Below are 57,671 nucleotides of genomic sequence, written 5' to 3' on the forward strand. Positions count from 1 at the left end.
AACGACAAGTTCCAATAGGAATATATAGTGTTGATTTTGTCTGCTTAGAAAAACGCTTAATTATTGAACTTGACGGTAGCCAGCTTCTTGATAATCAAAGCTACGATAGAGAACGAACAGCTTGGCTAAATGTTCAAGGTTCAAAGTAATGCGTTTTTGGAACAATGATGTACTACAACAAACAGCATCGGTTATTGAGGCCATCTTGTACACATTAACCGATTCTTGACATCCCCTCTCCCCAACCCTCTTCCCGAGAAGAACAGTATCTTACTATTCAAATTCCTTGCGCGGGAGAGGGAGCAGATCGAAGCAAGATTAAGTGATGTGCCTAGATGAATGCTGAAGAGCCTACAAAAAAAATTTAGGGACATTACCTATTGCAGGAGAGCAAAATTTTTACCGGACAGTAGTGTACCTTCGCAGGGATGACAGAATATGCACGGCCCCAGTCTATCTAGCGTGAACGAGAATTGGTTTTCGCGCATGATGAATTCCCATAAAATAGTAACATTTCAATCAAGTCTGAACGCTCTGTCAGCCCTGCGAAGGCAGGGGTCCATTTGCCATGTACATCCTGAGCCTTAATTGGATATTCTATCCTTAAACAATCCTCGTGGCTTAATTTTAGTTATAAACTATTTTGAAGAATGGATCCCTGCCTTCGCAAATGTGATTATGAAAAGAACGGGTTATGCAAAAGCTCTATTAAAAAGCGTTTTACATACAGCCAGTATTTCATCCTGCATGTTTTTGTTCTCTCCAATCCCTGGGCGCAATAAATTTTGATGCAATAATTGATGGTGTTTTTTGTATGCTTTCTTTAAAAAAGAGTAATGTTCTTTATTTAAGACCCCTGCTAGAAATAAATGATGGAGTTGGCTTAATGTATTTGTATAGCGAGCTAAGGAGGGATCCCCTAAATGAAGCATTAAAAATTGCACTAAAAATTCCAAATCCAACAGACCACCAGAGATAGGATTTCGATCGTGATGTTGCTCCATTTTGGATCGCATCGCCAATACATCATGCAGTAATGTAGGTTTATCACGCGCCAATAACAATACGGACTTTTTCAACTGCAAAAAAGCATGCCTAATCCTTGCATTTCCTGTCAAAATACGTGCTTTTAATAAAGCTTGATGCTCCCAAGTCCATGCCTGATTCTTTTGATACTCAACAAAAGCATCGACATGACTCACCAATAGTCCCGCTGCTCCTGAAGGTCTAAGACGTGTATCTACCGTATAAAGTACTCCAGATTGGGAACGAGTAGTCAACATATGCAAAATTTTTTGAGTTAAACGAGTAATTAATGCTTCTTCTGATATTTTTGCAGAATGTAAAAACACCAAATCCAAATCAGAAGCGTAATTCATTTCACGACTACCTAACTTTCCATAAGCTATGATTGCAAAATGTGATTTTGCTTGCTCCATTTCTGGATACCGCAAACACAACTGTTCGCTGGCAATGACTAAAACCTGACTTACAATGACCTGAGCCACATCCGACAAAAATTGTCCAATACGCACAGCTTTGCAGAATCCATAAAGTTCTGCACGCGCAGCCATTAACCAATTGGTTAGCTTAAATTGACGTAAGATTTCCTCTTGCACTTCAACATCATGATGATGCGCTAATTTTTCAGTTAATAGTCTTTGTAATTGATGCAGCGACTGAGGTCGCCATTCTTGACCCTGATCCAGCAAAACTTCCAATAAAAAGGGTTGATTTACTAACAAGGAAGTAATAAATGGACTTTGAGCGAACCAAAACAATAATTCGGTTAAAACCTGTGGGTTCTCAGTTAATAAAGCAAGATACGCGCTACGCCCCACAATATTCTCGAGCAAATGCATTACTTGTAATAAAACTTCGTCCGTTTTTTCAACGTGAGTCAATTCAACAAGTAACATCACCATGAATCGGTCCAAACGCATTCGTGCGCCCTGTGTTAAACGTCGACAACGCGGACTATGGCGAAAGGAATGAATCATCTGATAACAATGGGGAGCATTCGCAAAACCTAAGCTGGCTAATAAATTAATTGCCATCGTAGTTTCAACATGTCCTTGCCAAAGGCTAGCTAACTGGTTCGTGAGTAATCTTTTCTCATCTTCATAATCTTTGACTTGGCCAAGCACTGAATGAAAAGCATAACTGATAATCCGCTGGTATTTATGTAATTTGTTAATTAAATCATCCCAGGAAAGATACCCCATGCCCAAAGTAATTTGTTTTTGTTTTACGAGATCCTCTGGCAAAGAGTGAGTCTGCTGATCATTTAAACTCTGGAGTGTATTTTCGAGCTTGCGTAAAAAAAGATATGCCTGTTTTAAAGCATCCGTATGCGGTAACAATTTTTCACACTTCAAAACAGCAAGCGCCGATAAAGCATTTTGCTCTTGTAATTGCGGCAAACGCCCCCCGCGAATTAACTGAAAATTCTGAATAACAAATTCTACCTCTCTGATTCCGCCTTTACCTCGCTTGATATCATCCAACCGAGGGTTTATTTGCACCTCTCGCTCTATCATTGCCTTCATACTACGCAACGATTCAATTACACTAAAATCGACGTAACGTCGATATACAAAAGGAACAATCAATCGCTGAAACCAGGGCTGTATCTCATCCACCTTTTCTGCAATTACCCGTGTCTTAACCATAGCATAGCGTTCCCAATCACGACCTTGTTCTTGGTAATAAGTTTCCATGGCAGCCAAGCTTGAAACCAGTGGACCACTATCGCCATTAGGCCGTAATCTTAAATCGACTCGAAATACAAACCCATCTGGGGTTACATTTTGTAAGGTCTGTACAAATTGCTGCACTAATCTACTGAAATAGTGCTGATTATCGATACACTCTTCACCATCAGTTTCTCCTACAACAGTATAAGCAAAAATAAGATCAACATCAGAAGAGTAATTCAACTCTCTGCCCCCTAGTTTCCCCATGGCCAGAGTAAATAGCTCTACTTCATTTCCATCTGCATCACGTGGAATACCATAACGTAAGGACAATCCTTGTTTACAATAATCAAGTGCATGCAAAATAAGCGCATCGGCACAATCGGACCATGCACGCAGAACCTGCTCTGTATTGGCAATACCGGATAGTTCAAGAAGAAGCAATCGCAAAAAATGTGTATTGCGGAAATGACGTAATGCACGCAAATAAGCTGCTTGCGGCAAATTAAATGACACATTTTTCAAAATACGAAAATAATCTTCTCGTGCCATCAAAGAACAGCACTTATCCTCCATGAGAAATGCTTTTAATAGGTGAATTTGTCTGCATGCATAATCACTCATAAGGAGTAATTTGATGACGCTTTCGCGCAAGGGATGATGCAAATCGGACAGATGCTTTTCAATGAACCATGCTTTTGATTGCAATAACTCAGGGATTTCGATTTGCATATATTTTCTTTTTTTCATTCCAAAATGAATACTGCCGTTATAATATAATCTATAAAAATCAATAACAATTCTATAATATAAAATGATCCGATTAATTCTGATTGCGTTTGTTTGTTTCACTTCTTCACTTTTTGCTCAAGGCGAGCCCTTGAATGTGGGAGTTGAAAGCTTTGCTCCTCCGTTCGTCATGCAAGGGAATCATAATCAACTCTTTGGTTTTGATATTGATATGATGAACAATCTATGCAAAATCATGAATAGAACCTGTACCTTTCATGTGATGCGTTTCAGTCAATTACTTGATGCAGTTGCTAACCAAAAAATAGATGTTGCAGTCAGCTCGATAACCATTACTACCGAACGCGCAAAACTAGTCAATTTCAGTCTACCCTATCTGCAAAGTTTCTCTCGATTTCTAGAAAGAGCATCTAATACAAAAGAAACGTTTAGCCTGGATCTCTTAAATACTAAAAAAATAGGCTTGGAAACTGGCACCATATTTTTTGACCAACTTCAGGAGATGGGAGTAAAAAATCCCAATGTTAAGTATTATGGCGGTATTCAAGAGCAACTCGCAGCTTTAGGTGCCGGAGATGTAGATATTATTCTGCTGGATAACCCAACAGCTATTTACTGGGCATCCAATTCAGCAAACACATTTAGGTTAATAGGCCCACGCTTTACATACGGTTATGGTTATGGGATAGCTGTGAATCCTGCTGATTCTAACTTATTAACAAAACTAAACCAGGCTTTAGTCCAATATCAAAACTCCGATGAGTTCAAACAAAATTATAATAAATACCTGTATCAATTTTAAGAGTACATGAGGAATGTACTCTAAGCCTGGGAAGTTTAAGTACTTAGCACCTATCCGCGATTATTGGGCGCATCGTGCGAAGAAATTTTCTCACGCCTGCGCTCACATCAAATCGATATTAACTTAGTGGCCCCTAAGGCTAGGGTCTGTTTAATGTAATGTGTGTCCTTGAGTCAGACAACGTGTAATAACTTGTCGTGTTATAAAATCACCCTGACTTACGCCATACGTTGAATTAAAATGTTTTGCTAAAATGACAACCCATCCTGATAGCCGGAAACTCATTTTTTTTTCCGCTTGGTCAACAACAATTTCAAAAAGACCTAACGTATCACTTTCACGCTCACTAGCGTATTCTTCCATAATCACCCGGGCGGTTTGTAAATCTTTGTCTCTGGTAGGCCAGTTTTGACTCATATTATTCTCCCTAGAAAGCATGATTAGGTCTCTGTAATTTCCTAGGGTCTATTTACATTTCTACTATCTTGGCACTGCTCTGAGTTTTCTGCGCTTCAGTACTCGAAAATCAGGCCATTTTGGCTCAAGCTAGCGAAAGGTAAACAACCCTTATCATGAGATAAGTTTCAAAATTACAAGAGCAGAAATAGAACCATATTGTCTCATATTTTGACCAAATTCTCAAGATGCAAGAACTCGGCGAAGCATCCATTTGCTGTGTCAAAAACAATTAAATACCACACTCATTGCTTAACATCGTAGAATGTTTTTTCAAGACAGCATATGATATACCTACTTATTCAAATTTTAAAATTACTGTATGACTTATCACATTTTACCCTCAATTTTATCTGCAGATCTTACTTGCCTGGGTGATGAAGTAGAATCCGTTATGAACGCAGGAGCAGATTTTATTCATTTTGATGTTATGGATAATCATTATGTTCCCAATTTAACGTTTGGCCCTGCATTCTGTGAGGCCTTACTCAAACGCTTCCCGAAGCTCCCTATTGATGTTCATCTCATGATCAACCCCGTTGATGCATTGATTGAAGCATTCGCAAAAGCAGGAGCAAAACGAATTAGTATTCATCCTGATGCAACCATACATGTGGACCGCAGTTTAAAGCTCATCAAAGATTTAGGATGTGAAGCTGGTCTTGTATTAAACCCAGCAACACCAATTGAGGTATTAACCTGGTGCGCTCATAAACTCGACTTTGTTCTCATCATGACCGTAAATCCCGGCTTTGGAGGACAAAAAATTATCACTGAAATTATTGATAAAATACCCCAAGTCCGCAAACTCTATCCTCAACTCGACCTTTGTGTCGATGGTGGCGTGACCATAGATAATATTGCTACTTTGGCGCGCGCAGGAGCAAACCAATTTGTGGCTGGTGCTGCAGTATTCAAAAGTGACAATTACAAAGAAACAATTGATGCCATGCGAAGACAATTAGCAACCATCAAAGACATTAATTAAGAAAAGTTATGAAAAAAATTATTTTATTCTTATGCGGATTTATTAGTTTCCAGACTTGTCTCGCTTTTTCGGGAGAACAATATATGGAACGTTTTAATAACTATTTGTCCTTTAGTCAAAATTTGCCTACTGCGACACCTACCCCAGCATTCTTGGAGTTCATTAGCGGAACCACTCCTTTATCAACCAAATTACGCGAAAAATGGCTGTATGAATTAGCAAAAAGCAAGGATTGGACTCGCTTTAGCCAATATTACCAACCTTCTAATGATCTCAATCTCGTTTGTTATGAGCACATTGCATATTACAATACGGGAAAGCAACAAGAAGCATTAAAAGCATCCATTCCACTATGGTTAAGTGGTGATTCAAGACCGCCTTCCTGCAACAGTTTGTTTGACTTGCTTCTGAAAGATAATAATTTTGATCAAAACTTAATTACTCAACGAATTGCGCTTGCTTTGGAGCGGCGTAATATCCAATTAGCCCGCTATTTATTGACGAAATACAAAAAACCTCATCCACTAGAACTGCATGCTTTAAATGCTGTTTATCAAAATCCAGGGAACATCAGCACACTAAATCCGGGTGAATTAAATGATGACATCTATCTTTACGGCCTGAAGCGTATGGTTTCGATTAATATGGATAAAGCGCTTAAATTATGGCAGCAAAGTAAAACCCCAAAAATGCTTAGCAAGGCACAACAACAATCTTTCTTGGCTCATGTAGCTCTTTATAAAGCCATGCGTAATCATGAAGATGCATTACAATGGTTCACCAAAGTAAAACCACAATATTACAATGATGTGTTATTGGATTGGCAAATACGCTTTGCTTTGAAGCGAAAAAACTGGGCGCAAGTCACCGCATTAATTAATGATTCAAAACATAAAGATGAACCCTGTTGGCAATATTGGCTAGCACGTTCTTTAGAAGCACAAGGGAAAAAAGCAGAAGCACAAGTGCTTTACGAAGCTCTGGCAAAAAATAGACAGTATTATGGATTTCTTGCGAGCCTTCATCTCAATAAACCACCCAGTTTTGCCAATGAAATTCCTACAACAAATTTGGATGTATTGAAGCCCTATCAGGCTTTTATTGATCAAATTCAGACACTCTACATGACCAAGCAAACCCTGCAGGCATCACGTCTACTCAATGATTTCATCAGTGAATTACCTAAAGACGAGGCAAGCGCTTTGGTTTATTGGATAGATAAGCAATTGCAATGGCATGGTAAATCGGTTTACTTAAGCAATAATGAGACCCTCAATAATCAGCTTTCGTTAAGATTTCCATTGGCATATAAAGACAGTATCTCGCTTTACTCTAAAAAATATGCGGTTGCTCCAGAATTTATTTACGCCATCATTCGTCAGGAAAGCGGATTCAGAGACGACGCGACTTCTTCCGTGGGTGCTCGCGGTTTAATGCAAGTCATGCCTTATACAGCGAGAGTGGTCTCAAAAGCAGATAAGATTCCTTACAATGATCAAAAGCAATTATTCGTGTCTCAAAAGAACATCAATATCGGAGTAGCTTATTTAAAACAACTTGCAAAACGATTCGATAACCATCCCATACTCATTGCGGCAGCATATAATGCTGGGCCCAAGCAGGTAGTTTATTGGTTAAAAACGCATCCCCCTAAAGAAATTGATGTATGGATAGAGACCCTTCCCTGGCAAGAAACACGTAACTATTTAAAAAACATTATGGCTTTCTATGTAGTGTATCAATATCGTTTGGGTCTAAAGCCTAATCTAGGAAGTTTCCTCGAGTCTTTATAAAGGCTGAACCGTAAGCCTGGGGTCAATGACGCCAGGTTTTCAAATATACATAAATACCCCTGGTTTCAATTCGTGCGCACCAAATTGTTAAATTAACATTCTTTTTGTTCTATAATTATACAAATTAACCAAAAAGGTTATACGTTGATTTCCTGTATGCCTTAAAGGCGATTTTTATGATAAAAGTTACCTATTTTATTAGCTTGGGAATGATACTTATTCTCACAGGCTGTGGACAACCATCCGCTTATGTAGTTGGTACCACATATCAACCGATGCATTACACTTATGCGCCTGGATATAATCCACCACAAGTGGCTTATCCCGATGTACCAACAGATGCAGATACATCGATAGACAGTGAAGCCGTCATTGAGCAAGAACATGCGATTAATGCAACAAATGACTCGATTGCCGCCCAACAGCAAAAAGAGGCGGCGCAACAGCAAGTAATTATACAACAGATTAAGATACAACAGCTTAAGATACAACAACTTAAGGCACTACCAAGCCCGTAAAAAAATATGATGCATCTTTTAAGTTCGACATAAAAGGCATGGAAAAATGCCTTTTATGAAAAGAAAAGCAAGTACGTTTCACTGCTTGCTTACTGATTAACGCCCTTGAGGCAGCCGCGTGCCCTGCTTACTATTACAAATTTGATGATCCTCTAAGACATCAATAAATCGATGAACATCGCTCAGGGTAATGGAAATTGCAGGTTTAGCCACTAAAGCCAACATTTTTCCTAATTCATGTTTCGTGAATTGAGTCATTAAAGGAAGACTGGTTAATTTTGTAACGACGTCTGTCCTTTCTAAAAAGCTATTATTTTCATAAATTTTTTGATAATTCTCAGCATTCAACATGCCTGCTTTCTGCAAATAATTCATAAAATGAAATGCCCCGACACCCAATTGACTTACTTTTAAAAAGTCTTCCCTTGGTGAACAATGGCTAATAAGTGATTCGCTGTGTAATAACAAAAGATTTTTCGCAAAAATATTGGCATTTTCGGGATTTTTTTCAAGTAAGTAAAAATAGTTACTTAACAATTCGGGTACTTCTGAAAGCTTTCGAGCACCCTCATAAATTCTATCGATGAATCGATCTTGTTTTAAAAGAATATCAACGATACCAAGATCATAAATGTCTTTAGCTAATAATAAACTAAGCAGATTAAGCGTTGTCCCCAGGTGTGTTGTCGAAATCAAACTCTCACGAAGTTTATCGATTAAAAAGTCAGGGTTGTATGCATGCTCCTGAAGTTCAATAAGTAATTGGACAATATTGAGTGATTCATCAGGATAAGCAAGGATTAAATTAAAACTCGATTTATCAAGAAGACGTCCATCGTGTAGCGTTCGTACGCTTTGTGCCACAGTTGAATCGGAGCGTGCAGCCTGAAACAAAAGCTCCATTGGCACAAAATTAGGATTGATATCGAGTTCATTCATCACTCCCAATAAATTGACAACTCCACCTATATTAGAAATATTTTGGTTAATAATATTCTCGAGTTGATCAGTCAGAGGAATTTTCAGTTCTCTCAATGCCTTAAATACAGAAATTAAACGATTACCAAACTGAGGATATCTCCCAATAAGAGTGATCATTCGAGGGTCACTCCCCAAACCCAATTTATTTAAACGATTAAGAAAAATATTGTTTCCATCTACTTTTACTTCTTTATCATTTCCTCCCTCAGATCCAGGAGCAGAGGATTGCATTAATTCCTGGGTTTCAGGCTTTAAAGCTTTGATAATCGTTTGAGTACTCGTTCTCAGCCTCGGTGCATCTAAGCATCTAGTGTCATTATCTCCAGTCATTACTGTCCCTAAATTGTTCTCAAAGGGCTAAAATATAACACAAATGACCATATTAAAGCAAATTTTATTATTTAAACCTTTAATTAATTGATGCATCTCAACCATTTCAATAAATTCACCTACATAGAACTCAGAACTTCATATAAGCAAGATTACAGAACAAATGAATGACTTCTTTCTGAGTTAGAATTGAAGTGTCTTCACACACTTTTTTATAGTTTTCCGAATTTAACATGCCCGCTTGCTGCATTAATAGATGAACAATTTATTTTCAATACAACCGCTTAATGGTCACTTAAGGTTCTTTTTGTATAATGCCAACCATTAGGTAAATTATGGCCTAAATATTCAAATAAAACCCACAATGACCTAACTTAAAAATTAAAGTCTAAAAATTATTTAACGGGGAAAATTAAGATGGGCGCAAGTCGAGACGTTGTTGAACAACAAATTAAAGATCTAAAAGATTATACAGATACCGTTGCTGCGGTTCATTTGTTAAAAGAAGTTGTAACAAATGGTGCGGTAGTAACAATAGGAACTGCAAAGGAAAGTATTGATATAGAAAACAATAAAAAAGATCCTAAGATCGGAAATGTCGTAAAAGCGATTTTAGCAAAAGCGGGTAAGCCAGGCGAAAGCACTAAATGGGAAGATAAAGGCGACGGAAAACCACATCTTGAAGCTGCTATTACTATTGGTGGTGCAGTTTATACAATTGATTTGGTCTTTGAAGGAAATGATCATACTGTAGATACGACACAAAATTATACTCTTAACATTACAAGTAAGTTAACTTCTGAAGTGACCAGAGGAAAATTATTCTTCGATCATGATCATACAGCTACTGTGAAACTCACCTATGACAAAGATGGTGATCTTCGTGCGGTAACTAAAAAAGGATTAGCTGTTGATACCAAATCGTTTGTTCCATATGCATATCAAAATGAAATTTTAGCTAAATTTCACGACAGTCTCGTAGCAAAAAAAGAACAACGACTCGCAATTATGGGTACCGGTTCAGGTAAAAGTATTGTTATGGCAGGTATTGCTCAAGCCGTTGGGCGTACTGTCATGATTGTTCCTGATCAAACATTGGTAAACCAACAGTCAAAAGAAACAACTGACCTGCTTAATGCCGGAATGATTAATGGTTCTAAAGCAGTTCCTGCACGAGTTTTCACTTTAGAAACTCTTAAAGGTAAGGTTGATGTTCTTTGGGATACTTTAGAAAATGATTTAAGTGATATAGAAGAAGAAGATGTACTAAAAATCAAAGAATATTTTCGCAAAGTGATTGCAGGTACTGAGCCTTTTGATCAAATTGTTTTACAAGCTGAGCATCCTTTATTCAAGATCATTGCAAGCGAAATAAAAGACTCCATGGTATTAATTGATGAAAGTCATCGCCATACTTTTAAACCAGAAGATGCAGAAATTTTGAAAGGAATAAAAGATCGTAATTCAGTTCTGGCATTAACAGCTACTCCAACTTCTGAATTATATGGTCTCTTTCAGGGTGATCCTTTGGATGATTTAAGTCTTGGTGCTGCAATTCAACTAGGAACTATTCGACCAATTAAAGATGAAGTCGCTTATCTGGATGAAAAAAGTTTGATTGACCAAGCTGTGACTCACTACTTTGATGATTATTATCTCGAAGCAGGGATGAGTGGTTATGTTGATCCTATTGAATTAAAGAAACAGATCATACAAGCGGAAATAGGAATTGAAGACTCTGTGGCCCAGGAAAGAGCGATTAATCAAGCTTTAGAATTAAACCGCATCCGCTGCCAACGCAACATGGGTTTTTCTGACGATAAAGTAACTCGTGAAAAATTAGCGGAAATCTATCAAAAGATCGCGAATGGCGATGTACCCACTATTGAAAAATATCAAGACGAAGTTGCAAAACTCAGACAAAAATCTGAATGTGACGCACGATTGAAATTGACGCAAAAGTTTGGCGCTGTAGATGAAATAGAGTTCCGAAAAACTGTTGCCAAACCTGTAGTGAATTTAAAGCAGGATATCGATAAAGAACAACAAAAAGATATTCAAAGAACAATCAATAGCTATGCTCTTGCTCTTGTCCTCAATGATAAGCATACAGATATCGCTGAAAAAGATAGAACTCATAAACTTGATGACTATTTAAAAGAATGTGATCAGCATATTGCGAAATATAAAACGAAGAATGATGAGATACCTAAACCATTTCTTACCAAGCTTCAATCGTGTGAAACAAAAAGTAGGGAAACACTAAAAGAAGCCTTAGAAAAGTTAGGTGCTCCTATTTCCAAATTGCCTACTGAACAAAAGGAAGCCATTACCAAGTTGATATTGGATAGAGCAGAAGCAATGGTGACTAAAGTTAAAACATCACAACCCATATCTGAAGTTATAACTGGAGCAACTCAGCCTAATTTAGTCGCTTTGAAAGCAACTGAAAATTATTCTGGTGCAATTGATATGAGAACGGCACAAACTACAATTGATGAGCAACTTGCTCAAATCGAAGTAGGATTGAGGACCCATATTGTCGCTGATCAGGTGATTGCAACAGGCGTGAGTATCAGAGATATCTTGAACGTGCAAATTATCAATACGAATTCGCCCGTTATTGAATCAGATATCAATGTGATTAACGGAATCCTGTCAGGACCACAGGCAGCTGGTCGTTGCGTAAGGAATAAAGATGTCGAAGCTCGTGCGCAGCAATACATTGATGAACGATATCAAGGCAAAGGTTTAATTCTTACCTTAGATGCGATCATCGATCCTAGAAACTCAGCGGAAAGAACAAGAGAAGTTATGAAGAACAGGGAAAAACAAGCTCTAAAAGAAGCAAAGGTTCTCCATCTTCTGAAGACTGAGCTAAAAGGTTTTGACGCGTTTAAATTGTTTCAACAATGTGTGCCTTTACATGAAAAGATTGAATCGCTTATTGAAAAATTGGACACACTCAATAACCTATTAAAGGACCAACAGAAAACTATGGGAACTAAAAAGGATACAGTGGTTAAAATAAGTGAACAACATTCTTCTAGAAAGCTAGAGCTTCTTAGCGAAATAGATGGTCTTGATAGAGAATTGCATATTATACCAGGAAGAAAAGGAAGAGATGGGGCAACACCACTTCCATCTGAGTATGCTCGAAATCCATCTCTTTATCTAATATGGGTAAAAGCATCTCTTAAGAGAGCCTCACTCGAATCGGAAACAAAAGAAGTACGAGATACTATTAAGGAACTGGAAGTTGAAATAGAGAAAATAGGAGAAAAAGTACTTGAACTCCAGGAAACGATCAAAGATGGAAGCGTGAAACTGGAAAAACTGAAAGCCGAAGAAGAGCTATTACTCCAACAAATGGAAGAAGTCAGCAAAGAATTCACTTCAGTGTAACAAGGGCTTAATATTCTTTATACTTGATTCAACCCTCCGCTTGTGCGGAGGGTTTTTTTTATAATCAGGTACCGCTCAGATAGTAATCGTACAGGGGGTATGGGCTTATCTGTACACGAACAGACAGAGATTTGATGTCCAATTCAACCATCACCCGTCCTTAATAATTAAATAGGAACCAAGGCTGATAAACTATTATAAACCCAAGAAGATGGGCTAAATAGGAATACAAAATTTCATTGTTTAAAACCTGGTTTTTTAATTAATTGATGCTTTTCAATCATTTCAATAAATTCACCTAGCGGGGACTCAGTACGGGGTTCTTCACTCATTAAACGAAGCATTTTTTCTAATTCGACTTTATCGAATGTTTCAAATAAAGGAAGATTACTGAATAACTCCATAACCGTCTTCTGAGTAAGGATTGAAGTATCTCGACACACTTTTTTATAATTTTCAGAATCTAACATGCCTGCTTGCTGCAGGTGGGTCAAGAAATGAAATGCGCCAATCCCCAATTTGCTTACCGTTAATAAATCCTCTGTTTTTCTATAATCAATGAGTGATGCGTTATGCAACAGCAAAATAAGATTAGCGAAGACATTGGCATTCTTTGGATTATTCTCAATGACACTGAAGTAGCTTGCAGCGAGTTTATTTTTTGTAGTGAGTTTAGCAGTGCCTTCATAAATTTTATCTATATAGTCCTGTTGCCTTAAAAGAATATCAAAACATTCAAAGTAATAAAGATTATTATTTAAAAGAAGGGTAAGCAGTCTTATCACTGTATCCATATTTTTTGCAGAAAATTTATGGAGTTTTTCAACTATTTTCTCTGTAAGATAGGCGTGCTGTTGAAAATTAATAATTAAATAAGCAAGTAATAAAGAGTGCTCAGGATAAGCAAGCAAAAGATTTAAAGTAGGCAAATCAAGTGCATCTCGCGTTTTGAGCTGCTGCATTCCCATCAGAGTTGTATCTGAGCGCGCACTAGCAAACAAAAGTTCTAAAGGAAAAAGAGTTACATCAATTCCTTCACTTTGCATAAAATCTAATAAATTGTTTAGGTCACCTGCATAAGAAACATTGCTTGCAATGACATCATGAAGTGTATCATCCAGCTTAATGTTACATTTTTTTAAGCGCTTGAATAAGGAGGCCAGCCGATTAATGTATTCAGGATTCTCTTCAAGGGTTTTCAACATTCGTTCATCAGGATCCAAACCTAATTTATTTAAGAGAGTCATGATTTTACCTTTTATCGCAGTTATTTGATTAATCTTAAGATAGGTCATTTACCGCCTCACCGTCCTGTGTCATTTATCTTTGTATCTCAAATAAAAATCAATGAATTTTTATGTATTATTTTTGAGTGCATCACCAAAAAAAGTCATTGAGCTCAAGATAATAACAAAGAAAACATATTTTAAATATAGTAAATAATAGAAACACAGGATCTTCTTACGTGAAGTAAAAATTTTCCTTCTTTATGATCAATAAATTTTCAATAAAATCACTTAATAGTCACTTAACATTCTTTTTGTATAATCCCCGAATTAGGTAAATTGTGATCTAACTATCTATCAAAATCTCACAATGACCTAACTTGAAGCAAATATCAAAAAATATTCGAGGGGAACCTAAAAATGGGCGCGAGTCAAGATATAGTCCGCAAGCAGATTGAAGATCTTAAAAATTATACTGATACTGTTGCAGCGGTACATTTATTAAAAGAGGTAGTAACTAGTGGAGCAGTAGTTACAATAGGTCGAGCTCAAGAAATTATTGCAATAGAAAACAAGGAAGAAACCCCAAAGATTGGAAATGTCGTTAAAGCGATTTTACAAAGTGCAGGTAATCCTGGAGAAAGCAGTAAATGGGTCAAAAAAGATGACCAAAAACAACATCTTGAAGCCGCAATTACTATTGGTGGTGCAGTTTATACAGTTGATTTGGTCTTTGATGGATATGATTCTGTTGTAGATACGACACAAAATTATACTGTAAATATTACCAGTAAGTTAAATTCTGAAGTAAGCAGAGGAAAATTATTCTTCGATCATGATCATACAGCTACTGTGAAACTCACCTATGACAAAGATGGTGATCTTCGTGCAGTAACTCATAAAGGATTAACTGTTGATACCAAATCGTTTGTTCCATACGCATATCAAAATGAAATTTTAGCTAAATTTCATGACAGTCTCGTAGCAAAAAAAGAGCAACGACTCGCAGTTATGGGTACCGGTTCAGGTAAAAGTATTGTTATGGCAGGTATTGCTCAAGCTGTTGGGCGTACAATCATGATTGTTCCCGATCAAACATTGGTAAAGCAACAAATAAAAGAAACAACGGATCTGCTTAGTGCTGGAATAGTTCAAGGCGTCAAAGTAGATGCTCCACGAATATTTACTCTAGATTCGATTAAAGGTAAGGTTGATATTGATTGGGACAAGCTAATTAATCAAGAAAAGCTAGAAGAACTTAAAACTCAAGTTGATATTAGTGAGCGGGCTAAGCTCTCCACTAATTGGGCTTTGCTGGTTGAGAAAAAGGTAATTGATTGGGATAAGCTGGACGAATTGGACGTCGAAGAACTCAAGGCATACTTTGCGAAAGTGGTTGCAGGTACTGAACCTTTTGACCAAATTATTTTACAAGCAGAGCATCCCTTATTCAAGATCGTCGCAAGTGAAATAAAAAATTCCATGGTCTTAATTGATGAAAGCCATAAACATACTTTTAAACCACAAGATACAGAGATTTTGGTAGGAATACAAAAACATAATACAGTTCTGGCATTAACAGCCACCCCAACCTCTGAATTATATGATCTCTTTAAAGGTGATCCTTTAGACGATTTAAGTCTTGGTGCTGCAATTGAACTAGGAACTATTCGACCGATTAAACCTGAATTGGCTTATTTGAAAGAAGGAGATTTGGTTGACCAAGCCGTGGCTCACTACTTTGATGATTATTATCTCGAAGAAGAAATGATGGGTTACGTTGATCCTGTTGCATTAAAGAAACAGATCATACAAACGGAAATAGGCATTGAAGACTCTGTGGCCCAGGAAAGAGCGATTAATCAAGCTTTAGAATTAAACCGCATCCGCTGCCAACGCAACATGGGTTTTTCTGACGATAAAGCAACTCGTGAAAAATTAGCGGGAATCTATCAAAAGCTCGCGAATGGTGATGAATCCACTATTGCAAAATATCAAGACGAAGTTGCAAAACTCAGACAAAAATCTGAATGTGACGCACGATTGAAATTGACGCAAAAGTTTGGCGCTGTAGATGAAGTAGAGTTACAAAAAACTGTTGCCAAACCTGTAGTGAATTTAAAGCAGGATATCGATAAAGAACAACAAAAAGATATTCAAAGAGCAATTAATAGCTTTGCTCTTTTTCTTGTCTTCAATGAAAAGCAAGTCGATTTCGCTGAAAAGGACAGAACTCACAAACTTGAGAACTATTTAGCTGAACACGATCAGCATGTTGTGAAATATAAAAAGGAAGAGTTACCAGAACCATTTGCTACTAAATTTAAAAAGGCTGAAGTAAAAAGCAGGGAAGACCTAAAAGAAGCCTTAGTAAAGTCAGGCGTACCTATTTCCAATTTGCCAGTTGCACAAAAAGAAGCCATTACCAACTTGATATTGGATAGAGCAGAAGCAATCGTAACTAAGATCAAAGGATCTGAATCCATATCTGAAGTGATAACTAGGGCAACTCCGGTTGATTTAGTCGCATTGAAAGCAACTGAGAATTATTCTGATGCAATTGATATGAGTACGAAACAATCTACAATTGATGAGCAAATTGCTCAAATCGAAGTAGGATTGAGAACCCATATCATAGCGGATCAGGTAATTGCAACAGGGGTGAGTATCAGAGATATCTTGAACGTGCAAATTATCAATACGAATTCGCCTGTTATTGAATCAGATATCAATGTGATTAACGGGATCTTGTCAGGACCACAGGCAACTGGTCGTTGCGTAAGAAATAAAGACACCGAAGCGCGTGTTCAACAATACATTGATGAACGATATCAAGGCAAAGGTCTAATTCTTACTGTAGATGACGTTATTGATGCTAAGAACTCAGCAACAAAAGCAAGAGAAGTTTTGGAAAACAGGGAGAAACAAGCTAAGAAAGAAGCGGCTGTTGTTCGTCTCTTGAAGACTGAGTTAAAAGGTTTCGACGCGTTTACCTTGTTTCAACAATGTGTGCCTTTACATGATAGAATTGAGGGCCTTGTTAAAAAATTGGACGTTCTCGATAATCTTTTAAGAGACAAAGAGAAGAGCGTGGTTACTCACCAGTTAACAAGGGATAGAACTGAAAAGCAATATGAGTCTAAGAAAAAATCTCTTGAACAAGATATAACGGCTCTTGCAGAAGAGTTAGAAATTATCCCTGGAAGAAAAGGTAAAGCTCCAGAAACCAGACTTCCATCTGAGTATGCTCGAAATGCATCACTTTATTTAATGTGGGTAAAAATAACTCTTAAGCAAGCAACTCTGAATGCTGCAACAGAAGAAGTACGCTCCACTCTTGAGCAAATAGATCATGAGATAGAAAAACTGGAAAAGGCTATCAAAGAAATCGAAGTTACATACAAAGAAGGAAGTTTAGAACTGGAGAAACTGAGAGCTCAAGAAGAGCGCATGATACTACAAATAGAAGAAGCCAGTAAGCAATTTACTTCTGTATAATAATGGGATAAATATTCTTCTTTCTTCATTGAACCCTCCGCTTGCGGAGGGTTTTTATTTAGACTCTAAATAACGAACATAACTAACTTTTATTAAGATTCCCAATTCAACCATCACTCGTCTTTAATAATTAAGTAGATCAGAAGAACTAAAAAAGTAATAAATATTTGGAAGGACGTTGTTAGAGCGCCGCTTAGCAATGAGGACATCCATAGGCCAAACCATTCACCTGCTACAGACATAAATAACACGTTCCAGGTTAAAAATCCCAAAGTAAGCCCTGCTACAGCCCAACTCTTAGCACCATTAAATACGAATGCATTTGCATGTCGCACTTTAAATAACTTCCAAGCCCCTACACCGCAGATTATCGTGGTTAACAATTCAAAACCAATGATAACCAGATATATCGCATGATGCAGTATGGGATTGGTAATGGCTCGATAACCAATTAAAGAATCGGGAAATATATCGTTCATCATCAGCGTGCGCTTGACCGCAGCAAAATTGATATAATAATCAGAAACATTACCGAAAACATCCAGAAAACAGTAAAAAGTGATTGCTAGAATACAAAGTATTTTTGATTTTCTTATCATGATTGTCCCGTAGTATTTCTTGCAAAACGCAATAATACATGATCGGTTCGCGCTGCAGATTCCTGTATGGCTTTGCTTGGACTTAGAAAGCCAGCAAACATCGCCTCCAAAACCTCATCATTGATACTGCGAATCTGATTTTGTGGACCAAAACGTTGTAATGGCTTTTCGTGTAATTCACCTTCTAAATCAGTACGCGCCATCAATAAGGTAGGATGGCGGCTACTGCGTAAAATATCTGCATAGATACCGTGTAATCCTATGGGAAGATAGCCTGTATGTTCATGCCAACGTTTTTGTGTTTCGGGTTTGGTAATAAATGCAAAGAATTGGGCTATTCCTTTATAGTGTTCCTTCGTTTGCCCGCCAACTGCCCATAATGCAGCACCTCCAGCAACATTCGCATGTCTTAGCTTACTTACTTCTGTATCCAAAGGCATACTGGCAATGCCTAAATGAAAGGGAACTAAGGTAGATAAGCTATTATAAGCCCCAGAAGATTGGCTAAATAAAGGACAAATACCACTGGTAAATAAAATAGTAGCATCATCGACCCTGCCGGCATATCGAAAATAATGCAGTGAATGCCAACGCTGCAAACGTTCAAAATGATGAAGTAGTTGCGGCGTTGCATAAACAGCACGTACCGGATTATTCTGAGTTAACGGTAATCCATGAATCGCCAAAAACGATTCAAAAAGTACCCATCCCGGATAAGCTGTTGTATAGGTACAATCATAACCCGCTTTTTTTAGCTTCTCTGCCAATACCTCCATCTCGGACCAAGTACGTGGAAAGTTGGCTTGGGAATAACCTACTTTGGCGAGTACATCCTGATTGTAATATAGAGTTGCTACTGAGAGATTAAAAGGCAAAGCCAACAATTGACCATTATTGCTATAAAACTCACGAACCGATTGAATAAAGTCCTCTTGGGGTAAGCGCATTCCTTGTTCTTGCATCAGTTCGTCTACTGGCTTGATGACACCCTTAGGTGACTGCATAATCGCAGTGCCAACCTCAAAGATTTGCACGATTGCGGGAGGATGATGTGCTCTGAATGCCGCAGCAAAACTTGTTAATGTCTCTACATAATTTCCCTTATAAACAGGTTTAATAAAATATTCACTTTGACTTTGATTAAAGTCGTCAGCGAGTAATCTGACTTCATCACCAAGATGTCCGGCCATTCCATGCCAAAATACCAGTTCAACTCGTTTTGCCTGGACCGACAGAGTAGAAAAGAGAATGAATAAAAAAAGTAATAATTTTTTCATGCCAATAAATCAGGATAGTCACTAAAAACCGCATCAACCCCCCAGCCAAATAACTTATTAGCCAAACGTCTGCGATTCACCGTATAAGTACAAAGTACATAGCCCGCTGCTTTAATTGCCTTTACCCGCTCCTCGGTTAACACCCTGCGATTCAAATGAATGGAAAAACACTCTAACTGTTTTGCTTTTTGCAACCATTGCTCATCCCAAGTATGCAGTAGTAAACCTAATGGCATTTCTGGGGCAATACTTCGACATAAAACTAAAGCATCCCAAGAAAAACTGGAAACCAAAGGCAGATCTTTATCCTGTGGCCAATAACGTTGAATGTGACTCATTACTGCTACCGCAGTTTGCTCTTCTGTACCAGGATAAGGTTTAATTTCTACATTTGCCTGAACGCCTGAAAAAGACAACCACTTCAGTACTTCTTTAAAATGAGGAATATGCTCGCCTTTAAATTGTCGTGAAAACCAAGAGCCGGCATCCAATGAGCGCAAATAACCGGACTCAACCATGCCTACTTCACCGCGTCCATTTGTTGTTCTTTTTAAATTGTCGTCATGAATTACAAAAGGTTCACCATCAGCGCTACACATCACATCAAATTCAATAAAACGACATCCTAAAGCCAAAGCCTTGTCAAAAGCAGCCAATGTATTCTCAGGAGCATAAGCAGCCGCTCCTCGATGCCCAATAATTTTTTCAACAACCAACAAATTGATTCCCCTTTTTATAAAATGTAGGAAATGTAGCCTGGGTGAAGGCAAAGCCGTAACCCGGGGTTCGGTAATAATTTTCCTGGGTTACGGCTTTGCCTTCACCCAGGCTACTTTTTTATTGCTTACGATTCGAAGCAACCCCAACAATTGCAGTTAATATTAATTCATTACTAACTGTCAAAGCCGGAGCCGCAGCAGCTGCTTCTCCTACCATCATGGTGTTCATTGTCTTCGCTTGATAAGGTCTTGGCGGAGGAGGATTAGCTCCTTCAACAAAAACCAAATTACTGACGCTGTAATTCTGTCCTGGGTATGCTTTATTAATACGAGCAAGTTCATCATTCACTTGTTGATACAGTCGTTGTCGAATTTGCCCTAAAACAGCCTGAGTTTCATCAAAACTTGGTTTGAAATCAACACTGGATATTTCATATTTAGCACCAGGTAAACTCACATCTTTGGCATTTTTATAAATATCAGTCAATACCTCCTGGCTTACTCGTGCTTGTGCCTGTACATATAATTTTTCAAGGCCAGAACTATCTTGTGAGCGATCGAATTCGATCAAATGCCATTCTCCCTTGGCGATTTTGTTTAATCGCTCCATAATATCAGCACGCGCCTTCACTAAATCAGCGCTGGTTAAAGTCACATTAATATTGACTCCCAATAAAGCAGTTTGAGTTGTAACCCATTGTTTTGCTGAAAGTTGAAAATCAATTTTATCAAGAACTAACTGAGGAGGAAAAGGAGGCGGTAAAGCATTTTCAGCAAAAGCAAACGGTGTGACTAACATTAAAGCCAACATTCTAACAGCTACTTGGCGCATGACTCTCTCCAACGTGATGAATAATGAAATTAAGTGTATACCAGCACACCTTAAGACACCAAATTATTAACCTTTACCATTGATTTAATCAAAAAATAGGAATATAACTTCTGCAAAATATTTGCAAGAGGAGCATAAACAATGATGTCAGTGGACAATATATCAAGTAGTAACCCAATAATAGCTGAAGATGATTTCCTCGATTACGCCCTCTCTCATGGCTTTGGCGACTTACATTTTAAAGTAGACCCTGCAACTGGAATGAAAGCAATCATCGCCATTCACAATACCAAATTAGGTCCTGCTTTAGGCGGTTGTCGTTTTATTGAATATCCGAATACTTATGCAGCAATCCAAGACGCCATGCGTCTCGCGCGGGGAATGAGTTTCAAAGCGGCATCGGTCAACTTGCCTCTGGGAGGCGGTAAATCCGTTATTATCAAACCCAATGGTCCGTTTGATCGCGCCCAATACATGCATCAATTTGGTCGATTTGTTAATGAATTAAATGGACGTTACATTACTGCTCTTGACAGCGGAACGGAATTGCCAGACATGGATATCATTGGAGAGCACACCCCCTATGTAGCCAGTTTATCCAAATACCATGGTGATCCTTCACCTTCTACAGCCAGAGGGATTCTACGAGGCATTCAAGCAGCCGTAGCCTTCAAACTAGGAAAAGAAAGCCTAAAAGATATTCATGTAGCCATTCAAGGTTTGGGTCATGTTGGATTTTTGCTCGCCAGACATTTACATGAATTAGGGGCTACACTCACTGTTGCTGATATTTCTCCAACTGCTGTAGATCGTGCTGTTACTGAATTTGGCGCTAAAGCAGTAAGTACTGATCAAATTCACAAGGTTCCCTGTGACGTTTTTGCACCGTGTGCCTTAGGTGCAATTATCAATGACATTACTATTTCTCAACTGCAAACTACAATTATCGCCGGTGCGGCAAATAACCAGCTGGCTCATACGTATCATGGTAAAAAATTACATGATAAAGGCATTTTATTTGCTGTAGACTATGTTATCAATGCCGGGGGATTAATTTTTGCAGCGTCTAAATATCTTCATACTCCTGAAGAGAAAATTAACGAACAGATCGATGCCATTTATGGCCATTTAACTGAAATTTTTGCCCTGTCTGTTAAAGAAAATTTACCTACTAGTGACATTGCGGATAATTTGGCAAAAGAAAAATTATCTTAGGGGTTTGTTGACACTATGAAGCATTTAAGCCTAACTCCAAATCTTTATGAATACATGATAGATAAATCTTTGCGGGAACACCCTTCTCTGACTGGTCTACGCAAAGTAACCTCTACTATGGAGTTGGCGAATATGCAAGTCGCGCCGGAGCAAGCACAATTTATGCAATTGCTCTTGCGTTTGATTCATGCAAAAAATGTTTTAGAGTTAGGTACATTTACTGGTTATAGTGCTTTAGCAATGTCTTTAATGCTGCCTGATGATGGGAGGCTCATCACCTGTGACATCAATGCGGAATGGACAAGCAAAGCACATCCTTTCTGGAAAGAGGCAAAACAAGACCATAAAATTGAATTACGCCTTGGTCGTGCATTAGACACGTTACATGCGTTAATCTCCGAAGGTTGGGAGCAAAAATTTGATTTCATTTTTATCGATGCCGACAAAACCAACTATGTGAATTACTATGAATTGGCATTAAAACTCATTCAACCTCAAGGACTAATCGCTATAGATAATATATTTTGGGATGGTAAAGTAATCGATGAGAATGAAACAGGTGGACAAACCAGGGAAATTAAGAAACTTAACGAATTGATTAAAAATGATCAGCGTGTGTTTATTAGTTTATTGCCCATAGCAGATGGATTGTTTTTAGTACAACCATCTTAAAGATCATAATGTAGTCTGGGTGAAGCGCAGCGAAACCCGGGTTTATGAAATTCCCGGGTTTCGCTGCGCGTCACCCAGGCTACGACACCTTTGTTTTTTCCATCCTTATAAGAAATTGTGTAAGTACCGAATAACTTTAAAGGAGTAATGAGACAATGCAAACAAACAACAACCCTTGTGGATTAGATGGTTTTGCTTTTCTAGAATTTTCAGGTCCAGATAAAAAACGTCTGCATCAACAATTCACTGACATGGGTTTCCAAGCTACTGCTCATCATAAAAACCAAGACATCACTTTATTTCAACAAGGTGAAATTCAATTTATAGTCAATGCGGCCACACATTGCCAAGCAGAAGATCATGCCAAGATTCATGGAGCAGGTGCCTGCGCTATGGGATTTAAAGTCAAAAATGCCAATGCTGCGTTTGAGTATGCAATCAAACATGGAGCAACTGCTTTTGAAGACTGTACGCACGCTCATCATGGTTTGCTTGGCATCCAGGCTATAGGTGGAAGTGTTATTTACTTTGTTGATGATCACCATCAACCCTTCTCTGCTCATTGGGAACATCAACCCAATAAAAAAGTAGAAGGAAATGGCTTAATTATGATTGATCATTTAACCCATAACGTATTTCGCGGCAACATGGATAAATGGGCCAAGTTTTATGAATCCATTTTTAACTTCCAGGAAATTCGTTATTTTAATATTAAAGGAAAAATGACTGGATTATTAAGCCGTGCTCTGGGTAGCCCATGTGGGAAAATCAAAATCCCTTTAAATGAATCCAAAGATGATTTGTCACAAATTGAAGAATTTCTTCACGAATACAAAGGTGAAGGCATCCAACATATCGCATTAACCACGAACAATATTTATCGTACGGTGCATACATTAAGAGAACAAGGCGTTAAATTCCTTGATGTTCCAGATACCTATTACGAAATGTTGCATGATCGTCTTCCCTGGCATCAAGAGCAAGTCGATCAACTTCAAGAAGAGAAAATTCTGATTGATGGCGAGAGAGATCCAAAACATGGTTTATTACTGCAAATCTTCACTGAAAATATCTTTGGCCCCGTTTTTTTTGAAATTATTCAGCGCAAGGGAAATCAGGGATTTGGTGAAGGTAACTTTCAGGCTTTATTCGAAGCCATTGAACGAGATCAGATCAGACGTGGTACTTTGAAAGAAACATCTGCTTAAGAATGTGGCCTGAAATACTCTGTAGCCTGGGTGCAGCGCAGCGGAACCCGGGATTGAGAAGTGATTTTTGCTCGTAAAATCCCGGGTTTCGCTCCGCTGCACCCAGGCTACAACTACTAATGAGGAGCTTATGAAACTTGCCAGTTTAAAATCTACATCACGAGATGGAGAATTATGCGTAGTCAATCAAGCATTGACTCGTGCAGTACGTGTGCCCCAGATAGCAGCCAATTTGCAATACGCTCTAGAGCATTGGGACACCGTAAAAGAAAAGTTACACAAGGTCTATCAACAACTTAATGAAGGACATTTGGAAAATACCATCAGTTTCGATCCACAACACTGCACATCCCCCTTACCCCGTGCGTATCAATGGGCTGATGGCAGCGCCTATGTCAACCATGTTGAGCTTGTGCGTAAAGCCCGTGGGGCTGAACTGCCAGCAAATTTCTGGACTGATCCTTTGATGTATCAAGGCGGTTCCGATTCCTTCCTTGGCCCCAGAGATCCCATTTTAGTTGCCGATGAGGCATACGGTATTGACTTTGAAGCAGAAGTTGCAGTGGTGACTGGTGATGTTCCTATGGGCATAAGCTCTAAAGATGCGGGTCAACATATTAAATTGTTGATGCTGGTTAATGATGTCTCATTACGTAATTTAATCCCAGATGAACTGGCAAAAGGTTTTGGTTTTTTCCATTCCAAACCTTCAAGCAGTTTTTCTCCTGTAGCCATCACCCCGGATGAATTAGGTGCTGATTGGGACGGCCAACGTGTGCACCTGCCTTTATTGAGCCATCTAAATGGAAAATTATTTGGCCAACCTAATGCAGGAATTGACATGACCTTTTCTTTTCCAGAGCTCATTCAACACGCGGCAAAAACCAGAGTCCTCAGTGCGGGAACAATTATTGGTTCAGGTACTGTTTCGAATCTTGATCGCAGTAAAGGATCTTCATGTATTGCTGAAAAAAGAATGTTGGAACTCATAGAGCAGGGACAGGCTAAAACGTCTTTTATGCATTTTGGGGATCGCATTCGTATTGAAATGCTCGATAAACAGGGCACAAGCCTGTTTGGTGCAATCGATCAAGTCGTTGAGCGGATATAAGCGATGAAACTTTATGACTATTTTCGCTCCACAGCCTGTTATCGTGTGCGTATTGCCCTGAACCTCAAAAATATCGCTTATGAAAAAATTGATATTCATTTAGTGAATCATGGTGGAGAACAACATAGCCCGGAATATCGAAAGATAAATCCTCAAGAATTGGTTCCCAGCTTGGAAGTCAATGGAAAAGTGATTAGTCAATCACTTGCCATTATCGACTATCTGGATGAGGCTTACCCAGCCCCTGCTCTATTACCTCAAAATCCACTGGATAAAGCTACTGTAAGATCACTTGCCTTAATCGTTGCTTGTGATATGCATCCTCTGAATAACTTAAGGGTATTAAACCGAATAAAAGAGCAATTTCAAGCGAATGAAGCACAAGTTACTGAATGGTATCATCATTGGCTTAAAGCCGGATTTGACGCGTTTGAAGCGAAATTGCAGCATATTGATCGCAGTCAATTTTTTTGCTTTGGAAATTCCGTTACTTTAGCTGATCTCTGCCTTATTCCTCAGGTCTACAATGCAAACCGTTTTCATTTTGCAATGGATAACTATCCACTTATCAATGAAATCAATACTCATTGTTTAACCCTGGAACCATTCCAAAAAGCAGTACCTGAAGCTTAAGGGAAATATTCTGGCCAAAACGTGCAAACGTCTTGAAAGTTTATTTCAAGGCGGTTGCTACGCGCTTTTATGATGAGTAAACCCGGGTTACGCTGCGCTTCACCCAGGCTGCGGTTTCGAAAAATTTGCAATCGTATCGTTGCGATCATTTACATAAACACTCTTGATGCATCATCTTTTTTTAGAGAAATAATCTTCTTTTTTTGGATGGATTTTCTTCTTCGTCGTTTCTTGGTTCTAAATTGTCTTCTGGTTCTATATTAAAGAATCGTTGGCGTGAATATTTTTGGGAAACCTCATTATCTTCCAAATCATTTAAATACAGGGCTAATGAATAATCGGCATCAAGTTGAACTCGTTCCAACTCCATATCCATTTTCTTTACTTCTTCGGAGTTGTATTCTTCAGCAAGCTTTCTATATTTCACTTGATCTAATTCATCACGTGCTGTTGGATTTTTAATAGAGATTAATGTTTTATATAAAGTTAAATAATACGAACCGAGTTTATTTATTAATTCCAATTGCAGCTCTGCATCATAAAAAACATCATAAAATTCTTCATCTTGCTCAGGAGATGTTAAAGTATTTAAGAGTTTTATATTTTCTTGACATAAAAGAACAATTGAGTATAGATTAGATCCGTCAGAGCTCTGCAAACGGGCGATTGATTCTTCATTACTCTTGAAGCGAGAGTTTTCCAATAGTTTTTCTAATTTACTTTGCATTTGCAATCCTAAACTTTAAAATTAATTATGATTAAAAGATATATAAATCGCTTTAAAAAAGCGACGAGATTTTCTGATTTTTTTACAACATAATCAATAAAAATTTATTTAAAATCAATTAATTAATTTTAAATCGGCAAATGATTTTCCTCCATATTCTGTTCAGAACCATGCTTTACTTAGTTCGACATTCACAACACCTTGGGGCGTTTTTTTAAGCATACTCCATACAGTTTTACATCGTTGTAAATGACCAACCAGGTAATTTTTATTACTGCACTTGTAACGCACTGGCATGTGATCGTAAATTTTTCCTGAATTAATTGCTTTACAACGCTCTCCAGTAGTTAACTCAACGCCCCAAGGATAAGCAAGCGACATATCCAAAGTTTTATTGAGTTCATTATCCAAAGGCTGCTTCACATTAATCTGCACACTATCTCCAATCCAGGGAGATTGAGGACATATAGCCTCTGTCCTGTTTGGACCTGATTTAACAAAGCAAGGATCATAAGTTTTGCCCTGCGCACTACAACGCCAGGCATCTTCGCGGACGATCAGTTGCGATTGAGAATGGCACTCACCCTTGAGTATTTTTTTCACTTGGGGAGTTACCTGCTCTGTAGCATCACCATAAGGCCTGTACAATTTTAATATCGTATCATTTGCTGCAACCATAAAAGAACAAAAGAATAATAAAATACAGAGTACTATTCGCAACATAATGTTTCCTCAATAATTCCAGGGCCTGCATATAATTCTACTCTTTGCGCACGACCTTGATTTTCTGTACCCAGATGCCCACGTACTTTTGTATACGCAACTTCTTAAGCACATTCATTTTTTCTGAGATAAAATTTAAAATTTTGTTTTAGGAGTACCGCGGCTGAAGCAGAAAATGCATGCCTTTTGTACCAAGATAGTAGAAATGCGGATAACCCCAGTGTATCATCTCATTTTTAGTTAAAGGTATCTATACTTCATGAGGTCACAAATTGCGATTTTTTGGTATATCCAGTCTCGCTAACCTAATGAATTCTTTAAGCGAAAATGTATATCGGACTGATAGAATTTAAAAAATACTCAGGCTTGTTTCCATTTCGCTCGCTTGAGTCAAAATGGTCTGATTTTAGAGCACCGTAGTGCAGCATACACAAAGTATGTGAGTAACACGGAAAATCAGGATCGTTTAGCCAAAAGTGTGAAATGGAACAAAACCCTAAAAACGCTTTGTGACCGAGCAAAATATATAGAGTGTGAGGAGTAAAAAATGACCAAAGTTTTTACCATAAAACAGTGTTTAGATGGTGAAATCAGCATTGATGAACACGTTACTGTTAGAGGTTGGGTAAAGACCCGACGTGATTCCAAAATGGGCTTATCTTTTATTAGCCTGCATGATGGCTCCTGTTTTGCTCCTATTCAAATCGTAGCTACAGACGGTTTATCTAATTATAATGAAGAAGTCAGCAAACTTAATGCCGGATGCGCTTTGATTGCCTCAGGAAAATTAGTCGCTTCACAAGGAAAAGGCCAAGCTTTTGAAATTCAGGCTGACTCGATTCAAGTCGTCGGTTGGGTAGAAAATCCAGATACCTATCCTATTCAGGCGAAGCGTCATACACTGGAATTTCTACGTGAGGTAGCCCATCTGCGACCTCGTACAAATACAATTAGTGCGGTCACGCGAATCCGTCATTGCCTATCACAGGCCATCCATCGTTTTTTCCACGAGCAAGGTTTTTTCTGGATACATACTCCCATTATCACCTCAAGCGATTGTGAAGGTGCGGGTGAAATGTTTCGCGTATCCACTTTAGATCTTTTAAATGTGCCTAAAAATGAATACGGCCAAATTGACTTTAGTAAAGACTTTTTTGGTAAAGAAACTTTTCTTACCGTTTCAGGGCAGCTAAACCTGGAGGCCTATTGTATGGCCATGTCCAAAGTATATACTTTTGGACCAACTTTCCGCGCTGAAAACTCAAATACAAGCCGTCATCTGGCGGAATTCTGGATGATTGAACCTGAAGTTGCTTTTGCTACTTTGCAAGATATTTGTGATTTAAGTCAAAGTATGTTGCGTTATTTATGCAAAGCGGTTCTGGACGAGCGAGCAGATGATATGGACTTTTTCAATCAATTCGTTGCCCCCGGATGTACTGAACGTCTAGAACATATTGCTGATTCAGACTTTGAAGTCATGACGTACACCGATGCCATTAAAATTTTGGAAAAAAGCGCTCAGTCTTTTGAGTTTCCTGTGAGTTGGGGATTGGATTTACAATCGGAGCATGAGCGCTATCTGGCAGAAATTCATTGTAAAAAACCGGTGATACTCACTAACTATCCTCAAGAAATTAAAGGTTTTTACATGCGTCTTAATGATGATGGAAAAACGGTCGCAGCTATGGATGTTTTAGCACCTGGAATCGGCGAAATTATAGGAGGCAGTCAACGCGAAGAACGCCTGGATATTCTGGATAAGCGCATCGAGGAATGTAATCTAAATAAAGAAAGCTATCAATGGTATAGGGACCTGCGCCGTTACGGTACGGTACCTCATGCAGGATTTGGTTTAGGGTTCGAACGATTGGTAAGCTATGTTACCGGTTTAGCCAACGTACGTGATGTCATTCCTTTCCCACGCACACCAGGACATGCAGAATACTAGGAAGTGGATTTTTTAATAGATATCCAAACGTAGCCTGTTTTTGCAACTGTCTCTTGATCATTTCTTTGCTCAAGAGACAGTTAGAAGCAATATATTATAACCATCATCTTAACAATGCTGATTCTAGATTGCGTAGTATTCTAAATATAATAATCAACTCCCTGAACATCATCCAGAATTTCACGTGTTTGCTGATATTCAACATCCTGAGCAACACCATTAAAGAATCCACAATGCATCCGACCTACTGATGGTACAGAGGTAACTTTAGGTTGGCGAGCTTCTATCGCATCATTTAACTCATTCAATAATTTAATACCCTCATAAGTAGGTTGAATATACTCTACCTTTCTGGGTTCTTGCTCACCATACCCATACCAAGCTCCTGGAGTTGCTTGAGGAAATGTAAGACCCTTCATAATTTCAGAAGTATCTTTAGGTAGGTTTCTGGCTTTAACAACACTGCAATTGTCCTTAACCAAATCATACAGATCCCACGTAATGTCACCAGGATAAGTACGGCGAAATTCTGCAACTTCCGCTAATAATGCAAGTACTTCTTCATTTGGAGGTGAATCATTTTCAAGAGCTCGGTTTTCTTCAAAACAACGGTCTAAGAGACAAATAAATCGTTCTGCACTTTGATCATTATGAAACTCTTTAGCCACGCCAGGATAGCCTAAATGCTCACCATACTCTCGCAAAAGTCGAAGATATTCAAACTGACACTGGGAAAGATAAACCGTACTCATATAATCATAATATTCTTGAGACCAGATTGAATTGTCTCTCTGTAATTGATTAAGAAATTGATGCATTTCTCGATCCAGCTCGCGTAATTTGGGTTCAATTTCTTTAAGTTTCTCTACGGCCTCGTTACGACTGTTATCGTATACTTCTTTGCAGTTCGCCTGAATCACTATTAAGGGATTTAATGATGGAATTAAAACTCCTTTAAATTTTTTTCTCAATTCCTCATGTGCGATTATTGTCGTCATAGGATGATTTATTTTTTCGAGCTCAACATCACATTTTTCACAAAGCAAACGGCTCTCAGAGCTGATTTTCTTCATATCAACATACTTTTCAAGATTATTAGATCGTAGACCTTGCCAAATGGCGGTAGCGCTTGTTAAATCCCCTTTGCGGTAACATGAATTCATTAATTGGATGAATAGTTCATAATAAAAGACGCGCTTGGTAGGATCTTCTTGTCCCGCAATTAAGACAGTAATCAGGAGCTGCAAATCAGTAGCATAATCGCTCAAAGGATCAAGACTGTAGGCTCCCTTACGTTTATCTTTTGACTTATAATAAATTACATCTTCTTCTCGAACCTGGATAAATAATTGGCGGCAATGACTCACAAGGGATTCACTTAAATCATCTAAAAAATATTGGACCTGAGAAGTTATTTCCTGTCTATCTCTCTTATTGTGTTTATAAACTTGCTCAAATAAGGTATCAAGTTTATTTTCCATTTCTACATAAGCTTCGCTATTTAATATTCTGGGCATACTTCATTCTCTCTGAGAGTTAAATTAACATTTCTTTTAAAAGGCCGATGATTGTATCACCGCAATATTAAGAAATAATTAATAGCCATGATGTACTATTATCGAACCACTTGTGCAGGACAATTTTTCAAAAACAGTTCTCCTGAGTTTCAATAGAGATACACGATAAATATTTTAATAATTTGGAATTGATGTTACTGTTGGTTAAGGCGTCACGTAGAGAAATTTATGCCAAGCCTAAAGAAACTATTTTGAGGTCTCTTTTGATTTCGTACCAAGAGGAGTTGACTTACTCGATTTTTATTCTTGCCCATCTACAGCGCTCATGTTTATTATTATAACAACTTATGAGAGCCTTTGAAGTATGAAGCGAAACTCCATACAGAGTCTGCTTCTTCAATTCATTAAAATATTATAAGGTTAATAGGTAAATTCACTCTTAGTAGCCTCTTCTTCGCTTGACTCTTCAAGTATTATTTCTAGTTCCGATGCTTGAAAATCCTCTTCTTTTAAGGAACTACGACTGCGTTTGGAGGACAAAAAACCGTGGGAGGTTAATGGAACTCCGACATCTGTAAGCTCATACTGCTTTTTATCTGCTTTGATCTTATCTATTAAACTTTCTGGTGAGCGGCTCAAGGGGATATCTCGAGTCAAGTCATTGGATGATTGCTTTTTACCAATCTTTTCAGTTTTATTAAACATCTTATTCTTTCCTGTTTTATTAATTTCTAAATAATTCCAGTTGGATCTTAGCTAACAGTCCAAATCTACTTAAAGTCAGATACAACACCCTCTCCTAATACCAAAACTCTATCCATCTGTTTTGCTAACTGTTGATCATGGGTGACAATAACTAAAGCAGTATTCAATTTTCTATTAAGTTCCAGCATGAGATCAAATACTTTTGTTGCGGTAGTCTGGTCAAGATTTCCTGTGGGTTCATCCGCTAATACACAGTAAGGTTGATGCACTAGAGCTCTGGCTATCGCAACTCTTTGTCGCTCTCCGCCTGAAAGCTGTGCAGGTTTATGTGTTTTTCTTTCTTTAAGGCCAACATCATCCAACATTTTACTTGCTTCTGCCTCTGCATCCTTCACCGAGATATTTGCTAATAATAAAGGCATGCAAACATTTTCAAGTGCTGTAAACTCCGGTAACAAGTGATGAAACTGATAGATAAATCCCAAACCTTGATTACGTAGTTTACATCGTTGTTTTTCATTTATCGTTTGCCAATTTACATCCTTAATCGATACATCTCCGCTTGTTGGCCTATCCAATCCACCCAACAAATGCAATAAAGTGCTTTTCCCAGATCCTGAAGGCCCAATAATTGCTAAGCGTTCGCCTTGAGCTATGGACAAATCAATCCCTCGCAATACTTCGACTTTAGAAGTACCGTCATTGTATGACTTGCATAGTTTTTTCGCATTTAAAATAACATCACTCATAATGCAAAGCCTCCGCAATCACTGTTTTTGAGGCCCGCCAGGCAGGATAAATTGTTGCGAGAAAACTCATTAATAACGCCATAACACAAACCTTCCATAGATCGCTAAACAGAATTTCTGAAGGTAAATAGTCAACAAAATAAATGCTGGACGATAAAACTTTAACATGAAACCAGCTTTGCAGATGATTCACAATTGTGGTTGCATTTTTTGCCAATACTAATCCACCAAGTAAACCAAAAAGGGTGCCTACAATTCCCACCATCATTCCTTGCACTATAAATGTCCATAATATGGTAGAAGGCGTCGCACCAATAGTTCTTAAAATAGCGATTTCTGCTTGTTTGTCATTAACAACCATCACCAGGGAAGATACTAAATTAAATGCAGCCACTGCGATAATCAGCAATAAGATGAGAAACATCATTGTTTTTTCCATTTTAACCGCCTGGAAAAAGGCACCATATTGCTGGGTCCAATTGCCTACCTGATACTCGCCACCTAATAAATTCGATAATTGATTAGATAATTCGGGGGCTTGATAAACATTATCTATTTTCATCTTGATTCCAGTTACCTCATCACCCATTTGCAATAATTTTTGCGCATCTCCCATATTGATGAATGCCAACTTAGTATCAAAATTAAACCCACTTCCAGCAGAAAAAACCCCAACTACGGTGAATCGTTTAAAGCGAGGAATCATTCCGGCAGGGGTAACTGTTGCCTGAGGAATCATAACGGTGACCTTATCCCCAATCATCATCCCCATGCTGTCTGCAAGCCCTCTACCCAAGATAATGCCAAAATCTTTTAAATTATTTAGACTCCCAGCAAGCAATTTATCTTGTAAGTGGCTCATCTGTTGTTCTTTCTCGGGTAAAATTCCCGTTAAGACAATAGGTAAAACCTGTCCGTCATTAACCATTAATCCCTGTCCGCCAACATAAGGTGCGAGTGCTTTAATTTCAGGGATCGTTTGGATTTCTTTAGCCACTTCAGGCCAATTACTCAGTCGTTCATTGGGCCCGGAAACCGTAATTTCAGGAGCCATCCCAAAAAACCGATTATGGATTTGCTGGTCAAATCCATTCATTACCGATAAGACCGTAATAAGAACCATCACGCCTAAGCCTATACCTAACATCGAGCTTAACGAAATAAAGGAAACAAAATGATTCTTCTTTCTGGAACGCGTATAGCGCAACCCCATAAAAAGGGCTAATGGTTTATACATATTTGCTTTGATTTTTGGTTAAAGCCTTATTGTAGTGAAAAAATCATCCAAGAGATATACCTTATACCTAGTTCGACTCATTTATATTGTCTCATCAGATAACCCACATATATTAACGTAGATTATTGTTTTATCGTCACTAATTTTACAAATTGTAAATTTAAATTATTTAAAGTAACATGTTTTAACAATCAAACCATTGACTTTACAGAAGGACGATTATGGCCACATCGCAAGTAGAAGCGAAAAAAATCATCTTCAGTGATAAGATTATTGCTTTGGTCAATAAGCCAGATGTTCATTTTGATGAAATAGATGCATTAGTTAGTGAAGAACTTGCGGTAGTCCCCGGGGGCGACGCACTTGACCAGTTAACTGATTTCATTCATCTCGTTTCCTTCACTAAAGCAAAACACTTTTCTCATCCTGTCTTGGCCTTGCAGGTGTTTCTCAATGAAAATACAAGCCAGGAAACACGCAGAGCTCTGATTAAAGCAATTAGGATGGCACCTGCACGCGATGATAAAATTTATGAGCTCATTTGTCTTTTGGCCCAAAAAGAAAAGCTTGCTCGATATACGCAAATAACTCATGTTACTCCGCTTCCATTAACTATAGGTGAAGGTGACCTGAGACATACGGAAGAATATAGTGATTGGTATTTAATTTTTGATCTATTTGGACTCTGTAAAAGCCTGCCTTCTGAATTAACTCCTTTAATGACAGAATTGTTAACCACAGCGACCCCCTCAGTGGAAGACCTGCGAACACTGGAACAATTTCTTAAATTCATAGACAGGCTCGATCTTTTACGAAAAGATATAATAGAAGCAATGCTGCCTCAATTAAGATATAAAAGCAGTATAGAAAAACTCCAATCGTTGCTGGGCTATTTACAAAGTAATGATTTGCTGCACCCCAGTATTTTAAAACACACTCTGCCCTTATTACATCGTTTAGACGCACTTAAAATTTTTTTCAATGCCTACCTGCGCGAACTACAATCTGTCGAGTCATGCCAAGAAACATTAGAAATACTCAATCCCTTTTGCCAACTTTCTCTGCCTGAGAAGGGAAGTTATGATGATGTAGTACCAACCAATACCCCGTTACATCAAGCCATTATTGAACGCAACCTTTTTAATCTGAAACATGCATTGAGCTTGGCAAACTCGAAACTTCTCTTAGCAACTTCTTATGACAATACAGCCCTGCTCTTAGCCTGCAAACTGGCTGATAAAGAAGCTGCAAAGCATATTTTGGAAAAAATGCGCGAACTAAAGTGTGATGTAAATTACAGTGACCATCATGGGATGACTGCGCTTCATTGGGCGAGATTTTATCATTTTGATGATTTAAGTAGGGAACTTATTGAAGCAGGTGCTCATGAAGAATTAAAAGCAACAAACGGTAAAAACTGTACCTACTTCGCAAAACATCAATTTACGCTTGCTGATTTTAAAATAGAAGGTCGTGAAATTGTCGAGGATTTCTTTAAATTAAAAAATTGTGCCTTGACTGACATTGCCTTTCATGCAGATAAAATTGCCTTAAATTTAAAATTAACCACCTCAAAAGAAATCTTGGATTTGTATCAAAAAGATGAAATGGCGCAGATTCGCTCATCCAATCGTTTCCTCTTATTTTTTAAAGCTTTTCGTACCCGATTCGTTGAATGGTTAGGGAAACAAAGAGAACTGGATTATCAATCCAGCTCGCCATCTGCTGAACAAAGAGTGGTTCCCAGCTAAGTGCACATATGATACCTAGGTGAAGAATACCTGTCTCGTGATCACATTTCTGCCAATCGCGAACAAACCGCGGGACGTCGGAATAGAGTTAGACTGGCTTTTTTCAGCAAAGAATCAATAAAGAACACTCAGTACAGTATTTTTTTAATAAACTAGCGGTTATCCTATGTAACCAATATGTAAAACCTGCTATCAGGTAAGGTAATGTGTATGAATCCTAGCTCTTGGTATTATCCCTCACTCATTGCTTTGTGTCTTTATGGTGCCTGGGGCTATTGGGGCACACGGGCATCAAGTTTCATTAATCCCCTGTCCATCACTTTTTATTCAAGCATAGGTGTATTAATTTCTGGCATCATCGCTTTGGTACTGCTTGATTTCAAACTGGATCTTTGCCCTAAAGGCAGTGCGTACGGACTATTGAACGGCTTAGCAAGCGGGATTGCCTGTATTTTTTTTATTGCCGCGCTTCGTAACGGACCTACAATGCCTGTGGTGCTCGTCACATCGATGTATCCTATGATTACGCTATTATTGTGTGTTGTGTTTCTGAAACAGGGACTAACATTCAAACATGGATTGGGTATGGTCTTTGCAATTCTTGCTTTAATCTTATTTGCTACAGAATGAATGTGATTGGTGCCCAGGGCCGGAATCGAACCGGCATGGTGTTACCACCGAGGGATTTTAAGTCCCTTGCGTCTACCTGTTTCGCCACCTGGGCAATCGATTATGGAGGCTGAGGCCGGAATCGAACCGGCGTACACGGCTTTGCAGGCCGCTGCATGACCACTCTGCCACACAGCCCCAATTAATACTTCTATATCTTCCTAGCTCTAAAAAAAAAAGCGACTTTTTGTCGCTTTAATTTGGAGCGGGAAACGAGACTCGAACTCGCGACCCCAACCTTGGCAAGGTTGTGCTCTACCAACTGAGCTATTCCCGCGTCTCTACGGGGTGTGATTCTACCGAAATTTAACACCCTGTCAATAATAAAATTAATTTTTTTTCGTTAATTCTGGCCAAGCAATTGCCAGGTAAATAATCATCGACCAAATCGTTAAAATTGCGGCCACATAAAGTAAGACAAAACCAAAAATACCGCCCCAAGTATCCTCCGGATTAAACGCAAGCAATAAAAATAAAGCAATCATTTGCAAAAACGTTTTTATCTTACCCACATAGCCTACGGTAACACTCGCCCTTCTGCCAATTTCAGCCATCCACTCCCGTAATGCTGAAATAACAATTTCGCGTCCAACAATAACCATAGCAGGAATAGTAATGTAGTTAATTTCCTTAGCTCCTACCAATAACAGTAAACTGGTAGAAACCAATAACTTATCTGCAACCGGATCAAGAAAAGCACCAAAAGGAGACATCATCTTGAGTTTACGCGCCAAATAGCCATCTAACCAATCAGTAAAACTTGCTGCAGCAAAAATACTGGCTGCTAACATATGCGCAAATGAAAGCGGCAAATAAAAGACAATAACAAATACTGGAATGAGCATAATCCGCAGTAATGTTAATAAATTCGGCAAACTGGTTAATGTACTCAACGCTTGATACTCCCTATACATATGTCTAAATAAAGCAACCCCCATCCTATGAAGTAAGCCCAAAAAATTAAACCTAGCCTGAATGAGCGAAACTGAGTCCTGCTGCAATTAAGTTAAGTGTACGTAAAGTATCATCCCGCGCAGGGGAATCCAACTCTAAATCGAAGACCAAAGTTAATTTAGAAAATGGATTCCCGCCTATGCGGGAATGACAAAGTTCCTTAACTGTGCCCCTCCATCCCTACTCGATGGGAGAGAAAACTTTTTTTATTTAATAGTTGTACCGATTCATCGTCACGCAAACTACAGAAAAGCTACGCAAGCAGTTAACTACTCTTCGCTAAATTTAAAAAATCTGCGATTTGCTTATAATCATCAAATACTACGATCGCACCAGCAGCTTTAAGGGCTGCCTCTTCTTGTTGATGATAAATATCTATTCCTACCGCAGTAACTTGAGCACTTTTTGCCATTTCCATATCGGTTAGTGAATCACCTATCATTAAAGTTGTAGCAGCAGTTCCTCCATATTCCTCAATAATTTCTTCCAACATCTGCGGATAAGGTTTTGCAGGAACTTGTCCCGCAGAACGAGTTACTTTAAACAGTGTATCCAGACCCGTAGCCTGCAAGGCACGTACCAAGGATTGATGTCCTTTGTTGGTCGCAATTGCCAGGTTTATCTTAGCTTCGTGCAATTGATAGATCAGTTCACGCACGCCAGGCATCAAACATACATCCGATGAACGAGAGTTCAAAGCCAACTGTACAGCTTGTAATAATTGCTGATGTTGTGTTGCTGCCAAATGAGGATAGGTTTTCCTCAAAGCCTGTACTAAACCCAAATCAACATATTTTCTCGCTTGTTGGGGATCAAAATCACCAAATCCCAGCAGATTCGCTTCTGTAGCAACTACATGTAAAATTATTCCTAAAGTATCCGCAATAGTACCTTCCCAGTCAAATACTACCAAATCATATGGATTGCTCATTGCTCACTACGCTCCTCGCACGCAATTGTTTTAGTGCAGTAGAAAAATGGTTATCTGCATCAGCTTGAAACAAATGCTTTGTACCATTCAATTCAAATTGAATGGATCGTGCATGTAAAAAAAGACGATGATGCTGATTATCTATCCCTTCGATTTCTCCTGCAAGTGCCCCATATTTTTTATCTCCGACAATAACATGTCCTAAATGAGCACTGTGCACACGAATTTGGTGCGTACGCCCCGTTTTGGGACTGGCTTCAACCCAACATGCCTGTTGATAATTTTCAAGAAGCTTAAATTTTGTTTCAGAATCTTTTCCTTCTTCTTTAACCGATACAATACGCTCACCTGATTTTAAAGTATTTTTTTCAAGTGCAGCACGAACAATCACTTGTTTTTTATTTTCCCAACGATGTGTTAGTAATGCCCAATAAGTTTTTTGCACCTCACGTGACTCAAGCAGCGCATGCATTGCCCTGAGAGTACTTCTTTTTTTGGCTAACAAAAGGCACCCGGAAGTTTCCTTATCAAGACGATGAATTAATTCCAAATAATGCAAATCATCTCTCGTTTTTCTCAACGCTTCGATTACACCAAGACTCAAACCACTACCTCCATGAACGGCGATACCTGCTGGCTTGTTAATTACCAAAAAACATGAATCTTCAAAGATGATGCTTTCCTTCAGTCGTTTTGCCAAGGCATCACCGACAAATACTTCTTTTGATGCCGACAGGCGAATTGGAGGAATACGAACACTGTCTCCAGCATGCAATCTTGAACTGACTTGCGCTCTTTTTTTGTTAACCCGCACTTCTCCGCCACGGATTATCCTATAGATATGGCTTTTGGGAACACCTTTTAAAATACGAATCAAGTAATTATCCAGACGTTGTCCTTCTTCTTCATTACTGATTTCTTTATAACTTACTTCACTCATTGTCAATAAACCTGTTTGCTGGGCGTGATTTTTTTGATATGATCGCCTGTAGCGTGGGAAAATTTCCATGCAACCGAATTATAACGCATTTAAATAAAAAGCGTGACTATTTACTTTAAAGTATACGCTAGTCATTGAGGAAATGGGGTTTTAACCCAACCTAAATGAATAAGTACGTGTTAAATAAAAAAATAGCGCTTCCATTTAAGCCTAAAGATATAAGGAAGCGACCCAATGCCAGAGATAAATTGAGCATATTTTTGACAGAAACCTACGCATGCCAGACATGCTTTATACCGATTATGAATTACTTCAGGGTTTTCGCACGCCTTTGGCTTCATATTTCAACTCGTTTGATTTGTAATCAGTATATTTCACAGTGTGCACCTCTCATTGAAAAGGGAACATGCGTAAAGTCTGTATATATGGCTATGGGTTCGCCTAAAGATCACATCGCTTATTGTTCAATTCCAGATTCTACTGACCTATTACCTAATTGCGCTGAAGCACCCGGGGTTCCAAACATTGCAACAAAGCATACTGATGTGTGCAACGTAGCACGAAAAATCCCGACGTCAGCCAAAAGTGTAGAAATGCCAGTAAATCTTAGGACCTGTTTACAATTTGCTAGATTGAGTCGCAAAGCTTTGATTTTCGAACACTGAAGCAGCAACCCAGAAAATCAATACATTCCGACTCAAGATAGTAGAGTTGTAAGCAGGTCCAATTGAACCTCTAAGGTATTGAGCCTTATACTATCTCAACTTAAATGACTGCGCCCTAATTATGGGGTATTAGATGGAAAAAATGTTAATCAATGCAATACAAACTGAAGAAGTTCGTGTTGCACTCGTGAAAGACCGGTATTTGTTTGACCTGGATATTGAATGTCCTGGTGAAGTGAAAAAAAAGGGGAATATCTATAAAGCAACTGTTACTAGACGAGAACCGAGCCTCGATGCTGTTTTTGTAGAGTACGGTTCTAAACGTCAAGGCTTCTTGCCTCTTAAAGAAATCGCACCTGAATATCTAAGCAAAAATCTTGAAGAATTTGGTGATGAAAAACCACCAATTACTTCGCTAATCCGTGAAGGCCAGGAATTACTGGTCCAAGTAGACAAAGAAGAACGCGGCAGCAAAGGTGCTGCGCTGACTACCTACATTACTTTAGCAGGTTGCTATCTGGTTCTGATGCCTAATAATCCTCGTTCTGGCGGGATATCACGACGTATTGAAGGAGACGAACGTGATGAACTGCGTGAAACACTCAATGCACTGACTTTGCCCGAAGATATGGGACTTATTATCCGCACAGCCGGTGTAGGTAAAAGCCAAGAAGAGTTGCAAGATGACCTGGATATGCTGTGCAATCAATGGCAATCAATCAAACAAGCTTATAATACAGAACTTGCTCCCTGTTTGATTCATCAAGAGGGTGATGTCATCATTCGCTCTATTCGCGATAACTTACGCAAGTCAATCAGCGAAATCATTATTGACGATCAAATTTCTTACATCAAAGCCAAACAATACATTGAGCGAGTAAAACCTGAATTTTTACCTAATCTGAAGCTCTATAACAGCAGCATCCCCTTGTTTAACTTTTATCAAATTGAAAGCCAAATAGAGACTGCATTTCAACGACAAGTGATGTTGCCTTCTGGTGGTGCTTTGGTAATCGACAGAACCGAGGCTCTGGTGTCAATTGATGTCAATTCAGCTAAAGCAACTAGCGGGTCAGATATTGAAGCAACAGCCTTCAATACCAATATCGAAGCAGCTGACGAAATTGCACGTCAGTTACGTTTACGTGATTTGGGTGGTTTGGTCGTCATCGATTTTATCGATATGAGCTCCAGTAAGAATCAACGTGATGTAGAAAATCGCTTGAAAGAAGCATTGCAGGCAGATAGAGCGCGTATCCAAATTGGACGTATCTCGCGTTTTGGTCTTTTGGAAATGTCTCGTCAACGTCTCAGATTATCATTGGGTGAAAGTGCTCAGGAAGTTTGCCCTCGTTGTGAAGGACGTGGGACTGTACGTAATATTCAGTCTCATGGGCTGGCAATTACGCGTCTTATTGAAGAAGAAGCATTAAAGGAAAAGACCGCTGAAATACAAGTACAACTTCCTGCGGAAATGGCGACCTTTATCATCAATGAAAAACGCAGTTTCATTAGAGACATTGAAAAAAGACATGGCGTCTCAGTGATGATTATTGCTAATCCCTACATGCACTTACCTCAGTATTCCATCACACGCCTTAAAGAAGATAACGTAGGTAAATCTAAAAAACCCAGCTACACTTTAATCCAACAACCTGAATTACAGGTTTCCAGTAGCGAGGCTGAAGCTTCTTTACGTGATGAACCCGCGGTCAAATCCTTTGCAGAACATCCACCTGCAAAAAGTGCCCAAGCCAGTTTTATCAAACGTTTATGGTCCAGTTTATTTGGAGGCGGGCATACAGACTCTTTAAGTCCGGCACCACAAAGCCAATCTAAAAGAGTGCATGGCCGTAATCAGCCTCAGGCAAAAACCTCCAAAGGTTCTGGGGACAGAAGACCACAAAACCGGCGACGCCGGCCCAGTGGTAATCAACAACAACGAACCAGTACAAGTACGAGTCACGCTTCAGGTCAGAATCGTAGAAAAGGAAATCAGCAACAAGGAAATGTCAAATCCTCGGTTGCTAATAAAGGGGAAGGCAATAAAAAAAGAGAACCTGCAATAAAAGAATAAAGTTGAACGAATTGTAGCTTGGGTGGAGGCGCACGCCGAAACCCGGGGTTCAGATAAATTTACTGTACATAACCCGGGTTCCGTTGCACTCCACCCAGGCTACAATTTGAGCCTCCATCGTGTGAATGGTTGCTCCTCTAGTTTTCCTCTTTCCACAACAAAAAATGATTTAATAAAACAAGGAGAGTTTTTAAATGATACCCGTCAAAGGCTATGCTGCTCAAAGCGTAAAAGCGCAACTCACCCCATATTCATTTGAGCGCCGCGATGTTGGAAAAAATGATGTACTCATTGACATCCATTATTGCGGCATTTGTCATTCAGACATTCATCAAGTGAGAGATGAATGGGGCGGCTCTTTATTTCCAATGGTTCCAGGACATGAAATTATTGGTGTGGTCAATCAAGTAGGTTCATCTGTTACCAAGTTTAAAGTAGGTGATCCTGTTGGTGTTGGTTGTTTTGTTGATTCGTGCCGACAATGTGAAAGCTGCCATGAAGGAATGGAGCACTTTTGCGAAAAAGGAATGACTCTAACGTATAACAATATTGAGCGAAATAGCAGTAATCTTGCTCAGGGTGGCTACTCTACCAAAATTGTAGTGGATGAAAATTACGTCCTGAAAATTCCTAAAAACTTACCTATGGACGCGGCAGCACCTCTTCTTTGTGCAGGAATAACACTTTATTCTCCTCTTAGACATTGGCATGCTGGTCCTGGAAAACGCGTGGGTATTTTAGGTTTGGGAGGACTTGGACATATGGGGGTCAAATTAGCCCATGCAATGGGGGCAGAAGTAACCGTATTGAGTCATTCACTGAATAAAGAAGCGGATGGCAAACGTATGGGTGCTGATCATTTCTTTGCAACTTCGGATCCTGAGACTTTTCAAAAATTAACTAATTATTTTGATCTGATTATCTGTACTGTTTCCGCTAAAATCGATTGGAATGAATACATCAAATTACTGAAACGTGATGGAACCATGGTTGTGGTTGGAATCCCAGAAGAATCCATCCCAATTAATCCATTTTCCATGATATCCAGACGAAGAAGCTTGGCTGGATCGATGATTGGAGGCATTAAAGAAACTCAGGAAATGCTTGATTTTTGCGGCAAACACAACATCGCATCGGATATTGAATTAATCCCTATACAACAAGTCAACGAAGCATATGAACGTGTCGTGAAAAGTGATGTTCGCTATCGTTTTGTTATTGATATAGCGTCTCTATCATAAAAAAACTCTATTGGCGACTTCTCCCGTACAAAAGGGATCTTTTACATTGTTGGACTCAGTGTAGCCTGGGTGCAGCGCAGCGAAACCCGGGTTCCGCTGCGCTGCACCCAGGCTACACTATACGGACTATAGGTGAGTGTGAGAGTATTTTTAGAACAATTTTCGTTCCGGGTTTCGCTGCGTACCATCCAAGTTACGGTACAGCAGTAAGTGATGCTGTTCCAAATAAACTCAAAATTAAAAATGCCAGAAAAATAATAATAAACAAAAAGAAGAGCACTTTGGCGATACTGGTAGCCGTTGACGCAATCCCACGAAAACCAAATAAGCCTGCGACAATGGCGACAACTAAAAAGATGAGCGCCCACTTTAACATAATGATCTCCCTATCTAAAAATAAGATAATTCTTACTTTTGATTATAGCTGAAAAAAATATACGCAATGGGCTTGTAGCCTGGGTGCAGCGAAGCGGAACCCGGGATGAGCTGCTACAATATCCCCAGGTTCCGCTTCGCTGCATCCAGGCTACATCTATGTTTTTTAATAAAAAAATTTGAAAATCATAAATCCGTGGCAACAGGGTTAACACCAATATTAGGATTAATGCCGCAGTCATCGAGAATTTTAAGTAAATTATTACCTTTTTTTGTTAATCGTTTAATGCAATATTCTTCAAGATAACTTTTCAAAATGTACTCATAATCAGGGAGAGTTAAAATTTTAAGTATTTTCTCCGCCATTTCTAAATGCCGTTTGTTTGCATAATTACATGCTTGAAATAAAACGCCCCCTAACATTGCCGCGATACTTGCTTTACGCATAGGGTTCGCCAAATAAAAACGCTGGATGCATTCATCTATAGCTCGTTCTTTATCCCACGCTACCCACTCATTATAAAAGGCCATGGCAGGGTCCGAAGTAAAAAAACTGCTGTGTTCCAATCCTTGAATCGCATAGGCAACTGCCACAATTGCTTGTATATTGGCCCAAGAACAATTGCCGCTGATTTGTGAGCTAATCGGCATTCTTGCCACCGGAACCAAACCTAATTGCTGATTGATCTGCTGGTGAAAATAACGTCTTGCTTGTTTTTTATAAAGAAAATTTTGTAAAAACCGTGCATTGAGTGCTTCAGGAGAAGTAATTTTATAGATATTAACGCTTCCCTCCTGCAGGCTATTTTCACCTCGATCAATTTTAGCCCACCATTGACCAAAGCGAATAAACCCCATAGCATGGCCACGGCTTGCAGCTGGAAGAATTAACATAGGCGCTTTTAAAGCCTCATTCAGCCTCTGCATATGTTGTTTATCCAGGAAAGGCAAGTGCTGATATTGTAAAAGCTCTTCTGCAAGCAAAAATGCATCCATAATGACATAAGCTAACGGAAAATACTCGCGCAAATGACGGGTTGAATAACTGTTGATAAAACGCCTTAAGGCATCTCTTATTACTGCAACAGTAAATTCAAGAATGAATCCTTCATAGTCCAGTTCAATAAATTCACCCTTGGCATTGACTATATCTACATCGCCTTGTAATTCAAAACGATGTCCAATCAACTTGCCATTAATAAAATCAAGGGCAAAATCGAGCTTGGCTCCATTTTGATAGAGTAAGTGTTTGAGTGTTTCTTGATTGCGTAATACAGGATAAACCAAAATAGAAAGCCCATTACGGGTATAAGCATTGGAATCTGCACCATGATTTAATAACAACTGCGCCATCGCCACATCATTATTATCTACAGCCCAATGCAAAGGGGTACGCCCTGTTACATCTGCTTTATTCACGTCAACTTTGCGCGCAATTAATTGCTCTGCAATTTCAATTTGACGCGTAATGGCACACTCAATTAAAGGCGTAAAACCGTATTCATCGATGTCATCTAATGATTCTCCTGCCCGAAGGTAAGCTTCAAAATCAGGCATTCGATGACTGATTATGTCACTTGCTATTGTCATTACTAAGGACCTCTAGGTTTAGGTGTATTAGTGAATTTTGGCATATGGCCTAAACGCAGTTGTTTTTCTTGTTCCTGATTGCGTCGTTCATTATCGTATTCTCGTCGCGCCTCAGTATTTAATGGGGGTTCAGGGTTTAAAGGAGAGTCAATGCCATCAAAACGCTGACTGTCTAGTGCTGGATGTTGCAAAATATTATTTTGCAATTCACCTTCAGGGCCGGGCTGAGCCTCATAGTCAGAGTGTTCCCGAGCTTTCACTAATGCGATCCTTCGCTCCCCTTGCTGTTCGGCCAAACGTCTCTGTCGTTCCATAGCCTTAGTTTCAGCAACTAAAAAGGAAGTACTTTTTTCGATGCGCGTTGGTTTCGGAAGATCCTGTTTTGTTTTAAGCAAAACATACACCGCGCCAATGCCGCCATCTTTAGGTTGTGCGCTGTGAAAAGCCGCAACCTCTACAATTTGCGGCAACCAGTGATTGATTAAATTCTTTAGTAGAGGAAGAGTATTTTTAGGACCTTCTACGCCATGAACAATGAGTACGCACTGTTTATTATTTTTCACCTTCTTTTGAATAAATTCCAACAAAGAATTACGGGCACTCTCTGGCTGTAACCCGGAAAGGTCCAGCTTTGCGTCCCAGGGTATATATCCTGTTTTTAATTCATGATACCGTTTCGCAGAAACATTGGGAGTAACATAAGATAAAATACTACTCGCAAGAACCGGCTCTTCGATATCATCGGTTAAATAATATTCATTTAGCATATTTTCAAAAATTCAATAGTATTAATAGAAGTATAACTTAGGTTGTAAAAAGTAGGAGATTTTTTTAAACGACCTGTTAATTGATCAAAATACTATATTAGTAACGTAGCCTGGGTGCAGTGCAGCGTAACCCGGGTTATGGAAGCGTGTTGTTTATCCAGAAACCCGGGTTACGGCTTCGCCTGCACCCAGGCTACACACTACACACTACACACTACGGCACCAAATAATCACAAAAATTCTCTTTGCAAAATTTCAGCAATTTGCACGGCATTAGACGCAGCACCTTTGCGAATATTATCTGCGACTACCCACAAATTTAATCCATTTGGATGTGAAATATCTTGTCGGATTCGACCAACAAATACTTCATCACGACCTATCGCATTTTTTATTGCAGTTGGATAACTTGCTTTACTCACATTATCCACCACTTTAACACCTGGAGCTTTAGAAAGAATTTGACGCGCCTCTTCAGCAGTTAAAGGTTTTTTTAGTTCCAAATGAATGGCTTCGGAGTGTCCATAAATAACGGGTACTCTAACCGCTGTAGGATTGATCATAATACGGTCATCTTCCATAATCTTACGTGTTTCCCACACCATCTTCATTTCTTCACGGGTATAACCATTCGCTTCAAATTGATCAATATGCGGGATCGCGTTAAACGCAATTTGCTGAGGATAAACACTAACATTGGCAGGTCGGCCATTCAAAAGATCCCCCACTTGTGACACCAACTCACTAATGGCTTTTTTTCCAGTACCCGAAACAGATTGATACGTCGCGACATTAATCCGAGTAATTCCTGCTGCGTCATACAAAGGCTTAAGGGCAACTACCATTTGAATCGTAGAGCAATTGGGGTTGGCAATAATACCTCTCTTTTTATATTCAGCAATGCGATGTGGATTAACTTCTGGAACAACCAGAGGAATATCCTCTTCATAACGAAAACAAGAACTGTTATCGACAACCACACATCCGCTTGCAGCAGCCTTAGGCGCATATTCTTTAGATACAGAACCACCTGCTGAGAATAAGGCAATATCGGCCTTGCTAAAATCGAATTCAGCGAGGTCTAAAACGTCCAATTGCTTATTTTTAAACGCTACCGTTTTACCTACAGAACGAGAACTAGCCAATGGATAAAGAGTCTTTATAGGAAAATTTCGCTCTTCCAATACAGTTAAAAAAGTTTCACCCACTGCACCAGTAGCGCCAACTATGGCGACATTTAATTCTCTGCTCATTCTTAACCTCTTCTGTATTAGGCAAATTACTTATTAATTAATGCCTTATATCTCAAATAATGGTCCATTAACACTAAAGCCATCATTGCTTCGGCAATAGGAACAGCTCTAATTCCTACACAAGGATCATGTCGCCCCTTAGTTACGACGGTCACTTCATCGCCAAAAACATTGACCGTTTTTCCTGGGGTAATAATGCTTGAAGTAGGCTTTAATGCAATACTAACTTCTATATTTTGCCCCGTAGAAATGCCCCCTAGAATTCCACCCGCATGATTGCTAAGAAATCCCTGACGTGACATTTGATCGCGATGTACTGAACCTAACTGATTTACTGCTGAAAATCCTGCACCTACCTCAACACCTTTAACTGCATTAATAGACATCATCGCATAAGCTAATGTTGCATCCAGTTTATCAAATACAGGATCGCCCAATCCTACCGGTACATTTTTAGCGATTACGTTTACTCGAGCACCTACTGAGTCCCCTTGTCGCCTTAAGTTCTCAATAGCATCAGCAAGATCCTGAATTTGAGTATTATTAGGGCAGAAAAAAGGATTATTATTAATTTCTGCTTCATCTGCAAAGTGCAAAACCAAATCGCCCATTTGCTGTAAGTAACCCACGATTTCCAGGTTTAGATGACGTTGTAAATACAACCTTGCAATTGCTCCAGCCGCTACACGCGCTGCGGTTTCGCGTGCGGAAGATCGCCCACCGCCACGATAATCTCGATGGCCGTATTTATGATGATAAGTAAAATCTGCATGCCCCGGACGAAATAAATTTTTGATTTCTTCATAATCCCGAGATCGTTGATCGGTATTATGAATTAACAAGGCAATAGGCGCACCTGTAGTTTTACCTTCAAAAACACCCGAAAGAATTTGTACCTTATCCTCTTCTCTGCGTTGTGTAGTGTATTTGGATTGTCCAGGCTTGCGTTTGTCCAGATAAGGTTGGATGTCTTCTTCTCGCAGCGGCAGCCCTGGAGGGCAGCCATCAACCACACAACCAATAGCCGGGCCATGGCTTTCACCAAAAGTGGTTACTGCAAATAAAGTTCCAAATGTATTACCGGACATTAAAGTACTCTTCTAGTTGTTGCTTTGTTAATAAAAACACACCATGGCCACCATGACTCATTTCAAGCCAGGTGAAAGGGACATGGGGATACGCCTCACATAAAGCGGTTTCACTATTCCCCACTTCCACAATCAAAATGCCCTGTTCATTTAAATAATCATGGGCATTATGGAGAATTGCTTCAACAATAGCCAGTCCATTATTACTTGTTTCCAAAGCCAAAACAGGCTCATGACGAAACTCATCAGGCAACGTTTGCATTTCTTCCTTACCTACATAAGGAGGATTACTGACAATTAAATCATAGCCTACTTGAGGCACTTTCGAGAAACAATCTGACTCAATTAAAGTAAGTTGGTCCTCAACACCTAACTGTTCGCGATTAATTGCAGCAACGGCAAGTGCTTCGCTGGAAATATCAACTGCATCAACCTCTGCTTCAGGAAAAGCGTAGCAACATGCTATAGCGATGCATCCGCTGCCAGTACACAAATCCAAAATACGATGTACTTTATTCGCATCACACCAGGGAGAAAATTCATTTTTGATAAGCTCGGCGATTGGCGAGCGAGGAATAAGAACGCGTTCATCTACATAAAACGGAATATCACAAAAATAGGCTTCTTTTATCAAATAGGGAACAGGTACTCGTTGATTAATGCGCTTTTCCAGTTGCTGATATAAATGTTTTTTTTCACTTGCAGTTAAACGTGCATTAAGCCAGTTTGGCTCTAAGTCATAAGGTAAATATAAGCTTCTCAGAATCAATGAATGCATATCATCCCAAGCATTATCGGTGCCATGACCATAATACAAATTCGCATTAATTGCGCAGGACACGCTAAAACGTAAAAAATCCAGAATTGTAACTAATTCTTCCGTTTCCTTAAGTATATAATTGCTCATTGGGTGTTAATTCTCATTCAGAAAAAGTACAAATTGTACCCTATGTTAATCAACAAAAGTAGTAACCTCAGGTAGCAAAAGTCTAACTCAACGCTTTGCTTATTCAAGCAGCCCAACAACCTGAGTTATACTTCAATTATCACTTAATTATTTCCAGTAAAAAATGGCTGATGATTTTCTATCCGACGAGGACAAAGCCCTGTTTCGCGAATCCATGCGTTCGGTAAAACCATTAAATGAAAAAACAAAGCGGGTAAATGTTGAGACGCCCAAGCCTTCGATTCAGCCTAAAAAAAATAAATCCCTGGAAACCCCAGGAAAAAAAGAATATTACTTATCGGATATGATTGTGGATACCGTTTTTTCTGAAACCATTCTGTCCTATGCCCATCCAAGTCTTTCCAACCAGCATTTTAAAGCATTAAAATATGGAAAAATCCCGTGGGAAGCCCGCTTGGATTTACATGGTTTAAAAAGTGAAAAAGCCCGGGATATTTTATGCCAGTTTATTCAAACTCAGGCGGAAAACAGCAAAAAATGTCTCCTCATTATTCATGGTAAAGGAGGCTATCTCGGTGCTCCTCCTGTGATTAAGAATTTATTGAATCGATGGTTACCTCAGCTGGATGAAATCTTGGCATTTCATAGCGCTTTACCCAAAGATGGCGGAAGTGGAGCGGTTTATGTACTGCTTAAAAGAAGAAAAGATCGATCTCCAAAATCGTAGCCTGGGTGCAGCAGAGCAAAATCCGGGATTTTAATGAACTTCTTTATTCCCGGGTTTCGCTCCGCTGCACCCAGGCTACATTAGAGTTCTTGTATTAGCGGTGAATTTTTCTTTAGTACAAGGCGTAACCGTTTCGAGGAGCGGAGTTTACAGGAGTAAATAAGCACCGGAGAAACGGTTGCAACGCAGCAATAAAGTAAAAGGCGCCGGTTATGCAGAACTCTATTTTAATAGTTCCTTTACTTGCGTTAAGACCTCATTCTGGGGATAATTCGCTACATTAATAAAATATCAAGAGAGAACATGGAACATTTAGGTCAATTTATCATGAATCATTGGCAGCTATGGCTCACCTTCATTGTGATTTTGCTGCTCATCTTTATCAACGAGCTGGTTACCCAAAAAAAGAAAGCAAAAGAGCTGACGCCCCAGGCTGCTGTTGATTTGATCAATAATGAAAATGCTGTAGTCATTGATTTGCGCGACAAAGAAGCCTTTAAACAAGGACATATCATTGACTCAATCAATGCCAAAAGCGAAGATTTTGAACAGCAAAAAATGGATAAGTATAAGAATATACCGATCATTCTGATCTCTGTACGATCTTTTGAAGCGCAAACCCTTGCCAGCAAAATTCGCGCCCAAGGTTATCAACCTCATGTACTTAGTGGTGGGATTGCTTCCTGGCAAAATGCTGAGTTACCCCTAGTTAAAGGAAAATAAAATTATGGCTGAAGTGATTATCTACAGTACTGCCTATTGCCCGTACTGTGTCAAAGCCAAAGAGTTATTACAACAAAAGCACACTTCATTTACGGACATTCGTATTGATTTACAACCGGAATTACGTGATGAAATGATCACTAAAAGCGGCAGACGTACTGTACCGCAAATTTTCATTAATGGCCAACATATTGGTGGCTGCGATGATTTATATGCCCTGGATGCGCAGGGAGAACTCGACCCATTACTAAGAGGATAGCAATATCATGAGCGAACAAGCAAACCAAGCACAACAAAATCAAAATGAAACTCAATTCATGATTCAAAGAATTTATACGAAAGACTTATCTTTTGAAACGCCGAATACACCTGCTGTATTTCAGCAACAATGGGAGCCTGAACTAAATCTTGAAATCAACACCAGCAGCACACAACTGGAACCAGGCGTTTATGAAGTTATATTGACAGTGACTACTACCGTAAGCAACAAAAAAACTACGGCATTTCTTGTAGAAGTGAAACAAGCAGGTATTTTTACCATTCAAGGCGCTCCAGAAAATCAATTGGATCATTTATTAAATAGTTTCTGCCCCAATATTTTGTTCCCTTATGCTCGTGAAGCGATTACTTCGCAAGTAATTCGTGGCAGTTTCCCACAACTGGTATTGGCCCCAATTAATTTCGATGCGTTATACATGCAACAACTTGCAGAGAAACAAAAAGAAGTTCAAGCTTAGTTATACACACGAGTAGCCCGGGTGCAGGCAAAGCCGTAACCCGGGGATTGGGATTTACATTCCCTTAACCCGGGTTTCGCTACGCTGCACCCAGGCTACATAATGAAAATAAATGTAGCCTGGGTGCAAGCAAAAACTCTCTGTTTAAGAACATAAAATGAACCAAAAAACCATTGCTATATTAGGTGCCGGCTCTTGGGGCACTGCAGTTGCAATTCATCTCGCCAAAGTAGGGCATCGTGTTTTGCTCTGGGGACATGATCCGCAGCATGTTGCTCTTATGACAGAAAGAAAAACAAACTCGCGCTATTTACCTGATATTGATTTTCCTAAAACGCTGGAACCCACGGCTAATTTTATGCAATGCATTGATGAAGCCAATTACGTTATTATTGCGGTACCTTCGCATGCATTTGCAGAAATTCTCACTAAAATAAATAAGCCGCCTCGTGGCTTAACCTGGCTGACCAAAGGAATTGATCCACAAAGCCATCAATTACTAAGCGATTTGGTGAGTCAAACTTTTGGTTCTACTTTTCCTCAGGCAATAATTTCAGGACCCTCATTCGCCAAAGAGGTGGCACACTTTTTACCCACGGCAGTGACTTTAGCCTCTAATGATTCAGAATATCAAAAAGAAATTCGTGAATTGCTTCATCACAATAATCTTCGTGTTTACTTGAGTGATGACCTTATTGGTGTGCAGATTTGTGGGGCGATTAAAAATGTCCTGGCGATTGGATGTGGTATCAGTGATGGTTTGGGGTATGGAGCGAATGCCAAAGCAGCATTAATCACCCGTGGGTTAGCAGAAATGGAACGCCTGGGGCTTGCTTTAGGGGCACGAGCAGAGACCTTCCTTGGCTTGGCTGGTGTAGGGGATTTGGTCTTAACCTGTACCGATGATCAATCACGAAATCGCCGTTTTGGTTTGCTTCTAGGGAATAACATCAGTATCCCTGAAGCAGAAAAGCAAATTGGCCAAGTGGTTGAAGGAAAATATAATGCATCACAAGTCTGCTTTATCGCCAAACAACATCACGTAGAAATGCCTATCTGCGAGCAGATTAATGCGCTTTTACAAGGAAAAATTAGTCCAAAACAGGTCGTTCAAAATCTAATGAGTCGCCCACCCAAGGAAGAATAATTCCGGGCTGCATTGAGAAACACGTAGCCTTGGGTGAAGCACAGAGAAACCCGGGTTAAAAAAGTCATCACAGAACCCGGGTTACGGCTGCGCCTGCACCCAGGCTACAATTATATTAGGGCTTCACATCTACAAGTTCGATAGCGATTAGGTTGGGTCGTTGAACCAACAAACACAACTCACAATCACCCATTGCAATCTCATTCATACGCCCAATTCATCGGGGCCTCGGTGAGCGTCTTAAATTGTTGTGTCAAAATGACACAACCTACTTACTTGAGGATAACACTGTACTTGCGAATTGAGAAACACGTAGTGGGTGAAGCACAGCGAAACCCGGGTTAAAAAAGTCATCACAGAACCCGGGTTACGGCTGCGCCTGCACCCAGGCTACAATTATGTTAGGGCTTCACATCTACAAGTTCGATAGTGTCCAATGCCAATCGCTCGCCCAGAAATATCTCGCCTACAATCTGAAAGCGTTTGATTGAATCAGTTACTAAATAGTCTACTTTACTGCTTAAGGAAGGAACGTCATTCAACAAATCCTGTTTTTCGAGCAACTGATGCAATGCCAGGGCTGTGGCATGGGCTGAATCAACTACCGTCACACCTTGAGGGAGTAACTTGTTTAATAATGGCTTAAATACCGGGAAGTGCGTACATCCCAAAAGAACCGTATCTTCGTTAGTAAAACCATCCAAATAATGCTTTAGCGCTTCACGAGCTACTTGATTGGTCACCATTCCTTCTTCTGCTAAAGCAACCAATACACTGCACGCTCGAGTATTAATGATTGCCTGCGGCAAGTGTTGGGTAATAAGCTGCTGGTATGCATTCGATGCAATGGTTGTTTCAGTCGCCAAAACAATAATACGATTGTTTTCAGTCGCAGCAACTGCGGCCGCAGCACCTGGAGCCACCACCCCAAGAACTGGCATATCAGGCAACATTTCTTGCAAATAGGGCAATGCTGCTGTCGTTGCGGTATTACAGGCGATCACCAATGCCTTAATTCGTCGTTCTACCAGCAATTTTGCCATTTGCATGGCATATTGTTTTACCGTATCCGGACTTTTAGTGCCATAAGGAAGGCGAGCAGTATCCCCCAAATAGATAAATGATTCTTGCGGCAACCCCTCTCGCAACGCACGCAAAACAGTCAAGCCGCCCATCCCTGAGTCAAATACACCAATCGCCAGTTGGTTTGAATTCAATTGATTTCCCCTTAATCTTCATCGCTCCCATTCATAGTAAGCCTCGCCCCTTGGACTTCTATATCTTTTTTCGCTTTTGTAGCAATATCCTGAGGTTTACCTTCACCAAGCTTATCTTTCCAGAGCTTAGTCGCTTTTGATACGCCCTCCTCCACTTCATTTCTTTTCTTGTCATCCACCAGCTGCTTGAATTCTTTTATTTTCTCATCAACAAGTCCCTTGGCTGAGCCTTTATATACTGTATTATATAAAGAATCATCCTTAAATCCTCTCCAAGTTCTTTGCGAATCAGGCCTCCAGCTTGAGGTGCCTACAATTTGTATTTTATCTCGAGAAAAGTTTGGGTGATGTTCGCCTAAAACGCAGACTGCTGTCCAGTAATGTGCTAACTCTGCATCCTTTCCATGCACACCTTTCAATTTAATAGGAGACTTACCATCCCAGTCTTTCAACAGATTTTTTGCTGCTTCCATCATTTGTTCCGCCAAATAGTCTTTATCTTTCATTGCGGTGACTATTGAGACTTTTACAGGTCTGGTGTTCGTTACATCTTTACCTGATAAAATTGAAGGAGGGGTACCTGAGTGATAATCAATTGCTATGCGCCCCGTATATTCAGTGGTTTTATTTGGGTCATCTCGAGTTGGCGTGGATTTGGCATGAACCATATCCACAAGACGAACTTTACCTTTTTCGGGTACTTCTTCTAACTTATAGGTCGGAGAATCTGTATTCAGATTGGCTTCTCCCGCAGTCAAATCAATATCGGTTGCTCCAGCTTTCTTTTGAAATGCAGTAGTTTTTATCTGATCTCTAGAGACTACTGAATAACTAATATTTGTCGTCTCCACCATAGCAGTGAGCTTATGCTGCATAATTCCTTCAATTTTTGCTATAGCTCCATCTTTTCCTGAGAGTTGATTTTTTACTCCATGAAAAAATCCCAGCTGCTCATTAATTATGTCTAGTTCCTTTTCTAATTTTTTCTGCACCTTCCTTAATTCTTTGGTTACTTCTGGATTACCAGTAGCAGCTTTAACAGCTTTAAGACGCGCTTCCAGATTGAACTTGGCACTCTCTAAATGCTCTATGTCTATCTCAAGTTCCTTTTCTGTGTCTTTATAATTCTGAAGTGTTTCCTGTGGTGTCTTTTTTCCTTTTGCCTTATGTGCTCCGCTGTATAAATAAGGGATTTCTGCAATATTTTCTTTAAGCGCTTCTAAATGTTCTTTACGTTTTTCAAGTGAAGGTTTACTTTGTTCTAATTTCTCCAAACCTTTATTGATTAATTTTATATCTTCCAGTTTTTCTGCATCAGTACCAGAAGCTAACTGAGTTTGAATTCTAAAATTTTTTAATTCATTAAATACTTGTGGTGTAAACTCTCTGCTTAATTGCTCTTTCATTTTCTGCTTTGCTGGATCAGGCGGCGGCGTGTCTGGAATCAGCTTATTAAGAAAATCATGAGCAGTTTCGCTATTAAAAAATGCATTTGAATAAATTCCCTGAATTCCCTGGATGGTATTCATGTCATAGTTATTTGCTCCTACCTGCATGGTAAGAGAATGTGTTCCTTCTACTCTTGCCAGAATCTCCACAAATTTTTTCTGTGTGGGGGAGAGAGCTACCGGATAGGCACCAACAGCTTCATGAGCAACAAATAAAGATCGATTGTTCAGATGTTCCGTTTTAATAGCGTTTGAAACTGTTTGATCACCGAAAGCACCTGCAGTGCGATCTGTAAAGCTAAAAGCTTGATAAAAAGCATCATTGGCTCCCGCTGCGCCGCCTAAGGCAATATGAACATCATCAATAAACGTTTTATAATTTCCAATAATCGTTAAATCCAATGCCCTATGATTTAACAGTGCTGTATTTATAGCGTTAACCTTATCTTGGGTAATCTCAAAATCAAGCCCCGCCAAAACTTTCGCGATCGTGGGATTATAAATTTGCCTAAGGAGAGCAAGCTTTTTATTTTCTTCAACTAGCTTATCAACCTTAAGCACACCACCGCTTTGATTTTCCTTTCCCAAAAGGGAATATATTTCTTTCTCACTTTGTGCCCTAATTATAACTTGCACTTGTTTCGGATCGTTCAATATCTCAATTTGTTTTTCATTAGGGAGCTCTTTAAATACTGCAATTAGTTCTTTATGCGCATTTGGATGTGTTGGATCCATAAAGCGAGACTTTTTAACTTCATTTTCAAATCGAACCGCACGGTCGTCTCTTGCTAAATTTCCTACTCGTCCACGAATTATTTCTCTTAGGCCACCTACACCGTTTATATGCTCTGGCTTGAGAAAATCCAATTTGGTATCATTACCTAAGTCATCTTTTCCCAGTAAAGTAGCAAATTTTTTGGCGAAATCATCGGGTTTAGTCGCTTTATCCAGTGTTTGCAGCGCAGGAAGATCCATACCGGCGAGACGATTCTTCAACAAAGATACTTTAAATTTAACGATGTTGTTGTCATCTGGGACAGGGATAGCCTTGTTGATAATATTATCATCACCAAGACGTGGAGCAACGACTTTTAACGCGGCGACAAAATTACCTGGATTGCTATTAAAGAGGTTAGCTGCTTTTTTAGGATCGGCTACTGTAGGTCGCTGCTCCAATTCTGCTTGTATAAATCGCTCACATAACTCTTTTTGTACTTTCGCACCTATTGTGTCCCTTTCCCCCTCCGGAAGCGCTTTAATCCGCCTAATTGTCTCTGCATCTAAGTCTAAATGTCCTGAATCTAATAAATCATTTAGAAGGTTTCTTCCAATTTTTTTCAGCGAGGCTTCTAGGCCTAGGATATGCACATCTTTGACTTTTTGCTCATAGAATTTGGCTACAGCAGCGTCATTTAATAGTTTTTCTCTATTCCTTGTAGCCTCAGCAACAATTTCAGGAGATAAATCTACAGTTAAAGCGTCGGTGAACGCTTCAGGTGGTGCTCCATGGAGATCAATCCCTCCTGCAGTAATAAGTGCTTTCGCAGCGGCTTTGATTTCTCCTATGTTCCCTCTTGCCTGTGCTTGGACTAAGTCATCAAATAATTTGGGATCAGTTAGTCCTGGTTTAGCGAGTGTTTTCAGTAGTAAATGGTTTGCTGCTTCTGTTCTAATGTTGTTCAACGCAGCTTTAGTCAGAACATCCTCATTGGCTGGATTCCATCCATATATCTCATTAAATTTCATTCCAAGAGAATTTTGTTTTTGTTCTAGGTACTCTCTAAGTTGTTTCCCATTGTCGGTGAAATCAGTTGTTAAAAGGCCAATTAAAACTTCGGGATCTGCACCTGTTAATGCAAATTTAACACGTTGCTCAGCGGCAGCTTGGTGCATTTTCTGGAAGGTATCGGTAGGGTCAGTTGCGTCCAATAGGGTGTTTGATGTCCTAGCATTACCCATACGCCATTTAGACGCTTCAAAATCTGTATGAATTTGCTTCCAAACTGTCTCATGATCACACACACTACCACGAAAATCGTTTAGTTGGGCTACATTAACTTTTAGCATTGCATCTAACGCGTCAGTTATTTCTTTTGCTGTTCCCATTCCTCGTAATAAAGTAGTATTTTGTAATCTTTGTAAAAACTCTTTGTTCTTCTTAGCCATAATCACACGCTCCGCAAACCATTATGTATTTATTTTAACCTTATTTTATTAACTAAACATTAAATTTTCATCGCATAAGTACATCCCGCTTGAATAAGGGCAGTAAGATGAACTAACTTTATATATTAGTATAGCAAGATTAAAGGATTAAGTGATGAAAATCATACTATTTGGCTTATTCTTAACATTAACCCATTTTGCTTATGCTCAAGGGTGTGTCATTGGTGAGATTCCTTCACAGCCTCGTTATGTTTGTTTTGATGGCAGAACATTGCAGCTTGCAGAAGACGGCCGTTACCTTTGGAACGCGAAAAGAGGCTGTTTTGTCAGTGCAGTCCCCTGCTGTGCGTATAAAGCCACCCACTATGCATTTTATCCCAATCCTGCCAAGATTGGCGCCGCATACGCCCGTTGCCGGCATGATTATCCCTTCCACTTAGGACAAATGCAAACCCATTAGCCCCGATTTAATGTAGCCTGGGTGAAGCGCAGCGGAACCCGGGTTTTGAGAGTTATTTCGAGTCCGAAACCCCGGGTTACGGCTTCCGCCTCCACCCAGGCTACATTATATTGCTACAGGTTACATCAGCGCCAAAGGATCCTGAAACTCGGAATTAATAGGATTTTCTAGTTCCTGACCACAAGAAAAGAAGGAAAAAGAACTGGGTTCCTTGACTTTTTTCTCTGTCAGGGCTTTGTTTATCATTGTATGAATTTCCCATTGAGTTGAAGTCCAGCCATACAAGCCGCGCAGTTGGCGAATAATCCAGAGGCTACTGCGTAACTGGCGTATGTATTTTACGCCTGCAGACTCTTCTTCAGATGAATACCCATTGATATCGTCTCTTAATCGTTCCAATCGCTTCGCAAAATCAGGACGCTCCTCATTCACTTTGATGAACTGCTCAACGCATTCAAGTGCCAAATTCTTTTTAGATTTAAGGCAAAATCGATGATCCTCACCGATTCGGGTTAAAATA

General features: G+C 39.3%; 48 protein-coding genes, 3 tRNA genes and 1 pseudogene (1 of these 52 running past the window's edge). 23 read left to right on the forward strand and 29 right to left on the reverse strand.

Annotated features, from left to right (window positions below; translation table 11 throughout):
• Positions 1-14 precede the first annotated feature (14 nt).
• Positions 15-229, forward strand: a pseudogene (locus Lani_RS21190) (DUF559 domain-containing protein).
• A gap of 463 nt (positions 230-692) precedes the next feature.
• On the opposite strand, the gene glnE reads toward Lani_RS21190, so the two are convergent.
• Positions 693-3,428 (reverse strand): bifunctional [glutamate--ammonia ligase]-adenylyl-L-tyrosine phosphorylase/[glutamate--ammonia-ligase] adenylyltransferase, encoded by a 2,736-nt coding sequence (glnE, locus tag Lani_RS12900; RefSeq protein WP_019234800.1) that lies wholly within the window; start codon positions 3,426-3,428, stop codon positions 693-695.
• 82 nt (positions 3,429-3,510) lie between these two features.
• On the opposite strand from glnE, the gene Lani_RS12905 reads away from it, so the two are divergent.
• The gene (locus Lani_RS12905; protein WP_040523104.1) at positions 3,511-4,248 is read left to right on the forward strand and encodes a transporter substrate-binding domain-containing protein; all 738 of its coding nucleotides are present in this window, start codon (positions 3,511-3,513) and stop codon (positions 4,246-4,248) included.
• Positions 4,249-4,398: 150 nt separating this feature from the next.
• Here the strand turns inward: Lani_RS12905 and Lani_RS12910 are convergent, their stop codons facing one another.
• Positions 4,399-4,665, reverse strand: coding sequence for a hypothetical protein (locus tag Lani_RS12910; RefSeq protein ID WP_058388603.1), 267 nt, complete (start codon positions 4,663-4,665; stop codon positions 4,399-4,401).
• 361 nt (positions 4,666-5,026) lie between these two features.
• On the opposite strand from Lani_RS12910, the gene rpe reads away from it, so the two are divergent.
• From rpe to Lani_RS12925, 3 genes are all read left to right on the forward strand, one after another.
• Positions 5,027-5,692, forward strand: coding sequence for a ribulose-phosphate 3-epimerase (gene rpe / locus Lani_RS12915; protein WP_019234797.1), 666 nt, complete (start codon positions 5,027-5,029; stop codon positions 5,690-5,692).
• Positions 5,693-5,700: 8 nt separating this feature from the next.
• Complete coding sequence (locus Lani_RS12920) at positions 5,701-7,485, forward strand: transglycosylase SLT domain-containing protein (protein ID WP_040523102.1); 1,785 nt, start codon at positions 5,701-5,703, stop codon at positions 7,483-7,485.
• 176 nt (positions 7,486-7,661) lie between these two features.
• Complete coding sequence (locus tag Lani_RS12925; RefSeq protein ID WP_019234795.1) at positions 7,662-8,003, forward strand: hypothetical protein; 342 nt, start codon at positions 7,662-7,664, stop codon at positions 8,001-8,003.
• A gap of 96 nt (positions 8,004-8,099) precedes the next feature.
• Here Lani_RS12925 and Lani_RS12930 read toward each other — a convergent pair whose 3' ends face one another.
• A complete protein-coding gene (locus Lani_RS12930) occupies positions 8,100-9,314 on the reverse strand; it encodes a hypothetical protein (protein WP_019234794.1) in 1,215 nt (404 codons plus the stop codon).
• 417 nt (positions 9,315-9,731) lie between these two features.
• Between Lani_RS12930 and Lani_RS12935 the strand changes: the two genes are divergently transcribed.
• A complete protein-coding gene (locus tag Lani_RS12935; RefSeq protein WP_019234793.1) occupies positions 9,732-12,719 on the forward strand; it encodes a DEAD/DEAH box helicase family protein in 2,988 nt (995 codons plus the stop codon).
• A 236-nt stretch (positions 12,720-12,955) separates the two neighbouring features.
• On the opposite strand, the gene Lani_RS12940 is transcribed toward Lani_RS12935, so the two are convergent.
• Positions 12,956-14,014, reverse strand: a complete 1,059-nt coding sequence (locus tag Lani_RS12940) for a hypothetical protein (RefSeq protein WP_019234792.1) — start codon at positions 14,012-14,014, stop codon at positions 12,956-12,958.
• 351 nt (positions 14,015-14,365) lie between these two features.
• Here Lani_RS12940 and Lani_RS12945 point away from each other — a divergent pair, with 351 nt between their 5' ends.
• Positions 14,366-17,443: a DEAD/DEAH box helicase family protein gene (locus Lani_RS12945; protein WP_019234791.1), complete on the forward strand. Its 3,078-nt coding sequence runs from the start codon at positions 14,366-14,368 to the stop codon at positions 17,441-17,443.
• Between the two features lie 113 nt (positions 17,444-17,556).
• Here the strand turns inward: Lani_RS12945 and Lani_RS12950 are convergent, their stop codons facing one another.
• From Lani_RS12950 to Lani_RS12965, 4 genes are all read right to left on the reverse strand, one after another.
• Positions 17,557-18,042 (reverse strand): DUF2165 family protein, encoded by a 486-nt coding sequence (locus tag Lani_RS12950; protein ID WP_019234790.1) that lies wholly within the window; start codon positions 18,040-18,042, stop codon positions 17,557-17,559.
• Positions 18,039-19,319 (reverse strand): extracellular solute-binding protein, encoded by a 1,281-nt coding sequence (locus tag Lani_RS12955; protein ID WP_019234789.1) that lies wholly within the window; start codon positions 19,317-19,319, stop codon positions 18,039-18,041. Before Lani_RS12955 ends, Lani_RS12950 begins: the two co-directional genes overlap by 4 nt.
• Complete coding sequence (gene ugpQ / locus Lani_RS12960) at positions 19,316-20,035, reverse strand: glycerophosphodiester phosphodiesterase (protein ID WP_085956462.1); 720 nt, start codon at positions 20,033-20,035, stop codon at positions 19,316-19,318. Before ugpQ ends, Lani_RS12955 begins: the two co-directional genes overlap by 4 nt.
• Positions 20,036-20,156: 121 nt before the next feature.
• On the reverse strand, positions 20,157-20,870 hold the full coding sequence (locus Lani_RS12965; protein WP_019234787.1) for a hypothetical protein: 714 nt from the start codon (positions 20,868-20,870) through the stop codon (positions 20,157-20,159).
• 141 nt (positions 20,871-21,011) lie between these two features.
• Between Lani_RS12965 and Lani_RS12970 the strand changes: the two genes are divergently transcribed.
• From Lani_RS12970 to maiA, 5 genes are all read left to right on the forward strand, one after another.
• Positions 21,012-22,085, forward strand: a complete 1,074-nt coding sequence (locus tag Lani_RS12970) for a Leu/Phe/Val dehydrogenase (RefSeq protein WP_019234786.1) — start codon at positions 21,012-21,014, stop codon at positions 22,083-22,085.
• A 15-nt stretch (positions 22,086-22,100) separates the two neighbouring features.
• Positions 22,101-22,757, forward strand: coding sequence for a class I SAM-dependent methyltransferase (locus tag Lani_RS12975; RefSeq protein WP_019234785.1), 657 nt, complete (start codon positions 22,101-22,103; stop codon positions 22,755-22,757).
• 155 nt (positions 22,758-22,912) lie between these two features.
• Positions 22,913-23,965, forward strand: coding sequence for a 4-hydroxyphenylpyruvate dioxygenase (hppD, locus tag Lani_RS12980; protein ID WP_019234784.1), 1,053 nt, complete (start codon positions 22,913-22,915; stop codon positions 23,963-23,965).
• Between the two features lie 130 nt (positions 23,966-24,095).
• Positions 24,096-25,076 (forward strand): fumarylacetoacetate hydrolase family protein, encoded by a 981-nt coding sequence (locus tag Lani_RS12985; RefSeq protein ID WP_019234783.1) that lies wholly within the window; start codon positions 24,096-24,098, stop codon positions 25,074-25,076.
• Between the two features lie 3 nt (positions 25,077-25,079).
• The gene (gene maiA / locus Lani_RS12990) at positions 25,080-25,709 is read left to right on the forward strand and encodes a maleylacetoacetate isomerase (RefSeq protein WP_019234782.1); all 630 of its coding nucleotides are present in this window, start codon (positions 25,080-25,082) and stop codon (positions 25,707-25,709) included.
• Between the two features lie 181 nt (positions 25,710-25,890).
• Here maiA and Lani_RS12995 read toward each other — a convergent pair whose 3' ends face one another.
• Both Lani_RS12995 and Lani_RS13000 read right to left on the reverse strand, forming a co-directional pair.
• Positions 25,891-26,436: a hypothetical protein gene (locus Lani_RS12995; protein ID WP_019234781.1), complete on the reverse strand. Its 546-nt coding sequence runs from the start codon at positions 26,434-26,436 to the stop codon at positions 25,891-25,893.
• A 162-nt stretch (positions 26,437-26,598) separates the two neighbouring features.
• Complete coding sequence (locus tag Lani_RS13000; RefSeq protein ID WP_019234780.1) at positions 26,599-27,159, reverse strand: hypothetical protein; 561 nt, start codon at positions 27,157-27,159, stop codon at positions 26,599-26,601.
• Positions 27,160-27,706: 547 nt separating this feature from the next.
• Between Lani_RS13000 and asnS the strand changes: the two genes are divergently transcribed.
• Complete coding sequence (asnS, locus tag Lani_RS13005; RefSeq protein WP_019234779.1) at positions 27,707-29,110, forward strand: asparagine--tRNA ligase; 1,404 nt, start codon at positions 27,707-27,709, stop codon at positions 29,108-29,110.
• A 140-nt stretch (positions 29,111-29,250) separates the two neighbouring features.
• Here asnS and Lani_RS13010 read toward each other — a convergent pair whose 3' ends face one another.
• The 4 genes from Lani_RS13010 to Lani_RS13025 all read right to left on the reverse strand — a co-directional run bounded on the left by Lani_RS13010 (position 29,251) and on the right by Lani_RS13025 (position 33,318).
• A complete protein-coding gene (locus Lani_RS13010; RefSeq protein WP_019234778.1) occupies positions 29,251-30,627 on the reverse strand; it encodes a RasGEF domain-containing protein in 1,377 nt (458 codons plus the stop codon).
• A gap of 420 nt (positions 30,628-31,047) precedes the next feature.
• Positions 31,048-31,332: a hypothetical protein gene (locus tag Lani_RS13015; protein ID WP_019234777.1), complete on the reverse strand. Its 285-nt coding sequence runs from the start codon at positions 31,330-31,332 to the stop codon at positions 31,048-31,050.
• Positions 31,333-31,397: 65 nt separating this feature from the next.
• Complete coding sequence (gene lolD / locus Lani_RS13020; protein ID WP_019234776.1) at positions 31,398-32,081, reverse strand: lipoprotein-releasing ABC transporter ATP-binding protein LolD; 684 nt, start codon at positions 32,079-32,081, stop codon at positions 31,398-31,400.
• Positions 32,074-33,318 carry a lipoprotein-releasing ABC transporter permease subunit gene (locus Lani_RS13025; protein ID WP_019234775.1) on the reverse strand — a complete coding sequence of 415 codons (1,245 nt, stop codon included), beginning with the start codon at positions 33,316-33,318 and terminating at the stop codon, positions 32,074-32,076. Before Lani_RS13025 ends, lolD begins: the two co-directional genes overlap by 8 nt.
• Positions 33,319-33,539: 221 nt before the next feature.
• Here Lani_RS13025 and ankQ point away from each other — a divergent pair, with 221 nt between their 5' ends.
• Both ankQ and Lani_RS13035 read left to right on the forward strand, forming a co-directional pair.
• Positions 33,540-35,069 carry a Dot/Icm T4SS effector AnkQ/LegA10 gene (ankQ, locus tag Lani_RS13030; protein WP_019234774.1) on the forward strand — a complete coding sequence of 510 codons (1,530 nt, stop codon included), beginning with the start codon at positions 33,540-33,542 and terminating at the stop codon, positions 35,067-35,069.
• 210 nt (positions 35,070-35,279) lie between these two features.
• Positions 35,280-35,699 carry an EamA family transporter gene (locus tag Lani_RS13035; protein WP_019234773.1) on the forward strand — a complete coding sequence of 140 codons (420 nt, stop codon included), beginning with the start codon at positions 35,280-35,282 and terminating at the stop codon, positions 35,697-35,699.
• A gap of 7 nt (positions 35,700-35,706) precedes the next feature.
• On the opposite strand, the gene Lani_RS13040 is transcribed toward Lani_RS13035, so the two are convergent.
• From Lani_RS13040 to Lani_RS13065, 6 genes are all read right to left on the reverse strand, one after another.
• Positions 35,707-35,793 (reverse strand) — tRNA-Leu (locus Lani_RS13040).
• Between the two features lie 9 nt (positions 35,794-35,802).
• Positions 35,803-35,876, reverse strand: a tRNA-Cys gene (locus Lani_RS13045).
• A 63-nt stretch (positions 35,877-35,939) separates the two neighbouring features.
• Positions 35,940-36,015: transfer RNA gene (locus Lani_RS13050), tRNA-Gly, on the reverse strand.
• Between the two features lie 52 nt (positions 36,016-36,067).
• Positions 36,068-36,631 carry a CDP-diacylglycerol--glycerol-3-phosphate 3-phosphatidyltransferase gene (gene pgsA, locus Lani_RS13055; protein ID WP_040523126.1) on the reverse strand — a complete coding sequence of 188 codons (564 nt, stop codon included), beginning with the start codon at positions 36,629-36,631 and terminating at the stop codon, positions 36,068-36,070.
• 326 nt (positions 36,632-36,957) lie between these two features.
• The gene (locus tag Lani_RS13060; RefSeq protein ID WP_019234771.1) at positions 36,958-37,623 is read right to left on the reverse strand and encodes an HAD family hydrolase; all 666 of its coding nucleotides are present in this window, start codon (positions 37,621-37,623) and stop codon (positions 36,958-36,960) included.
• Positions 37,607-38,563, reverse strand: coding sequence for an RluA family pseudouridine synthase (locus Lani_RS13065; protein ID WP_040523123.1), 957 nt, complete (start codon positions 38,561-38,563; stop codon positions 37,607-37,609). The genes Lani_RS13060 and Lani_RS13065 overlap by 17 nt, the downstream gene beginning before the upstream one ends.
• Positions 38,564-39,361: 798 nt before the next feature.
• Here Lani_RS13065 and Lani_RS13075 point away from each other — a divergent pair.
• Complete coding sequence (locus tag Lani_RS13075) at positions 39,362-41,305, forward strand: Rne/Rng family ribonuclease (protein ID WP_019234768.1); 1,944 nt, start codon at positions 39,362-39,364, stop codon at positions 41,303-41,305.
• Positions 41,306-41,499: 194 nt separating this feature from the next.
• On the forward strand, positions 41,500-42,546 hold the full coding sequence (locus Lani_RS13080; protein ID WP_019234767.1) for an NAD(P)-dependent alcohol dehydrogenase: 1,047 nt from the start codon (positions 41,500-41,502) through the stop codon (positions 42,544-42,546).
• A gap of 193 nt (positions 42,547-42,739) precedes the next feature.
• Here the strand turns inward: Lani_RS13080 and Lani_RS13085 are convergent, their stop codons facing one another.
• The 6 genes from Lani_RS13085 to prmB all read right to left on the reverse strand — a co-directional run bounded on the left by Lani_RS13085 (position 42,740) and on the right by prmB (position 48,526).
• Positions 42,740-42,922 carry a DUF1328 domain-containing protein gene (locus Lani_RS13085; protein WP_019234766.1) on the reverse strand — a complete coding sequence of 61 codons (183 nt, stop codon included), beginning with the start codon at positions 42,920-42,922 and terminating at the stop codon, positions 42,740-42,742.
• A 185-nt stretch (positions 42,923-43,107) separates the two neighbouring features.
• Positions 43,108-44,511: a Dot/Icm T4SS effector AnkH/LegA3 gene (gene ankH, locus Lani_RS13090; protein WP_019234765.1), complete on the reverse strand. Its 1,404-nt coding sequence runs from the start codon at positions 44,509-44,511 to the stop codon at positions 43,108-43,110.
• A gap of 2 nt (positions 44,512-44,513) precedes the next feature.
• On the reverse strand, positions 44,514-45,278 hold the full coding sequence (locus Lani_RS13095; protein WP_019234764.1) for a Smr/MutS family protein: 765 nt from the start codon (positions 45,276-45,278) through the stop codon (positions 44,514-44,516).
• A 230-nt stretch (positions 45,279-45,508) separates the two neighbouring features.
• Positions 45,509-46,531 (reverse strand): aspartate-semialdehyde dehydrogenase, encoded by a 1,023-nt coding sequence (locus Lani_RS13100; RefSeq protein ID WP_019234763.1) that lies wholly within the window; start codon positions 46,529-46,531, stop codon positions 45,509-45,511.
• 26 nt (positions 46,532-46,557) lie between these two features.
• Positions 46,558-47,619: a chorismate synthase gene (gene aroC, locus Lani_RS13105; protein WP_019234762.1), complete on the reverse strand. Its 1,062-nt coding sequence runs from the start codon at positions 47,617-47,619 to the stop codon at positions 46,558-46,560.
• Positions 47,609-48,526 (reverse strand): 50S ribosomal protein L3 N(5)-glutamine methyltransferase, encoded by a 918-nt coding sequence (gene prmB / locus Lani_RS13110; protein WP_019234761.1) that lies wholly within the window; start codon positions 48,524-48,526, stop codon positions 47,609-47,611. Before prmB ends, aroC begins: the two co-directional genes overlap by 11 nt.
• 163 nt (positions 48,527-48,689) lie before the next feature.
• On the opposite strand from prmB, the gene Lani_RS13115 reads away from it, so the two are divergent.
• From Lani_RS13115 to Lani_RS13135, 5 genes are all read left to right on the forward strand, one after another.
• Positions 48,690-49,253: a Smr/MutS family protein gene (locus Lani_RS13115; protein WP_040523095.1), complete on the forward strand. Its 564-nt coding sequence runs from the start codon at positions 48,690-48,692 to the stop codon at positions 49,251-49,253.
• A gap of 303 nt (positions 49,254-49,556) precedes the next feature.
• Positions 49,557-49,976 (forward strand): rhodanese-like domain-containing protein, encoded by a 420-nt coding sequence (locus Lani_RS13120; protein WP_058388604.1) that lies wholly within the window; start codon positions 49,557-49,559, stop codon positions 49,974-49,976.
• A 4-nt stretch (positions 49,977-49,980) separates the two neighbouring features.
• Positions 49,981-50,235: a glutaredoxin 3 gene (gene grxC / locus Lani_RS13125; RefSeq protein ID WP_019234758.1), complete on the forward strand. Its 255-nt coding sequence runs from the start codon at positions 49,981-49,983 to the stop codon at positions 50,233-50,235.
• Between the two features lie 7 nt (positions 50,236-50,242).
• The gene (secB, locus tag Lani_RS13130) at positions 50,243-50,713 is read left to right on the forward strand and encodes a protein-export chaperone SecB (RefSeq protein ID WP_019234757.1); all 471 of its coding nucleotides are present in this window, start codon (positions 50,243-50,245) and stop codon (positions 50,711-50,713) included.
• Positions 50,714-50,870: 157 nt separating this feature from the next.
• Positions 50,871-51,860, forward strand: coding sequence for an NAD(P)H-dependent glycerol-3-phosphate dehydrogenase (locus Lani_RS13135; protein WP_019234756.1), 990 nt, complete (start codon positions 50,871-50,873; stop codon positions 51,858-51,860).
• A gap of 401 nt (positions 51,861-52,261) precedes the next feature.
• Here Lani_RS13135 and murI read toward each other — a convergent pair whose 3' ends face one another.
• Positions 52,262-53,077 carry a glutamate racemase gene (gene murI / locus Lani_RS13140; protein WP_019234755.1) on the reverse strand — a complete coding sequence of 272 codons (816 nt, stop codon included), beginning with the start codon at positions 53,075-53,077 and terminating at the stop codon, positions 52,262-52,264.
• Between the two features lie 11 nt (positions 53,078-53,088).
• The gene (locus Lani_RS13145) at positions 53,089-56,691 is read right to left on the reverse strand and encodes a hypothetical protein (protein ID WP_019234754.1); all 3,603 of its coding nucleotides are present in this window, start codon (positions 56,689-56,691) and stop codon (positions 53,089-53,091) included.
• 154 nt (positions 56,692-56,845) lie between these two features.
• On the opposite strand from Lani_RS13145, the gene Lani_RS13150 reads away from it, so the two are divergent.
• Positions 56,846-57,151, forward strand: a complete 306-nt coding sequence (locus Lani_RS13150; RefSeq protein ID WP_019234753.1) for a hypothetical protein — start codon at positions 56,846-56,848, stop codon at positions 57,149-57,151.
• Between the two features lie 120 nt (positions 57,152-57,271).
• Here the strand turns inward: Lani_RS13150 and ankK are convergent, their stop codons facing one another.
• Positions 57,272-57,671, reverse strand: partial view of a Dot/Icm T4SS effector AnkK/LegA5 gene (gene ankK, locus Lani_RS13155; RefSeq protein WP_019234752.1) — the 3' end only. Its footprint extends 1,520 nt past the window's final position; only the last 400 of its 1,920 coding nucleotides appear in the window; its start codon lies beyond the right edge, outside the window — the gene reads right to left on this strand; its stop codon occupies positions 57,272-57,274.

The organism is Legionella anisa (assembly GCF_001467525.1).
Classification (GTDB): Bacteria; Pseudomonadota; Gammaproteobacteria; order Legionellales; family Legionellaceae; genus Legionella; species Legionella anisa.

Coding starts and splice junctions, on each gene's coding strand:
- glnE (WP_019234800.1), bottom strand. CDS start 3,428: ATGCAAATCGAAATCCCTGAGTTATTGCAATCAAAAGCATGGTTCATT.
- Lani_RS12905 (WP_040523104.1), top strand. CDS start 3,511: ATGATCCGATTAATTCTGATTGCGTTTGTTTGTTTCACTTCTTCACTT.
- Lani_RS12910 (WP_058388603.1), bottom strand. CDS start 4,665: ATGAGTCAAAACTGGCCTACCAGAGACAAAGATTTACAAACCGCCCGG.
- rpe (WP_019234797.1), top strand. CDS start 5,027: ATGACTTATCACATTTTACCCTCAATTTTATCTGCAGATCTTACTTGC.
- Lani_RS12920 (WP_040523102.1), top strand. CDS start 5,701: ATGAAAAAAATTATTTTATTCTTATGCGGATTTATTAGTTTCCAGACT.
- Lani_RS12925 (WP_019234795.1), top strand. CDS start 7,662: ATGATAAAAGTTACCTATTTTATTAGCTTGGGAATGATACTTATTCTC.
- Lani_RS12930 (WP_019234794.1), bottom strand. CDS start 9,314: ATGACTGGAGATAATGACACTAGATGCTTAGATGCACCGAGGCTGAGA.
- Lani_RS12935 (WP_019234793.1), top strand. CDS start 9,732: ATGGGCGCAAGTCGAGACGTTGTTGAACAACAAATTAAAGATCTAAAA.
- Lani_RS12940 (WP_019234792.1), bottom strand. CDS start 14,014: ATGACCTATCTTAAGATTAATCAAATAACTGCGATAAAAGGTAAAATC.
- Lani_RS12945 (WP_019234791.1), top strand. CDS start 14,366: ATGGGCGCGAGTCAAGATATAGTCCGCAAGCAGATTGAAGATCTTAAA.
- Lani_RS12950 (WP_019234790.1), bottom strand. CDS start 18,042: ATGATAAGAAAATCAAAAATACTTTGTATTCTAGCAATCACTTTTTAC.
- Lani_RS12955 (WP_019234789.1), bottom strand. CDS start 19,319: ATGAAAAAATTATTACTTTTTTTATTCATTCTCTTTTCTACTCTGTCG.
- Lani_RS12965 (WP_019234787.1), bottom strand. CDS start 20,870: ATGCGCCAAGTAGCTGTTAGAATGTTGGCTTTAATGTTAGTCACACCG.
- Lani_RS12970 (WP_019234786.1), top strand. CDS start 21,012: ATGATGTCAGTGGACAATATATCAAGTAGTAACCCAATAATAGCTGAA.
- Lani_RS12975 (WP_019234785.1), top strand. CDS start 22,101: ATGAAGCATTTAAGCCTAACTCCAAATCTTTATGAATACATGATAGAT.
- hppD (WP_019234784.1), top strand. CDS start 22,913: ATGCAAACAAACAACAACCCTTGTGGATTAGATGGTTTTGCTTTTCTA.
- Lani_RS12985 (WP_019234783.1), top strand. CDS start 24,096: ATGAAACTTGCCAGTTTAAAATCTACATCACGAGATGGAGAATTATGC.
- maiA (WP_019234782.1), top strand. CDS start 25,080: ATGAAACTTTATGACTATTTTCGCTCCACAGCCTGTTATCGTGTGCGT.
- Lani_RS12995 (WP_019234781.1), bottom strand. CDS start 26,436: ATGCAAAGTAAATTAGAAAAACTATTGGAAAACTCTCGCTTCAAGAGT.
- Lani_RS13000 (WP_019234780.1), bottom strand. CDS start 27,159: ATGTTGCGAATAGTACTCTGTATTTTATTATTCTTTTGTTCTTTTATG.
- asnS (WP_019234779.1), top strand. CDS start 27,707: ATGACCAAAGTTTTTACCATAAAACAGTGTTTAGATGGTGAAATCAGC.
- Lani_RS13010 (WP_019234778.1), bottom strand. CDS start 30,627: ATGCCCAGAATATTAAATAGCGAAGCTTATGTAGAAATGGAAAATAAA.
- Lani_RS13015 (WP_019234777.1), bottom strand. CDS start 31,332: ATGTTTAATAAAACTGAAAAGATTGGTAAAAAGCAATCATCCAATGAC.
- lolD (WP_019234776.1), bottom strand. CDS start 32,081: ATGAGTGATGTTATTTTAAATGCGAAAAAACTATGCAAGTCATACAAT.
- Lani_RS13025 (WP_019234775.1), bottom strand. CDS start 33,318: ATGTATAAACCATTAGCCCTTTTTATGGGGTTGCGCTATACGCGTTCC.
- ankQ (WP_019234774.1), top strand. CDS start 33,540: ATGGCCACATCGCAAGTAGAAGCGAAAAAAATCATCTTCAGTGATAAG.
- Lani_RS13035 (WP_019234773.1), top strand. CDS start 35,280: ATGAATCCTAGCTCTTGGTATTATCCCTCACTCATTGCTTTGTGTCTT.
- Lani_RS13060 (WP_019234771.1), bottom strand. CDS start 37,623: ATGAGCAATCCATATGATTTGGTAGTATTTGACTGGGAAGGTACTATT.
- Lani_RS13065 (WP_040523123.1), bottom strand. CDS start 38,563: ATGAGTGAAGTAAGTTATAAAGAAATCAGTAATGAAGAAGAAGGACAA.
- Lani_RS13075 (WP_019234768.1), top strand. CDS start 39,362: ATGGAAAAAATGTTAATCAATGCAATACAAACTGAAGAAGTTCGTGTT.
- Lani_RS13080 (WP_019234767.1), top strand. CDS start 41,500: ATGATACCCGTCAAAGGCTATGCTGCTCAAAGCGTAAAAGCGCAACTC.
- Lani_RS13085 (WP_019234766.1), bottom strand. CDS start 42,922: ATGTTAAAGTGGGCGCTCATCTTTTTAGTTGTCGCCATTGTCGCAGGC.
- ankH (WP_019234765.1), bottom strand. CDS start 44,511: ATGACAATAGCAAGTGACATAATCAGTCATCGAATGCCTGATTTTGAA.
- Lani_RS13095 (WP_019234764.1), bottom strand. CDS start 45,278: ATGCTAAATGAATATTATTTAACCGATGATATCGAAGAGCCGGTTCTT.
- Lani_RS13100 (WP_019234763.1), bottom strand. CDS start 46,531: ATGAGCAGAGAATTAAATGTCGCCATAGTTGGCGCTACTGGTGCAGTG.
- aroC (WP_019234762.1), bottom strand. CDS start 47,619: ATGTCCGGTAATACATTTGGAACTTTATTTGCAGTAACCACTTTTGGT.
- prmB (WP_019234761.1), bottom strand. CDS start 48,526: ATGAGCAATTATATACTTAAGGAAACGGAAGAATTAGTTACAATTCTG.
- Lani_RS13115 (WP_040523095.1), top strand. CDS start 48,690: ATGGCTGATGATTTTCTATCCGACGAGGACAAAGCCCTGTTTCGCGAA.
- Lani_RS13120 (WP_058388604.1), top strand. CDS start 49,557: ATGGAACATTTAGGTCAATTTATCATGAATCATTGGCAGCTATGGCTC.
- grxC (WP_019234758.1), top strand. CDS start 49,981: ATGGCTGAAGTGATTATCTACAGTACTGCCTATTGCCCGTACTGTGTC.
- secB (WP_019234757.1), top strand. CDS start 50,243: ATGAGCGAACAAGCAAACCAAGCACAACAAAATCAAAATGAAACTCAA.
- Lani_RS13135 (WP_019234756.1), top strand. CDS start 50,871: ATGAACCAAAAAACCATTGCTATATTAGGTGCCGGCTCTTGGGGCACT.
- Lani_RS13145 (WP_019234754.1), bottom strand. CDS start 56,691: ATGGCTAAGAAGAACAAAGAGTTTTTACAAAGATTACAAAATACTACT.
- Lani_RS13150 (WP_019234753.1), top strand. CDS start 56,846: ATGAAAATCATACTATTTGGCTTATTCTTAACATTAACCCATTTTGCT.